The organism is Cytobacillus sp. Bva_UNVM-123, assembly GCF_046351715.2.
Taxonomy (GTDB): Bacteria; Bacillota; Bacilli; order Bacillales; family Cytobacillaceae; genus Cytobacillus.
On the sequence record NZ_CM177772.1, the window covers coordinates 806,281 to 863,816 of the forward strand.

Sequence of the window (57,536 nt, forward strand, 5' to 3'; positions counted from 1 at the left end):
TGGCGACTACTTCGTTCACGTCGAGGCTTGCTCAATAATCCGACTATAATTTTCTTTACACAGAAAAAGGATAATGACCATTTTTCGAGAAATATAGAGTAAGAACTTAACAAGCTTCACTTGAAACTTTACACAAATCCAGTAAGAAAGAAGGAATAAATCATGAAGATGAAAATGGGTTATGTCATTTTGTATGTGGAGAATTTAGAAAAGACGAAGCACTTTTATGGGGAATTATTAGGTTTGGAGCTGAAAAATGAATTTGGAACTTACATAGAGTACGATACAGGAACGACGATTCTATCTTTTAATACGAGAGAGGATGTACGTGAGTTAACGCAGTTGCCAATTCCGAATGGAAAGCGGAATGACCAAACTTTTGAGCTAGGCTTTGTAACGGAGGAAGTTGAGGCCGTTGTAGAAACGCTGCGCAGTGCGGGGGTTCGTATTTTAATGGAGCCTGTCGAAAAGCCATGGGGCCAAAAAGTAGCCTATGTTGAGGACCCAGATGGACATTATATTGAGATTTGTACACCGATTGGTTCATAAGTTGGTAATCACATTTGTCAATCGTTAAAGGCTATAAGAAAGTATCTTGATGACAAGGTATTTTCTTTTTTTGTTAATATATCGTATAATACGATATAAAAAGGTGGAGGGATGAAATTGTCAATGAAAGCCTCTTTATTAAATCAATATTGGACCGATATATATTATCATCTACATTATCCACATAAAGAGAAAATTACGCATCAAGTCATTCGGATTCTTCAACATGTTGATAAACAAGGTAATGTTGGGATTAATGAAATTGCTGAGTATATCAATGTTTCCCAAAATACAGCTTCTGAACATGTTAAACGTATGATGCAAAAAGGATTTCTTGAGAAAAAAAGAGATCGTCTTGATGAAAGAAGGGTAACTCTCCATCTAACAGAGCTAGGGAAGGAGATTCTCTTTCGTAATACGAGTCTTGATGAAAAAAAATTAACTAAAATCTTGGATGAGCTAAGTGAGGATGAAAGGCTCATCGTTGAAAAATCGTTAAAATTATTAAGTGAGCGTGCAAAGAAATGTATGTAATTGTGAAGATTATCGTTTCCGCTCTTGTTATTGGAATTGTAACCGAGTTGGCAAGAAGATTTCCTACGTATGGGGGAATCGTTGCTGCGCTTCCGTTAGTAAGCCTGCTTAGTATTATTTGGCTTTCTGTTCAAGGAGAATCAAAAGCAACCTTAAGTAAATTTGCGTTAGGAGTCCTTTCGGGTTTTCCTGCTACAGCTGTTTTATTAATCGTTGTTTTTTTATTATTAAAGCATTCCATCTCCTTATATGTCTCTATTGGCCTTGGAATAGCAGCTTGGCTATTATTTATTGTTTTGCAGGAGGCATTTCTCAAGCATTTTAACATTTCTATGTTTAGTTAAAAATAAGCATAAAACAAAAAAATGGTTTCAACAGCCTAGTCTTTTTCATACACATAATATATGGGCTAAATTAACAAAAAAAATCCTGAATAAACACTCCTTTATCACTCCCATTCTTAATTCACAAAGTGGTAAAATAGGTAAGTAAGAGAATGGAGGACTAACATTAATGATGGTTAAGACAAAAATTGGATTATTATATGGCGGAAAATCAGCTGAACACGAAGTTTCCATGCAAACAGCGCTTGCTGTTATTAAAGCATTAGATTTAGAGAAATTCGATATTTTTCCTATTCATATTTCGAAGAATGGACAGTGGAATAAAGGACAACAAATAACAGGTCCAGTTGCAGATGTAAAACAGCTGGAGTTTTCAAACACGAACACTTTAACTTCTAATGTAATGGCTCCAGCTTTATTTAAAGCGGAGGAGGAGCATGCATTTGATGTAATTTTTCCTTTATTGCACGGGCCAAATGGAGAAGATGGTACTGTACAAGGGATGTTAGAGCTATTAAATCTTCCTTATGTTGGAAATGGTGTTCTCGCTTCCTCAGCAGGAATGGATAAAGTCATTATGAAAAATATTTTTGCGCAAGCAGGATTAGCACAAGTGAAGTATGTTTGGTTTATTCACAGTGAATGGGATCGTGCTAAAGAAGAGGCATACGAAAAGGTTGAAACTGAAATTGGCTATCCTTGTTTCGTGAAACCGGCAAACCTTGGATCAAGCGTAGGAATCAGTAAATGTAATAATCGTTCTGAGCTTGAAGCTGCTTTTACGGAAGCATTTAAATTTGATCGGAAGATTATTATTGAAGAAGGCGTGACAGCGCGGGAAATTGAAGTCGGTGTCTTAGGAAATGATCAGCCAGAATGCTCAGTTGTTGGAGAAATTGTACCGAAAACGGACTTTTATGATTATAAGGCAAAATACCAGGATGGCAATACGGCATTAATTATTCCTGCGGAAATTACGGAAGAAGAATATAACGAATTAAAAGAAATGGCTATTCGTGCATTTAAAGCACTTGACTGTTCTGGATTAGTGCGAGCTGACTTCTTTTTAACAAGAGATGGAAAGCTATATATGAACGAAGTGAACACAATGCCAGGGTTTACCCCATTTAGTATGTTCCCATTGCTTTGGAAGCATACTGGAGTAGAATATCCACAACTTATTGAACGTCTTGTCAACCTTGCGATTGAGAGACATAAAGAGAAGCAACAAATAAAATATACAATTGAATAGGGAGGTAACCTGTGATTAAACGAACGCTACAAGAATTGTTTGAAATGATAAAGGTTGAAAATGATCTATCAGCATTTAAAGATACAGTCATAAGTGGCGTCAGTATAGACTCAAGAAAAATAGAAAAAGGGAATTTATTTATCCCGTTCAAAGGTGAGCATTCTGATGGTCACCAGTTTGTTGAGAATGCGATAAAGAATGGTGCAGCAGCCGCTCTTTGGGAAAAGGATGTGCCGAATCCTCCTCTCCATCTGCCGATTCTAGTTGTTGAGAATACATTGCTAGCCTTACAACGGCTTGCTACAGAATATAGAAATACGCTTAATGTGAAGATTGTCGGCGTAACTGGAAGCAATGGAAAGACAACAACGAAAGATATGACGGCAAGTCTTCTTTCCCTCCAATATAAAGTACAAAAGACGGAGGGGAATTTTAACAATGAAATTGGTCTCCCATTAACCATTCTTGGTCTTGAAGAGGATACGGAGTTTGCTGTTCTTGAAATGGGCATGAGCAGTAAAGGAGAAATTGATTTTCTGACGCGGCTTGCACGACCCGAAGCGGCTATTATTACGAATATCGGGGAATCGCATTTGCTAGATTTAGGCTCGAGAGAAGCGATTGCTGAAGCAAAACTAGAAATAGTGAATGGCTTATCTGATAGTGGAATAATTGTTTACTATGGGGATGAACCATTGCTTCATGAGCAAGTGCCAGTCATTAAAAGCAATGTGATTCGAAAAACATTTGGAAGAAGTCCGCAAAATGACCTTTATCCTTTAGAAATTGAGCAGAATGACTCAGGAAGCACCTTTAAAGTTAATATAACCAATATTGAATTTGTTCTTCCTGTTTTAGGTACACATAATGTGTTAAATGCTTTAGCTGCGATGGCGGTTGCTAACTATTTCCAAGTTCCATTTGGAAAAATGAATAATGGCTTTGCGGAATTAAAGCTCACAAATATGAGGACAGAGCTGCTTAAAGGGAAAAAGGGCGAAAAAATTATTAATGATGCTTATAATGCAAGTCCAACCTCCATGCATGCTGCAATTGAGCTAATATCAGAGCTTACAGGGTGTAAAAATAAGATTCTTGTTCTCGGTGATATGCTTGAATTAGGTCCGTTAGAAGAGGAATTTCATTTGAAAATGGGAGAATCTATTGACCCAGATAAAGTGAACTATGTTTTTACTTTTGGTAAGCTTGGTGAATTTATTGCAAAGGGTGCTAAAGAAAACTTCTCTTCAAACAAGGTATTTTCTTTCATGGAAAAGAAGCCGCTCATTGAAAAATTACAAACTCTTGTCGATGAACAAACCATTGTTTTAGTTAAAGCCTCAAGAGGTATGAAACTAGAAGAAGTGGTAAAAGGATTGCAATAATCCTTCTGCTTGATAAAGTTAAATTTGTTATAAGATGGCTACGCATGAGTTCGGTATATATCGGACTCATGCTTTTTTTGCCTTCCTTCGTTGCTCACTGTCGCTCCGTATTTATTATGTATTAGTCGCTCCCGATTTTTAAGAGTCTTCAAAATTCAGTAGTTGTTCAGAATTTGTTCAGTGAGAAAATAGTAAAATTATTAGGTATTTTTTACCGCTTTTTAATTTATACAAAGTTCAACTATTCTCCTTATGTGGAATAAGTTCAGCATAGACGATTAGGATATAATGGTAGAAGGCAATAATGTTATGACAGGAGGATTATAATGAGTAATTGTCCTTTTAAGTCTCTGCTCGGGAATGAAAATGGAGCGTTAAGCTTATTTAATAGAACGGCACGGAAAAAAGAAGGATTGGAAGATGAAAAGTTCAATTCGTTAGAGGAATCTGCTAAAAAAAATTTTAGGAAATTAAAGGGTGCAAATGAATATTCACAAATCATGTTCATTGGATTATCAGAGGATGATATTTCAAACCTAGTGAGCATTCGCCCAATTATTGAGAAAAATGCAGTGCTAATTGTTGATAATTTTTATGGACGAATCCAACAAATGCCGAATTTAATGGGGATTATTAAGAGGAATTCGACCATTGAGCGATTAAAACAGACATTTGTCCAATACTTGCTTGAAATGGTTTCGGGAGAAATTGGGGAGGAATATGTTGAGCGGCGCAAAGTGGTTGGCCGTGTTCATAATCGAATAGGCTTATTTCCACAATGGTATATCGGTGCCTACACACTTCTGCAACATGAAGTGCTTGCTGTCTTAATGAGAGAGGTGAAAGATAGTGAAGCCAGTTTTGCTTATTTTACCTCGTTTCAGCGGCTTTGTTCCTTTGATATGCAAATTGGAATTGAAACATATATCGAATCTTACACTTCCTCAATGATGAAATTAAATGAAATCGAGGAATTTCAAGCTAGTTTACGAGATTCGTCTGCTACGTTAGCGGCAAATGTAGATGAAACGACATCGTCAATTGCAGATAAAGAATCAATTGTAGAACAAATGTTATCAGAAATTACCGATATACAGGATACATCTCAAAAAATGATCACACAGGTTAACGAAGGCAAAACAGATGTCACCTCATCATTAACGAAAGTAGACAAAGTGATAGAATTAATTGAAACGACAAAAGTTTTAACGAACGAGCTAAGTGAAAGTTCCTTGCAAATTGGTCAAGTCGTCAATACGATTCGAGGGATATCGAATCAAACGAATATCCTTTCGCTGAATGCAGCAATTGAAGCCGCGCGAGCAGGTGAGCATGGGAAGGGATTTTCTGTCGTTGCTGGGGAGGTTCGAAAACTGGCAAACCAAACTGAAACAGCTCTTGATCATATTCAAAGCCAAATTAGTACTGTACAAAAAACAATTGAGAAGTTTGAACAGAGCTTCCAACATATAGTGGAAGAAACGAATATGTATCGAGAAACAAACCAAAACATTATCCGAATTTTGGAAGAGTCAACAGAGAGTGTTCAGTCAACTGATTCTAAAATTGGTCAATTTAGCGATTATGTAAATGATTTTAAAAAGGCGTTTGCTGAGATAACAGAAGCATCACAAGAAATAGCGGAAATGGCTGGACAATTGAATGAATTAAATAATGAACTAGCTTGTCGACTTAAAAGCTAAGCAGTTCGGAGGACATTCCGCAATTATTATTAAATCCATATCTATTATAGGTATGGATTTTTTGTTGAGTTTTTGCTCTTGCACACTTTTATTAAGTGTTATATAGTGTGTATATAGATATAAACAGTATAATAGTCTTAAGGGAGGACTTGTCATGAATGTATGGAAGCAAGCACTATGGTTATCAAGGTTTGAAGTGAGAGCTTCGCTAAAATCATTTCTTATCTTATTCATTATTGCTATTTTCTATGGATTATTCTTTTCGATATCTTTCGCCGAATTCGATTTTTTTGTAAATGATCTATTCTTTATCTTTATTTTTTGGTCAATGTCTAATGTAGTAAGACCAAAGGTATTTACATTGCAAAAGATTTCCGATGGAGTGTGGGCAGCTCCATTCGTTGTTATGCTTAATCAATTACCAATTCAAAAAAATGTGTTAATTATAAGCCGTTTTATCACCTATTTTATCTTTTCAATTCCGTTTCATTTGTTAATGCTGATTTTTATTTATACATTCTCAGCTGATTTACGGGAGATAGTCTCTGCTGGTTCGTTCATTGCCTTCTCCATTATATGGATATGCTATGGGGTTGCTTCCGGCTCCATGTTTCCAGCAAGTGAAATAGGAGATAAAGCCCCGAAAAACAACCTAGTCTTATCTGCATTGGGCATTCTGTTTTATGGGGGAGTATTAGGGATTATTATTGTCATTAATATATTTTCAAGTAGAAGTATAGTTAGCTGGTCCATCTATGCTGTGAATGAAAGGCCGTTCGTGTCATCATTCCTCTCTTGTGTGATAGCCATCCTAGTTGTTGGTTACTATACGAGGTATATGCGTAAAAAAATGGATAAAATTGATTTTTTAAAGTAAGAAGCAATAGATAATGCCTAGCTTAAGCATTTTACTGAAGGAGGGGAATTCATGGAACTTCCAATTCGCTTATCAAAGGATTCGAGAGAGCCGATTTATCATCAGATAGAAGAACAAATGAAGGCTTTAATTGCAGGGGGGCAGCTGCCAGCTGGAACACCGCTTCCATCCATTCGTGCGTTGTCAAAGGAGCTTGAAATAAGTGTGATAACAATTAGAAGAGCTTATTTAAATTTGGAGCATGAAGGTTTTATTTTTACGTTGCAAGGAAAAGGTACGTTTGTAGCTGAGGTTGAAACGAAAAAAATGAAGGAAGTGACAACATTGTCTGTATACCAAGCAATTGAAAAAAGCATTGTAACGGCGTTAAGACATGACTATACATATGAGCAAATAGAGGAAGTTTTTCACGATGTAATAGCAACTATGAAAAAGAAGGGAGAGTCTGATCATGCTAGAGATCGAAATGAACGGCGTAAGGAAGAAAATTGATGAATTTTCACTTGGTCCAATTGATTTAACTTTTGAAAAGGGAACGATTACTGCAATTGTTGGCAATAATGGTGCTGGAAAAAGTACACTGTTGAAGCTCTTAATGAATCTAGTAAAAGCGGATATAGGAGAGATTCATATATGTGGGCAATCTGTTAGTGGCAAAGAGGAGAATTGGAAAACGAAAGTTGCTTATTTGCCACAAACAGTCATTGGTTGGGAACTTTTTAATGGGAAAGAACTACAAGAACTAGTCGCTAAATGGAATCCGACTTGGGATCAAAAGCTGTTTGAGCAAATCGTCGAGAAATTTCATATTCCGCTCAATAAAAAATACAGCAAGCTGTCACAAGGAATGCAACAGAAGCTCAATATTGCCTTACTTCTTCCAAGAGATACAACGATTCTTATCCTTGATGAGCCGACAGCCCATATGGACATTCCATCTAAACAACTGCTTTTGGATTTATTTGTAGAATGGATGGAGCGAGGTGATAGGCTCATGCTTATTTCTAGCCACCAAGCAGAGGACATTCGTAAGCTAGCAGACTATCTCGTTATCATTAAAGAAGGAAGTTTACTAGGGAAATTTGAAAAAGATGAGCTGGTAGAAAGGTATAAACGCTACTGGATGGTGGAGCCTCTGCCTAATGAGATCATCCCCGGCGAAATCACTCGTAAAAATGGTCGAATCATCATAACGAGCAATCCAGAGGAAACAGAAGCGTTTTTCACAAGGGAGCAGTTAAAATGGCTGCAAGCAGAGACTTTAGATTTAGAGGAAATTATTACACATATGCTGACAAATGGAGGGGTGCAAACAGATGGGTAAACCAATTCTTACAGTGAATCAAATTGGAAAATCATTTAAGGATAAGAAAATTATTGAGAATATTTCTTTCGATGTTCGCCAAGGAGAAATTATGGCCATTCTTGGCCCAAATGGAGCGGGGAAATCGACGACCATTCGAAATATTATGGGCATTATGTATCCAGATGAAGGCTCGATTACCTTTCATCATCAGGCTGCTGGAGATATTCCACGACATATCATTGGGTATTTACCAGAAGAAAGAGGACTATATAAAAAGGCAAAAATAATGGATATTCTCCTTTATTTCGCCGAATTAAAAGATTATCCACAAAAAAAAGCACGCCAGCGCGCCTTACACTATTTAGCAAAGTTTGGTCTTGAAGGGAAAGAAAAATCAAGCTTAGAGGAATTATCGAAAGGGATGGGGCAAAAGGTTCAATTTATTGCTTCCATTATTCATGAGCCTGAATTATTGATTTTGGATGAACCATTCTCAGGTTTAGATCCTGTCAGTCAAGAAGTATTTAAGCAAGAAATAAAAGATTTAGCTGCGAATGGGACTGCGATATTATTATCCTCGCATCAAATGAATCTAGTAGAAGAGCTATGTGACAGGCTTTATATGATTAATCGAGGCAGGATGGTTTTGCATGGCACATTAGAGGAAGTAAAGAAGCAATATGCAAACTTTAAATGTACAATCCACGGCGGAAACGATAAGAAAGTACTAGAAGAGCTTTCACATGTTCAGCGGGTTGAATATAAAGGAGAGCATGCGATTCTCTATTTAGATGCACATGTAAAGCCCACTCTTTGGTTGAAAGCAATACCAGATTCTCTCGATATTAAAGAATTAGCACTTAACCGTATATCATTACATGAAATTTTTATCGATATCGCAACGAGTAATCATGGATTAGTGAAAGAAGGAGATAGACAATGCGAAACAGCATGAAAGTAGCTAAATGGGAGTTTAAACAAAATATGAAAAGTAAGTCTTTCATTATTTCCCTGTTTTTAACTCCGCTTTTTTTCATCGCTTTTTCTGTGTTACCTAGCCTTTTTGATAATTTAAAAGGTGATCCTGAGCCAATTAAGGTTTATGTTTATGATGAAATGGGTATATGGAAACAAGCTGAAGAATTTCTAAAATCTCAAGGTGTCAATTGGAAGACGGAGAATGTATTAACGGATGTTGAAGCGGTAAAGGATAAACTGATGGATGAGGAGAATAGTGCGTTTATCAGCTTTACTGAAGATATTTTTCAAAATGGTGATGTAAAGATTTATATGAGTGAAAAAATGAATGAGGATTTCGAAACACAAGTTCAATTACTTAAAAATCCGATTCAGCAATTGCAGATGGAGCGTCTTACTCTTACAGAAGAGGAGAAAGCGGCATTAACGAAAGGGATCCAAATAGAGGCGCTCACAGTGACGGCAAAACAAGATGATTTGGCGGGGAAAGACCCATTGGTACGACTCGTGCCAGGTGTATTTGCAGGAATTATTCTTTTTTCGATTGTTTTAACAGGAATGATGATTTTTCAAAGTGCGAGCCAGGAAAAAAAAGAGAAGGTTGCAGAAATTGTGCTATCCTCCTTAACTTCCACTGAATTAATGCAAGGGAAAATAATTGGCTATTTTGCACTTGGGATTACACAAGTATTTGTATGGGTTTTGACCATTATTCCATTTGTCATTTGGAAATTCGATTTTCCCATTATCGAATATTTATTTGTCCCAGAAACACTTTTATTCTTATTCATTGCCATTGCAGGATATTTAATGTTTGCGGCCATTTTTGCCGGCATTGGAGCTACTATTGAAGATGTGAATACAGCAGGAAATTTCCAAGGGTTTGTCCTTCTTCTCCCGTGGCTTCCACTCATTTTACTAAAGCCTGTTTCAGCCGATCCTGCAGGATTAATTGCACAAATTGGATCTTATTTTCCGTTAACATCTCCAGGAATATTGATTATTCGCTTATCCATGATGGACAATTGGCCATGGGTAGAACTTATCATTTCACTCGTTATTTTAATTGTGAGCATTTGGCTGCTGATGAAGCTAGCTGGCAAAATTTTTAGAACAGGCATGCTTATGTATGGGAAAAATGCGACACCACGTGAGATTATGAAGTGGTTAATGCATTAATATCACAACGCGCTTGTACTAATATATACCATGCGAATTTTTAATGCAAAATAGGATAAAGGGTGTATTATAGTATATAATTACACTTTTGGTGGTGGTTCAATTGATTGGTTGTTTATGTATTCATGGATTTACTGGGGCACCATTTGAAGTTGAGCCTCTTGTCCATTATTTAAAGGAACGGACAGATTGGGAAATTGCTGTTCCAACTTTACCAGGTCATGGTGAAACTTTACATTTAAAAGGGATTGACTATCATAAATGGATTGAACATGCTGAGAACGAATTGCAGCAGCTTATAGAAAAATGTGAAATCGTCTATGTGATTGGCTTCTCTATGGGTGGGATGATTGCAAGCTATTTAGCAGCACATTATCCAGTTGAAAAACTAGTGCTGCTCAGTACAGCTGCCTTGTTTATAAGCCCTAAACAGCTTACAAAAGATGTGGCGGATATTATAAAGGACGCGTTTAAAGGGCGTTTATTTCAAAATGAAATGTATCTTAGATATAAACGGAAAATACAAGAAACCCCCATTACAGCAACACTTCAGTTTCGCAAGCTTGTTACTTCTATCCGTCCCATTTTGAATGAAGTGAAAATTCCTACGTTCATTGCCCAAGGAGAATGTGATGGGGTTGTTCCTGCAAAAAGCGCCCGATATTTATATCAAAACATTGGGACAACTGCAAAAAAGCTTTTATATATTAAGAAATCCAAACATTTAATTTGCTATTGTGATGAAAGAGAGCGTCTCTTTTCACAAATCTTCTTTTTCCTAAAAGCTATTAAATAACGTTAAAAATTATTTTTTATATGAAAATTTTGAAGCTTTGTTACTAATTCTAATGTACCTTATAGTTAACTTTTCAATAAGCTTACCATTTAGGCATAAACGATGCTACATTGCATTCAGCGTGCGAAAATGATAAAATAAATAGTAAATACTTTTGAAACCCTGGACATACTCCGCTTGGAGAATGTCCTTTTCACTTTAATTATTCACTTTGATTTGACTATCAACAAGGCATGGAGATTTCATTCCTTTTCAATATAGAGGCGCCTCCTCTGAACATATAAAGGGTTTCGAGCGAATTTGAGTAATTTTTAGAAGGAGAATGAACACATTGACAAAGTTTCAAGATTTAGGTATCAGCCCAGCAACAATGAAGTCCCTAAAGCGAATGGGATTTGAAGAAGCCACACCAATTCAAGCACAAACAATTCCTTTAAGCCTAGAAAATAAAGATTTAATCGGTCAGGCACAAACCGGAACTGGAAAAACGGCTGCGTTCGGTATTCCAATGATTGATAAGATTGATTATGAAAAAGAAGTCATTCAAGGAATTGTTATTGCACCAACTCGTGAGCTTGCCATTCAGGTCTCAGAAGAGTTATACAAAATTGGGTTTGGAAAAAGAACAAAGGTGTTAGCTATTTATGGTGGACAAGACATTAATCGTCAAATTCGTGCTCTAAAAAATCGTCCACATATTATTGTCGGTACTCCAGGTCGCATCCTCGATCATATTAACCGCAAGACATTACGTCTTGAAAATGTTCATACGGTCATCCTTGATGAGGCAGATGAAATGTTAAATATGGGCTTTATTGAAGACATTGAAGCCATTTTAGGGCAAATCCCAGAAGAGCGTCAAACCCTATTGTTCTCTGCGACGATGCCTGCACCAATCCAACGAATGGCCGAACGGTTTATGAAGGAGCCGCAAATCGTTCGTGTAAAGACAAAAGAAGTAACGGTGCCGCTAATTGAACAGTATTATTTAGAAGTGCAAGAAAGAAGTAAATTCGATATTTTAACAAGGCTGCTTGATATTCAATCCCCTGAGCTAGCGATTGTATTTGGACGGACGAAGCGAAGAGTGGATGAGCTATCAGAAGCTTTAAACTTAAGAGGCTATAATGCAGAAGGCATTCACGGTGATTTAAGCCAAGCAAAACGCATTTCTGTTTTGCGCAAGTTTAAAGAAGGTTCCATTGATGTTCTTGTAGCAACAGATGTGGCTGCCCGCGGACTTGATATTTCAGGTGTAACACATGTGTATAACTTCGATATTCCGCAAGATCCAGAAAGCTATGTTCACCGTATCGGACGTACAGGCCGTGCTGGAAAAGCGGGTGTAGCGATGACGTTCATCACACATAGAGAAAAATCCTATTTACAAGTTGTTGAAAAAACAACAAAACGGAAAATGGATCGAATGAAGCCGCCAACTTTAGATGAGGCGCTAGAAGGACAACAAAAAGCAGTCATTGAGCGGATACTTCAATCTGTAGAATCAAATAATCTTCAATACTATAAGCAAGCAGCAGAAGAATTACTTGAGCAGCAAGATGCAGCAACCATTGTACAGGCTGTATTGAAAATGTTAACGAAGGAGCCTGACACAACACCTGTAAAACTTACTGAAGAAAGACCATTGCCTGTGAAAAGAGATCGAAAACCAGTTGATCGCAACCGCACATATGGCAGTAAAGGAGACAGACAAAGGGCTCCTTACAAGCCTCGTCAAGGCTCAACAGGAAAGCGTCATAATCACAGCAACCGAGACAATTCGAATAGTTACCGCTAAAAAAGAGCATTCATGCTCTTTTTTATTTTATTCACTTTTATTCGCTGGCTTGGCATGAATTTATTTACTATACTAAAAGACATATAGATTGATTTAGGGGGTACTCTACATGAGGGAACCGCAAAGTAGGATATCGGAAAAAGGGTTAAAAGTATGGCGGATTTCTGGAATGATTCATACATTGTTTTCATTTCTTATCAGTAGTGTTGTGATTGGCTTAACAATATTTTTTGCTTGGCCTTTTTGGATTATCGGGATTGTAGTGATCTTATTTGTCATAGATGCTTATTTAATGATTTCGCTTATTCCAACTTTAAGATGGCGGCGCTGGCGATATGAAGTGCGTGAAAATGAGCTTGAGATTCAACATGGTGTCTTTATTATGAAGAGAACGTTAGTCCCAATGATTCGGGTACAGCATGTTGATACTCGCCAAGGTCCGATTTTACGAAAATATGAGTTGGCGACAGTGGCGGTGTCTACTGCGGCAACCGTTCATGAAATTCCCGCTTTAAATGTTGATGAAGCGGAAGAGCTGCGTTTTTTCATCTCGAAGCTAGCAAGGGTGGCTGATGAGGATGTCTGAACCGAGAAGATTGCACCCGATAACAACAGTGATCAATTGCTTGAAGGCATTAAAAGATTTATTTTTTCCTTTTCTTATTTTTGTCGTATTCGGCAGCAAAAACGGTTTTTTTCAGTTGGGAATGTCAGCTATCATTATCATTATCGTATTAATTAGTGGAATTCTCTCTTGGCTGCGATTTACATACCGTCTGGAAGAAGGGGAGCTGCGGATAGAATATGGAGTTTTTGTAAGGAAAAAGAGATATATCCCATTTGAAAGAATTCAAAGCCTTGACTTATCAGAAGGTATTTTTCAACGGCCATTTGGGCTTGTGAGGGTAAATGTAGAGACTGCGGGTTCTAGTGGATCAAGTGAGGCTGAGGCTGTATTAACAGCTATTTCGAAGGAAGAAGCGGAGCTCATTCAACAAACGATGTTTTCTGCAAAAGTAGAAACAGAATCGGCTTCAGGTGAAACGGTAACAGAAAAATCGACAGAAGAAATCATTTATCGAATTTCATCAAGAGAGTTATTGCTCCTTGCTTCTACATCTGGTGGGGCAGGGGTCGTTCTGTCGGCTGTTATTGCATTTGCTTCTCAATTTGAGGAGATCATCCCATATGAAAAGGTATTTCGAGGACTTGCGGATTTTCTTTCAAATGGGATCGTTTTCGTCAGTATGCTTATTTTTATCGGGTTTTTGATTGCTTGGATTGCTGCACTTATCGGAACGATGATTAAATATGCTGGTTTTACAGTAAAGAAGTCGGGTCATGATCTCATTATTTCAAGAGGTTTACTTGAAAAGCGGCAGCTTACGATTCCGTTGCATCGAATTCAAGCGATTCAAATAAGTGAAAACATCATTAGACAGCCTTTTGGCTATAGTACTGTTTTCGTTGAAAATGCAGGTGGTTCAGCATTGAATAATGAAGGTGCTCGTGTCATGCTCTTGCCAATTATTAAGAAGCAACAGATGCTGGATATTTTGTCGCCTTACTTACCTGATTATCAATTTGATATAGCTATTAACCCAGCACCAAAAAGAGCACTAAAACGATATATGATAAGAGGCCTATTAGTGACTGCGCCTTTTGTCATTGTTCCGATCGTGTTTTTTCGACCATGGGGATATTTATCCCTCCTTTTATTGCTGCTTTCTCTCTTTTTTTCTTATTTAAAATATAAAGATGCAGGCTGGAAAGTGGATGAGCAACAGCTCACATTGCGCTCCCGTTTTCTCATTAGAAATACTATTTTAATGAGAAGGAATCGCATTCAATCCCTACGTACTCAAGAAAGCTATTTTCAACGCAAAAAGCAGCTGGCTACTATCGGCGCCGTTGTGATGTCAGGGTCTGGAGGTTCAGGAGGAGTTGTTGTTGATTTAGAGAAAAAAGATGTTAGCCAAATATATGAGTGGTATTCATATACGAAGCACTCAAACGATCTACTCTAAATGAATTTAACGTAGGAAGACGAACTAAAATGTTTGGAAAATAATGAAAATGTCCTTATAATAGATGGTAGTAAGAAAGAACTAGTTTATGCATATGTGATAATGGAGTGGATGTAGATGTTTACGACTAGAAAGAAAAGTATGGAGCTAAAAGAGGAGAATGATCAGCTAAAAATCCGCTTGAAAACAATCTTTGAAAAAGCTCAACAAAAAGAAGATTACTTAAATGAATTTATTAATAGTTTTAATAGTGAATTAGATAAAGCGATGCAGCAGCATGAATTAGTGAATGGACAGCATGATCTGCTTGCAAACATTGTCGGTAAGATTATGGAACGCTTTGAAAAAGTAAATGTCATTAGCCAAAACTCTTATGATAAATCACTAGGATTACATGAAAAAGGCCAAATTTTAATTGAGTCAACAGTTGAAATGGTGAAAATTTCAGAAGAAGGAAGAGATTCTGTCAGTAAGGTTGAAGTCCTTATTGATAAATTAGGCGAGCAATTAAGTGAAACATCGGTAAAAATGAATCAATTGAACGAAAGATCGAAAGAAATTGAAATGATTGTAAAGGTCATTAAGGAAATTGCCGACCAAACAAATTTATTAGCATTGAATGCTTCGATTGAAGCAGCAAGAGCTGGAGAACATGGCAAAGGCTTTGCCGTTGTAGCTGAGGAAGTTAGAAAACTAGCAGAGAGTACAGCTGAAAGCACACATAATATTAGTATTTTGACGCAAAATATTCAACAGGATATTGATGCCTCCTTGCAATCAACAACAGAAAGTACAGGTTTAATAGATGAAGGTATTCAATTAAGTGCGAATACAACGAGTAAGATCAATTATATTTTGAACGTTATTAATAATGTACAATCTGAAGTGAAGGATGTTATTAATACAATTAAAGAACAGCGGGATTTCTCGAATGATGTGATGAATGAAATTAAGGAAACAAAATTAATTTTTGAAGATGCAAATGAATTAATTTTGCAGCATATTAATGATGCAAGTATTGTCGATGAAAAGCTTGAAGGCGGAATGAGGCAAATATCTGAATTAAGTAATTGGGGCAATGAAGCTCTAGGCAATCATGAAATCGTCAAAAAATAATTAAGGTGAGACCCCGCAGAAGCGATCTTCGACGAGAAGGCTCACCGTTGGCCCCGTGAAAAGCGAAGCGTCTGGAACGGAAATCTAAGGACAGGTAATAAGAACATGAAAAAAGAGAGTGCTCCTAAAGTAAACTTTTGGGACATTCTTTTTTATTTGGTCATGTCGTTAGTTTCAAGTGCATGTAGCTCAAGATCAAAAGCAATGACTGTCGAGACATGTTATTAAACATAGCGCTTCCGTATTCCTAAAGCACCGAGAAGAAAGCCGGCAAGCAAGCCGAATAAATGCGCCGTGATGTTAATATTCGGTTGTAAAAATGTCATAATTACCCCAATAATTGTGATTGTAATAATAATTTGTGAATTATTTTTAGAAATTAAGTCTTTTCTAAACTTAACAATGGCCATGAAATAACCGAATAGTCCAAAAATCGCTCCACTTGCACCTACATGAATATATGTTAAGGGTTCTAGTAATAATGTGGCAATGTTTGCTAAAATTCCTGTTGTTATATATACGAAGATGAATTTTGCTTTTCCGAGGATTTGTTCTAAAGCAGGACCGAAAAGAACGAGTGAAAAGCTATTAAACAGCATATGGGAAAACCCCGCGTGGATGAATATAGGCGTTACAAGTCTCCAATATTGACCATCTACAATATATAGGTTAACTCCTGCAAATTGTTCAAACAGCCATGAGCCTTTCATGAATGGTATCTCTACGAGTAAATATAGTACAATATGAATAGAGATAATAGCAGTAACAACAGGATAATAGCGAGTAAACTCTTTAAAGCTTTCTGTTCTTGTAAACATAATTAGACTCCTTTATCACAATATCAGTATCGATTACATTTATTGTACATAACTGTTGCACTTTAGTGCCAAATGTTTATTTAGTAAAAAATGTTTGAGTGACTTTTCTAAAGACTAATGCCAGAGGATTCAGAATGAAGTGTTGTCTAAGTTTACGTGAGCCTTGATGTGGCTATATTTCATTTGAGATTATCTATATTCTACAATACTGTTGTATGCATAAGCTAAATTAAATAGAAGGAAGATGAAAAATGATTTCTGGAATCGGAATCGACATCGTCGAGCTAGAAAGAATAAAAAAAATTTATGAGCGGCAGGATAGGTTTGTTGACCGGATATTAACGCCTGCTGAAAAAAAGATCTTTCAAACACTTACAGAAAACCGCAAAACGGAATTTCTTGCAGGGAGATTTGCTGCCAAGGAAGCTTACGCAAAAGCAGTAGGAACGGGTCTTGGGGAAAACTTATCCTTCCTTGATATTGAAATTGCAAAGGATGAAAAAGGAAAGCCATTTATTACGAAACCAAGGAAAGAAGGCATTCATCTTTCCATTTCTCATAGTAAGGATTACGCTGTTGCTCAAGTTGTTATCGAAGAAATTTAACTTAGGTTATTAGTTGAAATTTGCTTAAGTGAATTTATTAAGTTTGTCTTCCCCCTTAGCATATTCTTTAAGGTTGTCTCATATATTCATAGTGCAATAGGAGAGACAAGGTTAGGCGCGGAGCATAGAACTGCTCGGTTAGACTGTCTGCTTTTTATCTCCTCCAAGATAAGTGCGGGTGAAAGCCAATGGCTCCGTGCTGCGTTGGATATAACGACGAATGAGACAAAAGGGGTTGAAAGAATGAGGAGAAAGTGGTTGACGCTGCTAGCCGGACTATTGGTAGTCGTTGCATTATCTGCTTGTGGGGCGAAATCACAGAGTGATGTAACGAAGGAGCTAAACAAGAAGCTTGGGGAGATTAAAAGTTATAAGGCAAATGCAAAAATGACTTTACAAATGGGAGCAGAGCCGCAAACTTATGAGATTGAGGTTTCGCATAAAAATCCTTCTTATTACCGAGTAAATTTGAAAAATGCGCAAAAAAATCAAAGTCAAATGATTCTCCGCAATGATGAAGGAGTTTTTGTTTTAACTCCAGCATTAAATAAAAGCTTCCGATTTCAAAGCGACTGGCCGAAAAATAGCAGCCAAGCCTATTTATACGAATCTTTAATAAAGGATATTGTTGAGGATAAAGAAGCTAAATTTTCGGCAACAAAAGAGCACTACGTCTTTGAGACAAAAACGAGATATCAAAACAATCAGCATTTCCCTACACAAGAAATTAAACTGAAAAAATCAGATTTAACGCCAGTTAGTGTCCATGTTATGGATACGGATAAAAATGCACTCGTTAAAGTAGAATTTTCTGAAATGAAATTCAACGTTAATTTTGATAAAAAAGAATTTGATATGAAGAAGAATTTAACTGGTGCACAGCTTGAAGTCCCTGTCATGGCTGAGCTGGAAAATGAGGAGTTTTCAACTAAGTACCCATCTGAAATGGCTGGTACAGACTTAATTGATGAAAAAGAAATTGCAATAGATAATGGACGACGTGTCATCCTAACTTATGAAGGAGGAGAGAAATCTTTTACACTCGTACAAGAAAAAGCTATTGTCACACCGGTTTCCTCTTTAACGACTGTTCAAGGTGACCCGGTTGATTTAGGATTTACCATTGGCGCGTTATCCAATAATGCGATTTCCTGGAATTACCAAGGGGTTGAATATACACTAGCATCAAATGATTTAACAGAGGAAGAAATGGTGATGATTGCACGCTCTGTGCAAGGAGGAACAGTGAAATAAGGCTCTGAATAGGAGCCTTTTTTTCTTTTCATTTACTGAAAAAAACAATTGACAATGTGGAAAAGGAGTTTGATAATCGGTATTAATATAATGAAAAAGGGTGTTTAAGGTGGAGAATTTAGAAGAACGTCATGGGGGTTTTTATAGAGATACTTGGGCAGAAATAAACTTGGACAACATTTCATATAATATAAAAGAAATACAGCAGCTTATACACAAAGATGTGACACTAATTGCTGTTATAAAGGCAAATGCATATGGGCACGGTGATATAGAAGTAGCTAAAATCGCATTGGAAACAGGTGCTTCTTATTTAGCTGTGGCTTTATTGGATGAAGCATTGTGTTTAAGAAAAAATGGAGTTTCAGCTCCGATCTTAGTATTAGGAGCCTGCCGACCAGAGGATGCATCAATTGCAGCAGAAAATAATATAACCTTAACTGTTTTTCAAGAAGAGTGGTTAAGAAAGGCAAAAACTTCGCTGACCTCCCAATTAACGATTCATTTAGAACTTGATACAGGGATGGGAAGATTAGGAATTCGTAGTAGGGAAACATTAGAAGAACTTGAGAAATTAGCGAAAAACGATCCTCGTATTTATTTAGAAGGTGTCTACACTCATTTTTCCACGTCTGACGCACTAGATACTACCTATTTTGAACGACAAATGAGTTGTTTTCAGGAAATGCTTACTTGGCTAAGTGAAAGACCTAAATTTGTTCATTCAGGAAATAGTGCTGCTACCCTTAGATTTCCAGAAACGCATTTAAATGCAGTTAGAACGGGCATTTCGATGTTCGGATTAACACCATCACCCGAAATAACATCACTTTTACCTTTTCCACTTAAAGCGGCATTTTCACTTCATACTAAACTCGTTCATGTTAAAAAGATCCAAAAAGGTGAAAAAATTAGTTATGGTGCAACATATGAAGCTATGGAGGACGAATGGATTGGCACGTTGCCAATTGGTTATGCCGACGGATGGCTACGGAAGCTTCAAGGGCAGGAAGTGCTTGTAGATGGCAAAAGAGCCCCGATTGTTGGGAGGATTTGTATGGACCAATGTATGATCAAGCTCCCATCACAGTTGCCGGTCGGAACAGCCGTTACGCTAATAGGGAAGCAAGGGAATGAAATGATTACGTTAGAAGAAATAGCGGAAAAGCTTGAAACCATTAATTATGAAATACCTTGTATGATTACGAGCAGAATTCCGCGAGTATACAAAAGAAATGGGAAAGTCATTAACATTATGAATCCTTTATGTTAAGAGAGATTTTTAACTATATTTTTATTTTCATCATAACCATGAATAAAAGACCGATTTTTAGGCTGATAATACAGAAGAATTGATAAATCTTCTTTGCTTTAAGCTTGAATGATGGTAATATAAAAATTGGTAGATATAAAATGGTGTGTAGTGATGGTGGAGGTGTTCGTTTGTGTCTGAGTCCAGCGCAACAACAGAGATTATGGTGAAATTACCGCAACATCTTGTAACCGAGTTAGATGGCTTTGTAAAGCAGGAAAACGTAAATCGGAGTGAATTCATTTATCAAGCAACCAAAATGTATTTGCGCGAGCGGAAGAAGAGACAAATTCGTGAGTCTATGAGACGCGGCTATATGGAGATGGCGAAATTAAACTTGACGATTGCATCTGAGGCATTTCAAGCAGAATTCGAGGCAGAACATACAGTTGAACGTCTAGTAAGCGGAGGGTAAACCTTTGAATGTGAAACGTGGTGACGTTTATTTTGCAGACCTATCCCCAGTTGTTGGTTCAGAGCAAGGTGGAGTCCGTCCAGTACTTGTCATCCAGAACGATATCGGGAATCGGTTCAGTCCCACAGTAATAGTTGCAGCGATCACTGCTCAAATCCAAAAAGCTAAGCTCCCTACTCATGTTGAAATTGATGCGAAACGTTATGGCTTTGAACGAGATTCGGTTATTTTATTAGAGCAAATCCGCACAATTGATAAACAGCGCTTAACTGATAAAATTACCCATCTCGATGACGAAATGATGGAAAAAGTGGATGAAGCCGTACAGATTAGTTTAGGTCTTATTGAATTTTAATTTTCATATTAGCATACGGATTTTTTAAACTGGCAAGCATATTATGCTTGTTTTTTTTTGTGAAAAATCTTTGACCACTATATTAACCTAATGTGAAACTTCTATAGGGTTTTGGTAATATAGAAAGTAGGTCGTAAAAGTTGGAGGTAAGATTTTGGACAAAACGACGGTAAATCAAGAGCAAATTTTAAAAATGATTGCTTCTGAGCAATCTTTATCACTAAAACAGGTAAGAAACACGATTGACCTTCTCGAAGAGGGAAATACAGTCCCTTTCATTGCACGTTATCGGAAAGAACATACTGGTGCACTAGATGAGGTCCAAATTCGTGATATTATGGAACGCTGGCAATACATCCAGAACTTAGAACAGCGTAAAGAGGAAGTTATTCGTCTAATAGATGAACAAGGAAAGTTAACAGAGGAATTAAGTAGTCAAATTCAAAAGGCTGTTAAACTGCAGGAAATTGAAGATTTATATCGCCCATACAAACAGAAAAGAAGAACGAAGGCGACAGTTGCGAAGGAAAAGGGATTGGAACCTTTTGCTGAATGGCTGCTAACCTTTCCGTTTGCAACATCTCTTGAAGAAAAGGCAAACGAATTTCTTTCAGATGAGAAAGAAGTACTTACGGCAGAAGATGTAATAGCAGGTGCGAAGGACATTATTGCAGAATGGGTGTCAGATGACGCAGATACTCGAAAGTGGGTTCGCTACGAAACAGCCAAAAAAGGCATGATTGAGTCAACCGTAAAAGATGCTTCAAATGATGAGAAAAAAGTATTTGAAATGTATTATGAATACGAAGAGCCGATCGCTAAAATTGTACCTCATCGAACGTTAGCATTAAACCGTGGTGAAAAGGAAGATATCTTACGAATTGCCATCAAACCAGATATCGAATTTATCTTGAAATACCTCCACAAAAAGTGGATAAAGAATGAACAATCTCCTGCTGCGGTATTTGTAAAAGAGGCATATGAAGATGGCTATAAGCGACTAATTCAGCCATCCATTGAGCGCGAGATTCGCAATGAGTTAACGGAAAAAGCAGAAGAGCAAGCGATTATGATTTTTTCGGAAAATTTACGAAAATTATTATTGCAGCCACCTTTAAAAGGGAGAGTGGTGTTGGCAGTCGATCCAGCATACCGGACTGGTTGTAAGCTCGCAGTAGTTGATGAAACAGGGAAAGTTCTCAAAATTTCTGTCATTTATCCGCATCCGCCTGTTTCTAAAGCGAAAGAAGCGAAAGCACAAATCATTGAAATTTTAACGACATTTAAAGTGAAAATGGTTGCCATTGGAAATGGAACAGCTTCTCGAGAAACAGAACAGTTTATTGCTGACATTTTGAAAGAAATGAAGGACGAAATTTACTATTTAATTGTCAATGAAGCAGGAGCGAGTGTTTATTCCGCTTCAGATTTAGCAAGAGAGGAATTTCCTGAGCTTCAAGTAGAAGAAAGAAGTGCGGTTTCTATTGCCCGCCGTCTGCAAGACCCATTGGCAGAATTAGTAAAAATCGATCCGAAGTCTGTTGGTGTAGGACAATATCAACACGATGTTTCTCAAAAGCGACTCTCGGAATCATTAACATTTGTTGTAGAAACAGCTGTTAACCAAGTAGGAGTAAACGTTAATACGGCTTCATCATCATTGCTGCAATATGTAGCAGGGTTATCAAAGACGGTTGCGAATAATATTGTAAAAATGCGTGAAGGGGAAGGAAAGTTCGAAAATCGTAAGCAACTTAAGAAGATTCCACGCCTTGGAGCGAAAACATATGAGCAAGCAATTGGATTTTTACGAATTATTGATGGGACAGAACCATTAGATCGGACAGGAATCCACCCGGAAAGTTACCCGGAAGTAACAAAGCTGCTTAAAAATTGTGGTTTTAAAACAAAAGATTTAGGTAATCAAGCATTAAAAGACGCACTCTCAAAGCTCGATGTTTCAGAAACTGCGCAAGAACTTGGAATTGGTGAGTTAACATTAAAGGATATTATCGTTGCATTAGTAAGACCAGAACGGGATCCACGAGATGATTTACCAAAACCTCTTTTAAAGAAAGATGTACTCCAATTAGAGGACTTGCATGCTGGGATGGAGCTTCAAGGAACCGTTCGTAATGTGGTCGATTTCGGTGCTTTTATTGATGTTGGTGTCAAACAAGATGGACTTGTTCATATATCTAAATTAAGTCGTCAATTTGTGAAACATCCGTTAGATGTTGTTTCAGTTGGCGATGTTGTAACGGTATGGGTTGATTCTGTTGATAAGAATAAAGGAAGAGTAGCCTTAACGATGCTCTCCCCGACTGAATAAAGGAAATACGGATATAGGTAGGTTGTCTAGCTGCGAGTAAACATTAAGTTCATGCTCGCAGCTTTTTTCTTTTCGGTGTTGTTTTATACGTCGCTGACCAAGGCGCTGGAGCTTTTCTATGAGCAATGTTTTTTTCTATAGAAAAACCAGCATTGATTCAATAGTTTTATTTGAGAACGATCTTTTTCCAAAAAAGCACGTTGAATTTGATTTTGGAACCATACAGGCATTTTGAGTACCTCCCTGATGTTAATCAAATAAAATGGCACAGATATCACTTTACCATTGATATATGTTCGTTGTTTTTTACTGGGCAACCCGTTTGGAAAAGCTTACTTGAATGTGAGTGCAAGCACGAATTCAAAAACACTGCCCATTATTAAGGGTATATATAATGTATGCTATAATAGGTTGTCATGTTCGCACTATTAATGAAGGGAATAGAAAAAGATGGATGATTTGGAATTGCAAAGGCTTGTTGAGAATATCTCTATGAAGAGCTTTCGTAAGCAATTTAGACATAAAGCATATTTCAATCCGAGACTTCGTTCTACAGGCGGGCGCTATATGTTAGACACCCATCATATTGAAATAAATAGGAAGTATTTTGAGCAGCTAGGTCATAATGAATTATGTGGTATTATTAAGCACGAGCTTTGTCATTATCATCTTCATATAGAAGGAAAAGGATATAAACATAAAGATCAAGACTTCAAGTTTTTAATGAAAGAAGTTGGAGCACCACGTTTTTGTTCGGTTCTGCCTGATCAGCCTAGAAGAAATGTAAGTCGTAAAGTAATCTTTTATATTTGTAAAGACTGTGGACAAGTCTACAAACGAAAGAAAAGAATGAACACGCAAAAATACGTATGCGGGAAATGTAGGGGGAAATTAATGATGAAACAGGAATTAACGATAGGATAAATATAGATGTTTGCATTTAAAAAATAATGTTATTCCAGTGTAAGATTTTTTAAAAAAACATTCTTGACTTTTAATAGGCAAGTTTTTATAATTGGAAGAGTCGAAAAGATGATAGTTATTCCGCAGTAGATTGCGGAAGCTAGCAGTTCAGAGCGATTCTTCAAAGAAAGGCTAGCTGTAGCAATCTGCGACAAAGACCGTAGGGCTTTGGAGCACAACTATTACTACTAGTTAACTTTAAAAGTTAACATTAACTATTCCGCAGTAGCTCAGTGGTAGAGCATTCGGCTGTTAACCGAACGGTCGTAGGTTCGAATCCTACCTGCGGAGCCATTTTGGGGAAGTACTCAAGAGGCTGAAGAGGCGCCCCTGCTAAGGGTGTAGGTCGCGCGAGCGGCGCGAGGGTTCAAATCCCTCCTTTTCCGCCAGAATATTCAAAAAATACGGCCCGTTGGTCAAGCGGTTAAGACACCGCCCTTTCACGGCGGTAACACGGGTTCGAATCCCGTACGGGTCACCAGATACGCTATGACACCTTATTTTAGTGAGGTTAGTATAGAACCAAGGTGTTATAAACTAGACATACTTAATTGGTCCGGTAGTTCAGTTGGTTAGAATGCCTGCCTGTCACGCAGGAGGTCGCGGGTTCGAGTCCCGTCCGGACCGCCATCTTATAATGAAGTTCATTTCCGGATTTATTTTAAATATCGACAATTGAAGATTTATTATTTATAAATATGTCTGCGGTAATTATTTATTGGGCTATAGCCAAGCGGTAAGGCAACGGACTTTGACTCCGTCATGCGCTGGTTCGAATCCAGCTAGCCCAGCCATTTTTTTATTTTATGATGAGCCATTAGCTCGGTCGGTAGAGGATTTTAAAAGATTACAGCTACGAAGCAAATCTTCAGTGAATGGTAAGCTTTTAAAATCTGCAACAAATCACAAAGGGATTTGACGCACGTTTATTACCGCAAATAAAGTTTAGGAAACAATATTTTATTAGAGCCATTAGCTCAGTCGGTAGAGCATCTGACTTTTAATCAGAGGGTCGCAGGTTCGAATCCTGCATGGCTCACCATTTTTTTTGCGGGTGTGGCGGAATTGGCAGACGCACTAGACTTAGGATCTAGCGCCGCGAGGCGTGGGGGTTCGACTCCCTTCACCCGCACCAATAATTACTAGTTGAATATCATGCTAATTAATGATATAATGAATTTCGTCGCTTAATTATGCGGTCGTGGCGGAATGGCAGACGCGCTAGGTTGAGGGCCTAGTGGGGGCAACCCCGTGGAGGTTCAAGTCCTCTCGGCCGCACCAAAAAAAACTGTTGACAATTTAAACAGTATGAAATATACTAGATAAGTCGCTTTGAGAATGCGCCCGTAGCTCAATTGGATAGAGCGTCTGACTACGGATCAGAAGGTTATGGGTTCGACTCCTTTCGGGCGCGCCATTTTAAAACGCAAACGCGATTAGTAACAACTTAGAAAAGACTCCTCATATTAAGCTCGGGAAGTAGCTCAGCTTGGTAGAGCACTTGGTTTGGGACCAAGGGGTCGCAGGTTCGAATCCTGTCTTCCCGACCATTTAAAATATTTGCGGGTGTAGTTTAGTGGTAAAACCACAGCCTTCCAAGCTGTTGATGAGGGTTCGATTCCCTTCACCCGCTCCAAATGAAATTACAAGCAATGTTTAATAGTTATTGGGTTTTCTTCATTAAAAACCTTGCTCCTGCGCCGTAGCATACCCGAGGAAGTGACTCCTCACCTCGTCGCAAAGCTCCATGAAGTTATTCGTGGAAGGTTATTCATGAAGATAAATCATAGAAGTAGCTTTGTTCTTTGAAAACTGAACGAACAAAAACGTCAACGTTAAATCTTTAGTCTTTTTTGAAAAGACAATTTATGAGCTAATCAACTCGCATCTTATCGCGTATTAACGCGCAGTAATATCCTTGCGGATAACTGCCCGTAAATACCCGATTGATTCGACTAACCATCACGGGGAAAAACACTCCGCGAAGGAAGTCTCATCTTATTGGAGAGTTTGATCCTGGCTCAGGACGAACGCTGGCGGCGTGCCTAATACATGCAAGTCGAGCGAACTTGCGGGAGCTTGCTCCCAAAAGTTAGCGGCGGACGGGTGAGTAACACGTGGGCAACCTGCCTGTAAGACGGGGATAACTTCGGGAAACCGGAGCTAATACCGGATAACTCTTTTCCTCCCATGAGGAAAAGCTGAAAGATGGCTTTAGCTATCACTTACAGATGGGCCCGCGGCGCATTAGCTAGTTGGTGAGGTAACGGCTCACCAAGGCAACGATGCGTAGCCGACCTGAGAGGGTGATCGGCCACACTGGGACTGAGACACGGCCCAGACTCCTACGGGAGGCAGCAGTAGGGAATCTTCCGCAATGGACGAAAGTCTGACGGAGCAACGCCGCGTGAGTGATGAAGGTTTTCGGATCGTAAAACTCTGTTGTTAGGGAAGAACAAGTATCGGAGTAACTGCCGGTACCTTGACGGTACCTAACCAGAAAGCCACGGCTAACTACGTGCCAGCAGCCGCGGTAATACGTAGGTGGCAAGCGTTGTCCGGAATTATTGGGCGTAAAGCGCGCGCAGGTGGTTCCTTAAGTCTGATGTGAAAGCCCCCGGCTCAACCGGGGAGGGTCATTGGAAACTGGGGAACTTGAGTGCAGAAGAGGAAAGTGGAATTCCACGTGTAGCGGTGAAATGCGTAGAGATGTGGAGGAACACCAGTGGCGAAGGCGACTTTCTGGTCTGTAACTGACACTGAGGCGCGAAAGCGTGGGGAGCGAACAGGATTAGATACCCTGGTAGTCCACGCCGTAAACGATGAGTGCTAAGTGTTAGGGGGTTTCCGCCCCTTAGTGCTGCAGCAAACGCATTAAGCACTCCGCCTGGGGAGTACGGCCGCAAGGCTGAAACTCAAAGGAATTGACGGGGGCCCGCACAAGCGGTGGAGCATGTGGTTTAATTCGAAGCAACGCGAAGAACCTTACCAGGTCTTGACATCCTCTGCCAACCCTAGAGATAGGGCTTTCCCCTTCGGGGGACAGAGTGACAGGTGGTGCATGGTTGTCGTCAGCTCGTGTCGTGAGATGTTGGGTTAAGTCCCGCAACGAGCGCAACCCTTGATCTTAGTTGCCAGCATTCAGTTGGGCACTCTAAGGTGACTGCCGGTGACAAACCGGAGGAAGGTGGGGATGACGTCAAATCATCATGCCCCTTATGACCTGGGCTACACACGTGCTACAATGGATGGAACAAAGGGCTGCGAGACCGCGAGGTTAAGCCAATCCCATAAAACCATTCTCAGTTCGGATTGCAGGCTGCAACTCGCCTGCATGAAGCCGGAATCGCTAGTAATCGCGGATCAGCATGCCGCGGTGAATACGTTCCCGGGCCTTGTACACACCGCCCGTCACACCACGAGAGTTTGTAACACCCGAAGTCGGTGGGGTAACCTTTTGGAGCCAGCCGCCTAAGGTGGGACAGATGATTGGGGTGAAGTCGTAACAAGGTAGCCGTATCGGAAGGTGCGGCTGGATCACCTCCTTTCTAAGGAAAATGAAGTGGAAACTTCATAAAAAGACGTCATTTGTTCGTTCGGTTTTGAGAGAACAATCTCTCTTAATTGTCTTACGTAAGTAAGATGAAATAGCTGCTTAACTTTATATTAATTCGTGAATGTAAAGAGTATTTGCTCCTGCGCCACAGCATATTCGAGGAAGTAATTCTTCAGCTCGTCGCAAGGCAGCACGAAGCTTTATCTTAGAAGCTTATTCACGATGTGATTGAAGTCAGTAGCCTCGTTCCTTGAAAACTAGATAATGAAAGAAGAAGAAAAACCGAGTAATCGCCATTTTAGTATTTCTCTCTATTATTTAATAGAGTAAAAACCAATCACGAGCGTAATTGCTAGTTAAAACTAGTCTATTTACAAACCGTGAGGGCAATGAGAAGCAAGCAGATCGAGGAATCGAGTGAGGAAACACCGGAACGTACGTAGTTTGTACGTGAGGATGTTGACGAGTGAAGATGACGAAGAGATGCGCAGCTTATCATTGACCGAACAAGGTTAAGTTAGAAAGGGCGCACGGTGAATGCCTAGGCACTAGGAGCCGATGAAGGACGGGACTAACACCGATATGCTTCGGGGAGCTGTAAGTAAGCTTTGATCCGGAGATTTCCGAATGGGGGAACCCGCTGTTCGTAATGGAACAGTATCTTTACCTGAATACATAGGGTAGAGAAGGCAGACCCGGGGAACTGAAACATCTAAGTACCCGGAGGAAGAGAAAGCAAACGCGATTCCCTGAGTAGCGGCGAGCGAAACGGGATTAGCCCAAACCAAGAGGCTTGCCTCTTGGGGTTGTAGGACACTCTACACGGAGTTACAAAGGAATGAGGTAAATGAACAGGTCTGGAAAGGCCGGCCAGAGAAGGTAAAAGCCCTGTAGTTGAAACTTCGTTCCCTCCAGAGTGGATCCTGAGTACGGCGGGACACGTGAAATCCCGTCGGAAGCAGGGAGGACCATCTCCCAAGGCTAAATACTCCCTAGTGACCGATAGTGAACCAGTACCGTGAGGGAAAGGTGAAAAGCACCCCGGAAGGGGAGTGAAATAGTTCCTGAAACCGTGTGCCTACAAGTAGTCAGAGCCCATTAACGGGTGATGGCGTGCCTTTTGTAGAATGAACCGGCGAGTTACGATTACATGCGAGGTTAAGTTGAGAAGACGGAGCCGCAGCGAAAGCGAGTCTGAATAGGGCGAATGTAGTATGTGGTCGTAGACCCGAAACCAGGTGACCTACCCATGTCCAGGTTGAAGTCCAGGTAACACTGGATGGAGGACCGAACCCACGCACGTTGAAAAGTGCGGGGATGAGGTGTGGGTAGCGGAGAAATTCCAATCGAACTTGGAGATAGCTGGTTCTCTCCGAAATAGCTTTAGGGCTAGCCTCATGTAGTAAGAGTCTTGGAGGTAGAGCACTGTTTGGACTAGGGGCCCCCATCGGGTTACCGAATTCAGACAAACTCCGAATGCCAAAGACTTATCCATGGGAGTCAGACTGCGAGTGATAAGATCCGTAGTCAAGAGGGAAACAGCCCAGACCACCAGTTAAGGTCCCAAAGTATACGTTAAGTGGAAAAGGATGTGGAGTTGCTTAGACAACCAGGATGTTGGCTTAGAAGCAGCCACCATTTAAAGAGTGCGTAATAGCTCACTGGTCGAGTGACTCTGCGCCGAAAATGTACCGGGGCTAAACGTATCACCGAAACTGTGGATGGACACCGTATGGTGTCCGTGGTAGGAGAGCGTTCTAAGGGCGTTGAAGCTAGACCGTAAGGACTAGTGGAGCGCTTAGAAGTGAGAATGCCGGTATGAGTAGCGAAAGATGGGTGAGAATCCCATCCACCGAATGCCTAAGGTTTCCTGAGGAAGGCTCGTCCGCTCAGGGTTAGTCGGGACCTAAGCCGAGGCTGAAAAGCGTAGGCGATGGACAACAGGTTGATATTCCTGTACCACCAAATTACCGTTTGAGCAATGGGGGGACGCAGGAGGATAGGGTAAGCGCGCTGCTGGAATAGCGCGTCCAAGCAGTTAGGCTGATAATGAGGCAAATCCCATTATCGTGAAGGCTGAGCTGTGACGGCGAGGGAAATAGAGTACCGAAGTTCCTGAATCCACACTGCCAAGAAAAGCCTCTAGCGAGGTAACAGGTGCCCGTACCGCAAACCGACACAGGTAGGCGAGGAGAGAATCCTAAGGTGAGCGAGAGAACTCTCGTTAAGGAACTCGGCAAAATCACCCCGTAACTTCGGGAGAAGGGGTGCTCATTTGGGTGAATAGCCCGGATGAGCCGCAGTGAATAGGCCCAGGCGACTGTTTAGCAAAAACACAGGTCTCTGCGAAGCCGCAAGGCGAAGTATAGGGGCTGACGCCTGCCCGGTGCTGGAAGGTTAAGAGGAGGGGTTAGCGTAAGCGAAGCTCTGAATTGAAGCCCCAGTAAACGGCGGCCGTAACTATAACGGTCCTAAGGTAGCGAAATTCCTTGTCGGGTAAGTTCCGACCCGCACGAAAGGCGTAACGATCTGGGCACTGTCTCAACGAGAGACTCGGTGAAATTATAGTACCTGTGAAGATGCAGGTTACCCGCGACAGGACGGAAAGACCCCGTGGAGCTTTACTGTAGCCTGATATTGAATTTCGGTACAGCTTGTACAGGATAGGTAGGAGCCTAGGAAGCCGGAGCGCCAGCTTCGGTGGAGGCATCGGTGGGATACTACCCTGGCTGTATTGAAATTCTAACCCGCGCCCCTTATCGGGGCGGGAGACAGTGTCAGGTGGGCAGTTTGACTGGGGCGGTCGCCTCCTAAAGAGTAACGGAGGCGCCCAAAGGTTCCCTCAGAATGGTTGGAAATCATTCGTAGAGTGTAAAGGCACAAGGGAGCTTGACTGCGAGACCTACAAGTCGAGCAGGGACGAAAGTCGGGCTTAGTGATCCGGTGGTTCCGCATGGAAGGGCCATCGCTCAACGGATAAAAGCTACCCCGGGGATAACAGGCTTATCTCCCCCAAGAGTCCACATCGACGGGGAGGTTTGGCACCTCGATGTCGGCTCATCGCATCCTGGGGCTGTAGTCGGTCCCAAGGGTTGGGCTGTTCGCCCATTAAAGCGGTACGCGAGCTGGGTTCAGAACGTCGTGAGACAGTTCGGTCCCTATCCGTCGTGGGCGCAGGAAATTTGAGAGGAGCTGTCCTTAGTACGAGAGGACCGGGATGGACGCACCGCTGGTGTACCAGTTGTCTTGCCAAAGGCATAGCTGGGTAGCTATGTGCGGACGGGATAAGTGCTGAAAGCATCTAAGCATGAAGCCCCCCTCGAGATGAGATTTCCCATAGCGCAAGCTAGTAAGACCCCTGAAAGATGATCAGGTTGATAGGTTTGAGGTGGAAGCGTGGTGACACGTGGAGCTGACAAATACTAATCGGTCGAGGACTTAACCAAAAACGAAAAGCGGAAGTGCCTTGCTTAGGGGCGACAAGCTTAAGACGAGACGGCGAGAAGGTTGTACTTTAACCTTCTTGACGGATTGGCTTAAGACCTCGAGCCCCTAGGCACTGGAGCTGGACACGCTTTAAGATTACTCTTTCTTCTTCTTATTATCTAGTTTTGAGGGAACGAAACCTCAATTTAATAAAAAGTTTAGTGGCGATAGCGAGAAGGTCACACCCGTTCCCATCCCGAACACGGAAGTTAAGCTTCTCAGCGCCGATGGTAGTTGGGGGCTCTCCCCCTGTGAGAGTAGGACGCCGCTAAGCTTTTACAATTTTTTATCAATAATATTATCGCGGGGTGGAGCACGATCGAATATGCTTCGAAGGAAATTCTTCAGCGCACCGATTGAGCTGCTACTTGAATAATCTCCCTGAAATCGGGGCGGTTTAACGCATAATTAAAGCATGAACAAGTTTTTTAAATAATACTATCGCGGGGTGGAGCAGTTCGGTAGCTCGTCGGGCTCATAACCCGAAGGTCGCAGGTTCAAATCCTGTCCCCGCAATTTGGTCCGGTAGTTCAGTTGGTTAGAATGCCTGCCTGTCACGCAGGAGGTCGCGGGTTCGAGTCCCGTCCGGACCGCCATTTTTATAAAGTCATTCAAAACGAAACGATGTTTCGTTTTTTTTATTGAAGTAAATGGTAGGATTTTTCTACTGTAAGGATAAAAGAAGGCATCCAGAGGACTAAATTCGACAGGGAAATAGAAGAGCCCGTCATTTGACGGACTGATAGGTTTAAACCAATTTTTTCTCTTCTACATTAATTTCAATTCCAAACTGATCTTGTAATGCTTTTGTGCCTTTTTTTGTGAGATGGACCGCCCGATTCTTTTCTGTTTTTGTAATCCATCCATTGTTAAAAAAACAAGTGGCTATCGTAGATCCTAACCAACCGGAAATATGATAACGTCTTTCACTCCAATCGAGACAGGGTTTTGCAAATGTCCTCCTTTTTGTATTTGCCTCTTCGATATTGATTCCAAATTGAAGAAACCATTTTTTCCCTTGTTCAGTTACAACATATTCCTTATCTTTTAAAGTTATGAATTCCCTATCAAGTAGTACCTCAGCAACCTTCACACCAAGTTCCCCAGCTAGATGATCGTAACATGTCCGAGCATGGCGAACTTGTTTTAGTTGATCCGACTGACGCAATGAGCGAACTTTAACAGAAGGTGCGATTGTCCCCAATTTTTCGAGAACTTCAGCTACCTCTTCATTAGCAAGCCGGAAATATCGATGTCTACCATGTTGTTCCACAATAATTAGATTACCTTCGACCAATTTTGAAAGATGGGAACTAATGGTTGGATGTGACACTTTTGCTTTATAAGCTAATTCACTAGCCGGTAGTGCTTGACCATTCATTAAACAATCCAATATGATTGCTCTTGTTGGTTCACCAATTAGTTTGGCAATATATGAGATATTCGGATATACATTCATATTTTGATGATACCCTAAATGTATTATTGATACAATTACCTTGAATCTAATTCAAGGGGGAAATAATGATGAATGCAATTGATCTGACGATATTGAACTTAAAAGAAACACGTCGACGCTCTATAAAATTATGGGAATCACTTCCTGATAGCTGGATTACTTGGAGACCAGATAAAGAGGCGTTGTCCTTTGGGGAAATGATTCGTCATGTATGGAGTGCAAGCTTCCATTATCATATGATCTTAAAAAACAATGGATCTGTTAAAACAGAAGCACCTGCTCCATACGATAAAGTGCCTATAACTACTATTAAAGAGGAGATAGAATTATCAGAAATATATTTTGCCGATTTTATCGATTATATTCAATCTCTCTCTTTAGAAGAGTTAGAGTCAAGACTTATTGATCGAAGTGATGTCGGCTATCAGCGATATTTAGGCGACATGCTTTTACGGATTGCCTACCATGATGCCGTACACGCAGGTCAATTTTTACAATACTTAAGAATGATTGGTTTGGAAAGACCTATCATATGGGACTAAAATTGAAAAGAGTCCCAATGAAAAATACGCTAACCTAACCTGGACAAGTCGATAATTCCTTGAGGCTAAGAAAATTATCGGCATTGTTCTCGTTCAGAAAGTCATGTTTTTCTAAACATTTTTTGTTTTTTTGCTCATCGATTTAAAATCATGTACACTATAAACTAGATGATATTCCTTAGGAATAATCCTAAGGTTTTTTTAGCTAATCGGAATATAATGATAAAATTGTATTAGCATTACTAGGGCATTCCCCGAAGAACAAGATGATGCCAAATTTTCTAATTCTTAAAGAATAATTGGGATATTGATGATAAAAAGGTGATTAATAGATGGAGCAATTTGAATTTTATACAAATGGACCTGAAGAAACATTTCATTTTTCCAAAAGACTCGCAAGCTTGCTTGAAGCAGGCGATGTGATCGCTTTAGAAGGTGACCTTGGAGCGGGGAAAACGACGTTTACGAAAGGTTTGGCACTGGGCCTAGAGATAAAAAAGAATGTAAATAGCCCAACCTTTACGATTATAAAAGAGTATCACGGTCGACTGCCGCTTTATCATATGGATGTCTACCGAGTGGAAGATTCGTTCGAGGATCTTGGGTTTGAAGAGTATTTTGAAGGTGATGGGGTAACAGTTGTTGAATGGGCTCATTTAATTGCGGAACAGCTGCCTGAGGAGTTATTAACCATTTACATATATGCTCGTGGGAATGATGCGAGAAAAATTGTTTTAAAGCCAAAGGGTAAGAGATATGAGGGGTTATGTAAGGAGCTATTAATATGAAGGTACTATCCATTGATACATCGAATTATGCGTTAGGTGTAGCTCTAATAGATGGAGAGCAAGTGAAAGGTGAATATATCACAAATTTAAAGAAGAACCATTCTGTACGTGTGATGCCTGCCATTGAAACATTGATGAAGGATTGTGACATCCAGCCGGCAGAACTTGAAAGAATTGTTGTCGCAAAAGGTCCAGGCTCCTATACGGGAGTTAGAATCGGGGTTACAATTGCGAAAACATTGGCGTGGACATTGAATATTCCATTAGTTGGTGTATCCAGCTTAGAAACATTAGCTGCTTCTGTAGGTCGCTATTTTGATGGAGTTGTTTCGCCGCTATTTGATGCGAGGAGAGGACAAATTTATACAGGACTTTATCAATTTCAGTCAGGAAAAATAATGACATTAAAGAAAGATCAGTTGCTTTTATCTAGCAGCTGGTCTGAAGAATTAGCCATGCAGGATGCAAAAATTTTATTTATCGGGAATGATTTGTCTCTTCATCGTCCTATCATAAAAGAGAAGCTAGGGGATCAAGCTGTTTTTGCTGAAATGACAGAACAAAATCCACGACCAGCAGAGCTAGCTTTATTAGGAATGGATAGAGAACCAGAAGATGTCCATTCGTTCGTACCTAATTATATTCGGTTAGCAGAGGCTGAATTCAATTGGTTAAAAGCGAATGAAGAAAAAAAGCAAACACGATAAGGAAGTAACAAAATGAATCAATCGCTAACTTTTCGATTTTTAAATGAAAATGATATTGATGAAATTCTAGAAATTGAGCATGCATCCTTTACACTGCCATGGACGAAGCAAGCTTTTCAAAATGAATTTTCTGCCAATCAATATGCTGTTTACGTTGGTATAGAAGAGGAAGGGAAAATTATTGGCTATTGCGGGGTTTGGATTATCATAGATGAAGCACATATCACGAATATCGCAATATTACCGCAATATCGTGGGAGAAAGCTTGGGGAAGCATTAATGCGAAAGGTCATGGAGCTTGCGGTTGAAAGAGATGTAAAGACAATGACACTTGAAGTTCGGGTGACAAATCAGATAGCTCAATCTTTATACCGCAAGCTCGGTTTCCAAGACGGAGGAATTCGAAAACGGTATTATACAGATAATCAAGAGGATGCGTTAGTAATGTGGGTGAATTTACAATGAAAAAAGACCAATGGATAATGGGAATTGAGACAAGCTGTGATGAAACAGCCGTAGCCATCGTCAAAAATGGCAGGGAAATTGTGGCCAATATTGTTGCTTCCCAAATTGAAAGCCATAAAAGATTTGGGGGTGTCGTTCCGGAGATTGCTTCTCGCCACCATGTAGAACAAATGACGATTGTATTAGAAGAAGCATTAAAGCAGGCTAATGTTAAGTATGAAGACTTAGACGCGATTGCAGTAACAGAAGGTCCAGGTCTTGTCGGTGCATTACTAATAGGTGTGAATGCGGCAAAAGCGATTTCATTTGCTCATAGCATTCCTCTAGTTGGTGTTCATCATATATCTGGGCATATTTATGCGAATCGTCTTATATCAGAAATGGAGTTTCCCTTGCTTTCTCTCGTCGTTTCGGGTGGACATACCGAATTAGTATACATGAAAGAACATGGACACTTTGAAGTCATCGGAGAAACAAGAGATGATGCTGCAGGAGAAGCATATGATAAAGTTGCTCGTACATTAGACTTGCCTTACCCTGGAGGTCCACATATTGATAAACTTGCTCAACAAGGAGAGCCTTCTATTACCTTGCCGAGAGCTTGGCTTGAAGATGGATCATATGATTTTAGTTTCAGTGGATTAAAGTCAGCAGTTATTAACACCGTCCACAACGCAGAACAGCGTGGAGAAGTGATTAAGCCTGAAGATTTGGCTGCAAGCTTTCAACAAAGTGTGATTGATGTTCTTGTTAGAAAAACAATTAGAGCTACAGAAGAATTTAAGGTAAAGCAAGTTTTATTAGCAGGTGGGGTAGCAGCAAATAAAGGATTGCGCTCAGCTTTAGAAGAGGAGTTCGCAAAAATTCCAGATGTAAAGCTCATCATACCCCCACTATCACTCTGTACAGATAATGCAGCGATGATTGCAGCTGCAGGTAGTGTTTTATTTGAAAAAGGAGTACGGTCATCGCTCGCATTAAATGCGAATCCAGGATTAGATATTACTATCCACAACTAATGAAAGATAGAAGAAAGCTCTCATTCAAATTGAGAGCTTTCTTTGTGGATAAAACGGTCATTATTCACTTTCATTGTTAATATTGTGGATAACAATGGTGTTTCATTGTGGATAATGTGGAAAAACATGTGGAAACCTTATATTTAAGTGTTTTTATTGTGAATAACTATGTGAATAACAATTAGTTGATTCTGCTGCTATTCACTTGCCAATTCTGTCCATTCTTCTACTAAATGTTCTAGTTCTGCTTTCGCATTATTACTTTTATTTGTAATCTCAAGTACTTTTTCATGGTCTTGATAAATTTCCGGCTCGCATAAAAGCTGCTCTTGCTCGAGGATGAATTGTTCTAGTTCTTCAATCTGCCTTTCCACTTCTTCTAATCTTCTTTGTTTTTGTCTTTCAAGTCTCTTTGCTTCTTTCTGAAGCTGATAATTGCTTGTTTCCTTGTTTGTATCGTAGTTGGTAGAAGAGCTTTCTTCATTTTCTAAAGCTTTAAGCTCAGCTTGCTCCCGCTTCTTTTCGACATAGTAATCATAATCACCAAGATATTCAGTCGCTCCATTACTGCTAAGCTCTATGACCCTTGTTGTAATTCGATTAATAAAATAGCGATCGTGGGAAACAAATAGAATCGTTCCCGGATAATCAATTAAGGCATTCTCTAAAATCTCTTTACTATCTAAATCAAGATGGTTTGTCGGCTCATCAAGAATTAAGAAGTTTGCTTTTTGCATCATGAGTTTTGCTAAAGCTAAGCGTGCCTTTTCTCCTCCGCTTAAAGTTGACACGGTTTTTAAGACGTCATCACCAGAAAATAGAAAATTCCCAAGCACTGTTCGAATTTCCTTTTCAGGCTTTAGTGGATATTCATCCCATAATTCATTTAACACTTTTTTATTAGATGAAAGCTCTGCCTGTTCTTGATCATAATAGCCGATCGTTACGTTAGTCCCGAGCTGAAAACTACCAGATATTAGTGGTAAACGATTAATTAATGTTTTTAATAAGGTAGATTTTCCGATCCCGTTTGGACCAACAAGAGCTATGCTTTCACCACGTGCAATTCGAATGGAAATCGCTTGAGAAACGGCAAAATCATCATAACCAACAGTTGCGGAATGAATATTTAATACTTCATTTCCTGATTGTTTCTCGATTTGAAAGCCAAATGTTGCTGACTTTTCATCCCCTTGTGGACGGTCAAGAAGCTCCATTCTTTCAAGCTGTTTTCTTCTGCTTTGAGCCCTTTTCGTCGTTGAGGCACGAACTAAATTTCGTTGAATAAAATCTTCAAGCTTAGCTACTTCTTGTTGTTGCTTTTCATAAAGCTTCATATCGCGCTCATAGTTTGCTGCCTTCAGTTCGAGATAAGCACTATAATTTCCGATATATTTCTTTATTTGTTTTCTTGATAATTCATAAACTTGCAAGACGACCTTATCTAAAAAGTATCGATCATGGGATACGATTAAAATAGCACCGTCATATCCTTGTAAATATTGTTCTAGCCACGATAAAGTATCAATATCAAGATGGTTTGTCGGCTCATCCAATATTAAAATATCAGGTTTTGTCAGTAGTAGCTTACCGAGAGCAAGCCTTGTTTTCTGCCCACCGCTCAATGCTGCTATTTTTGTATCATAGCTAAAGGATTGAAAGTTTAAACCATGGAGAACAGAGCGAATATCTGATTCGTATTGATAGCCCCCTTGTTCTTTAAATTGAAGCTGTCGGGTGTCATATTCAGATAAAATTCGCTCATATTCTTTATGATTGGCAATTAAATCAGGATCTGCCATCTTTTCTTCAAGCTTACGCAGTTCTTTTTCCTGCTTTTTTAAATGAGCGAAAACGGTTAACATTTCATCCCAAATAGAGCGATCTGATTCTAATCCTGTATGTTGAGCGAGATACCCAATTTCTACTTCTTTTGGCTTGATAATTTCACCCGCATCATAAGAAACTTGTCCAGCAATTATTTTTAATAGGGTAGACTTACCGGCTCCATTACGGCCGACAAGAGCAATTCGGTCTCGATTTTGTACTTCTAGCTTAATATTCGTTAAAATAGAATCGGCGCCGAAGTTTTTTTCTAGCTGATTTATTTGTAATAAAATCATTTCTTTCACCTCTATACTCTAGAGATAGTGTAACCTATTCATATATGTAGGGCAATAAAGGGATGCCTGCGGGTAAAAAAAAAGATATGTGAAGAAACATACATAGCTTTCACAATTGGATAAAAATAGTGTATGATTTTAAAGAGAGGGGTTTTTATATGGCGGATTTTACACATTTTAATCAAGAGGGTAGAGCTAAAATGGTAGATGTCAGTGCTAAGCCTGAAACATTCCGAACCGCAATAGCTTATTCTAGTATTACTGTAAATAAAGAGATCTATGAAAAAATTACATCAAACAAAATGAAAAAAGGCGACGTTCTTGCGGTTGCTCAAGTAGCTGGTGTCATGGCTTGCAAGAAGACATGGGAGCTAATTCCAATGTGTCACCCAATCCCATTAACAGGTGTGGATATCTCCTTCTCATGGGAGCCACGTGAAGAAGAGTATAAATTGATAATTATGGCATCCGTGAAAACAAAAGGAAATACTGGTGTGGAAATGGAAGCGCTAACAGCGGCTTCTGTATGTGCTCTAACAGTTTATGATATGTGTAAAGCTGTTGATAAAGGGATGATTATTGGTAAAACCTATTTAGTAGAAAAAACTGGCGGCAAGAATGGTGATTTTAAAAGAGAAATTCTTTAATAAAATCAGTGAGAGAGGTTTATTTTGTGCTCAAGAAAATAAAACTCTCTCTCAAAACGATTGAAGAATTTAGCTTGTATGTAATTGAAGGTGAAGATCTGACGGAATTATGCCAAGGCAAACTTATTTTTCAACGCTGCATTTGGGAGAGGGGAAAATGGAATGGCAAACGAGACAATTAAGATTCCACAAGCGACAGCAAAAAGACTTCCACTATATTATCGTTTCATCAAAAATTTGCATGCATCAGGCAAGACTAGAGTTTCATCTGCGGAGCTAAGTGATGCAGTGAAAGTTGATTCAGCAACGATTCGAAGAGACTTTTCATATTTTGGTGCACTAGGGAAAAAAGGCTATGGCTATAATGTCAATTATTTGCTATCGTTTTTCCGAAAAACATTAGCACAGGATGAACTTACGAAAGTGGCACTTATTGGGGTAGGTAATTTAGGAACAGCCTTTCTAAATTATAATTTTCTTAAAAACAATAATACAAAAATTGAAGTAGCATTTGATGTATCTCCTACTAAAGTTGGTACAACGATCGGGGATGTACCAATCTATCATATGGATGCGCTAGAAAAGATTATCGCTGAGCATCAAATAGAAGTAGCGATTTTAACAGTACCAGCTCTAGCTGCCCAACCGATTGTTGACCGAATCGTGCAGAGTACGATTAATGGCATTTTGAATTTTACACCTGCACGTCTCTCTGTACCACCTACAATTAGAATTCATCACATTGACCTTGCTATTGAACTTCAATCACTTATCTATTTTTTAAAGCACTATCCTTCAGAAAAAGAGAATTAAAAAGCGCAAATTTCATGATAAAGGTAGTAAATGGTAAATGATTTTCCCATATAAAAGAAGAGGCTGGGACATAACTAAATTTCCACTTTGTAAAACCGAATGATATTTTAAGGAACAACGTACCAAAAAAGTAAAAACCGAACTATTACGAAGTACTTAATTGTCTTTTCGTAAAATAGTTCGGTTTTTTTATAGGCTAAAATATTTTTGTCCCAGCCTCTTCATTTTTTTTGTTGATCATGTTTCATTCTAAAATGCAAAGCGATCAAGCGCAAACCTGAACCGATATCAAAAGTTGCCAGGATAATAAGAAAATAAGTAAAAATCCCCCACCCTTGCTCTCTCTCTATGTATTGAATAGCAATATAAGTGAAGAGGATGCCGAGTATAATATAAAAAATACCTGAAACTAATGGTGACCTTCTCATAAAAATCCTCCAATAAAGGCTTGAAATTGTTCCATTTTCTTTAACCAGTTTTCAATTTTATCTTGATTAAACTGAATCAAGACGACGAGCGTATTCATTGCTGTATGGGCAAAGATTGGCACGATAATCCGCTTTGTTCTCACATAAAGGAAAGCAAACGTAAAGCCCATCGCAGTGTATAGAAGAATATGTTTGAAATCAGTGTGGGCAATAGCAAAAATAATCGAGCTAATAAGTCCTGCAAAAAAGAAATTTAGTCGTTTATATAATGTACCAAAGATAATTTTTCGGAAAACAATTTCCTCTAGAATTGGCCCGATGATCGAGCTGACTAGAATGACAATGGGAGAAGCTTCAATAAGTCTTAAAATGTCTTGCGTGTTTTCAGAACCCATTTCAATCCCAAGCAATCTTTCAATATTGGCGGCAACCAATTGGGCTATCATCGCTAGAAATACACCGCCAATTGCCCATGCAACTGAAGTTAACGGAGAAGCTGAATCTCTCATTAAGTCTTTATTCGTCATTTCCTTACGGAGCAATAGCAATGTAATGATTAATGTAACGGAAAAGCTGAAAACGATCCATGCTGTAGCAGCAAATAATCTCATTTCTTCAGGATTTTGACCAAAAAAGGCGCTTACAAAAATAATTAGTGGCACAGCGACCAAACTGGAAAGATGCATCGCAATATAGGCAATGAGAATAATCCAATAAACTCTTTTCAATGTTTGTTCTCCTTACAATAAAATCAAATTTTCTAGGCAAAAAAACTAATGAACTAATCTTTATCACAGATTAACGGGCTGTAACACCCCTACTTCCCACTGATTGAAGTTTCACTCTATTTTACTCATAAAAGGGCTTTTGTTTCAAATTGTAAATACTGAAAAAAGGAGGATAAGAAAGTTTTTACAAAAAATTGAGCTTCACCCTTGCAAATAAATGTGAGATTCATTAATATAATAATTGTGTTAGCACTCAAGTCATTAGAGTGCTAATAATAAAAATTACATATTAATTGAGGAGGTTGTTTCACTTGTTAAAGCCACTAGGTGATCGAATTATTATCGAGCTTGTTGAAACTGAAGAAAAAACTGCAAGCGGCATCGTATTGCCGGATACTGCTAAAGAAAAACCTCAAGAAGGTAAAGTCGTTGCTGTTGGAACTGGCCGTGTTCTTGAGAATGGTGAGCGTGTAGCCCTTGAAGTTGCTAACGGCGACCGTATTATCTTCTCAAAATATGCTGGTACTGAAGTGAAGTACGAAGGCAAAGAATATTTAATTTTACGTGAAAACGACATTCTTGCTGTTATCGGTTAATGCCGCACAGTGTTAAATTCCTAAACTAAAAACGTAGTTCAAATATTTCGAGGAGGTTTTTATTTATGGCAAAAGAGATTAAATTTAGTGAAGATGCTCGCCGTTCAATGCTTCGCGGTGTAGATGCTCTTGCAAATGCAGTAAAAGTTACTCTTGGACCTAAAGGACGCAACGTGGTTCTTGAGAAAAAATTTGGTTCACCATTAATTACAAACGATGGTGTAACAATCGCGAAAGAAATCGAATTAGAAGATGCTTTCGAAAACATGGGTGCAAAGCTTGTTGCTGAAGTTGCAAGCAAAACAAATGATGTTGCTGGTGACGGTACAACTACTGCAACCGTTCTTGCTCAAGCAATGATCCGTGAAGGACTTAAAAACGTTACAGCTGGCGCAAACCCAATGGGTATCCGTAAAGGAATCGAAAAAGCGGTTGCTGCTGCTGTTGAAGAACTAAAATCTATTTCTAAACCAATCGAAGGAAAAGAGTCTATCGCACAAGTTGCTTCTATCTCTTCTGATGATCAAGAAGTTGGTCAATTAATCGCTGAAGCAATGGAGCGCGTTGGCAACGATGGTGTTATTACAATTGAAGAATCTAAAGGCTTCACAACAGAACTTGATGTTGTAGAAGGTATGCAATTCGACCGTGGATATGCATCTCCTTACATGGTAACAGATTCTGATAAAATGGAAGCAATCCTTGATAATCCATACATCTTAATCACTGATAAGAAAATTGCAAGCATTCAAGAAATCCTTCCAGTTCTTGAACAAGTTGTTCAACAAGGCAAGCCATTATTGCTTGTTGCTGAAGATGTTGAAGGTGAAGCACTTGCTACACTAGTTGTTAACAAACTTCGTGGAACATTTAACGCAGTTGCTGTTAAAGCTCCTGGCTTCGGAGACCGTCGTAAAGCAATGCTTGAAGATATTGCGATCCTAACAGGTGGAGAAGTAATCACTGAAGAATTAGGACGTGACCTTAAATCTGCGACAATCGAATCATTAGGACGCGCTTCTAAAGTTGTTGTAACAAAAGAAAACACAACAATCGTTGAAGGTTCTGGAGACAGCGCACAAATCGCTTCTCGCGTAAACCAAATCCGTGTTCAATTAGAAGAAACAACTTCTGAATTTGACAAGGAAAAATTACAAGAGCGCCTAGCTAAGCTTGCTGGCGGAGTAGCGGTTGTGAAAGTTGGAGCTGCAACTGAAACAGAATTGAAAGAGCGCAAGCTTCGTATCGAAGACGCATTAAATGCAACTCGTGCTGCTGTCGAAGAAGGAATTGTATCTGGTGGAGGAGTTGCTCTTCTAAACGTATACAATAAAGTAGCTGCACTTGAAGCTGAAGGCGATGTTGCAACAGGTATTAACATCGTATTACGTGCAATCGAAGAACCAGTTCGCACGATCGCTCACAATGCTGGCTTAGAAGGCTCAGTCGTTGTTGATCGCTTAAAGCGTGAAGAACTAGGTATTGGCTTCAACGCTGCAAGCGGCGAGTGGGTAAACATGATCGACGCTGGTATCGTTGACCCAACTAAAGTTACTCGTTCAGCACTTCAAAACGCAGCATCTGTAGCAGCAATGTTCTTAACAACAGAAGCTGTTATCGCTGACAAGCCAGAAGAAAACAACGCACCAATGATGCCTGATATGGGCGGCATGGGTGGAATGGGCGGTATGATGTAATTTGAACAAAAAAACCTTGATTTATCAAGGTTTCCAGTGACAAAACATCAATTTTGATGCCATTTTGGTGCCAAGACTTTTAAATTATACATTTTGAGAGAGGTTTCTCATTAGTTCTCCGAACTTTTGGGAAGCCTCTTTTTTAATGTATTTTGTCAACGTATATGTCCATAGTTGTATTATCTGAATGGCCTAAGCGTTCCTGGATTTCTTTTATGTGTACGTAAGCTTCAATCAATAGAGAAGTGAGAGTATGTCGGAATGAATGAGGGGTTACTTGTTTCTTGATAGATGTTTTCTTAAGAAGTCGCTGCATCCTTATGGCTAAATGCTTTATAGTCTTTGGATAACCTTCATTTGTTGAGAAAATGAAATCATTATCGACATAGAAAGGCTTGTTGTCCTTCATTACTTTTTATTGCTCTTCTTTATGTAGTTGGAGTAAGTTTTAATGACTCTTAATATATGCTCGTCCATATCAATGTCAGACCATTTTAAAGCTAGCATTTCCCCTATCCTTAAGCCAGTATAGGCTAATATAGTGAAAGCGAGCAGATCACCCTCCAAGCCTTCATTTTTAGCCACGTTTAAAAACTCCTCTAATTCTTCTTTTTCGAGAAACTTCTCATTTATTGAATCATTTTCAAGTTCAGAAACAGTTTTTTATATTTAATTTTTAACCCCAAGTTCCGTTAGAAAAATAATGAAACCAATGGCCATTGTTGTAATACACTTCTAAACATTTTTCCTTGGCATTTCTTTTCACTTTCACTATGTCTGATAAAGTATATTTTTTTCTTTCCTCAAGACCCATTGAGCGACTATGACTAGCGTAAACAATTAATAAAAGTTTCAATCCGAACCAGTCGCTGATTACAAATCGTTAGAAATTAACGAAGAAGTAAATGGCGACTTTTCTCTTTCTTGTACTTTTATAAATAGCGAAAATAATAGTCATGTTTGGGATTTGATAGAAGAGGAATCTATCATTGAGCATGAGAAGCATGAGTATCGTATTAAAAAGATTGTTAAGGGGATTTACAACAAACAAATTCATGCCCCTCATATCTTTTTCGATTTAACTTTGGTGGGGATAATGCTTTATCGTTGATTCGCAAAGCATGTAATGCTTTTGAGTGTGAAATAAAGATTGAGCCAAACAAACATTTAAAAATCTATAAGCAGAATGGTAAAAATGATGATTACCAACTTAGGTACAAGCATAATATCAAAGCTATTAATGAGACTGTGGACACTACTAAACTAGCTACTGTTATCCGTAGTTACGGAGGTAATGGCTTAGTAGTCACTTATCGTTTCACCTAATGTTGCTGTTTTTGGAGAACATCATGCAGAGCCTATTCGTGATGATAACATTATCGAAGCAACAACGATGACCGAAAGGCTCAAACGAGAGCTTATTGATACTCCTCGTATAATGCGTTAAGCGTCATCCACAATCACCAGCAGCAGTCACAGTGGTCTTAGGTAACCGTAAGCAAACTTTATCCAATTTGCTCACTGAAACAAGGGCTGAGATCAATGAAAATGCGACACAATTTAGGTCAAGGATAGAGCAGACGAATGATCGAATAACGCTAGAAGTTGAATCAGTTAATGATTCTATAGCTACCCTTGAGTTAAAAGTAGACAATATCCAGTTAGGCGTTACTCAATTAAACGGCCACATGGGAAATGCTGAGTCACAAATATCAATTCAAGCTGGCCAGATCAGTCAAAGGTAGTTATTCCGAATATAAGGGCCCTACTGTTACATCGATGATTACACAGGACCCTTATTCAATATCCTTAATGGCTCAAAATCTTAATATGCAAGGGCTTGTGACGTTTACGAACCTTAGCACACCTGGTCAAACAAGGATCGACGGGGGGAACGTGTACATGGGAGCGTTTTGTAGTGGGGAACGGCACAGGATCAACTTTAACCATGACTTCAATATATGGCTCACACTCTTTGCATTCCAATGATGCTAACGGCTTCCGGCTTAGTAGTAATGGCTCAATATCACTAGCTACTAGTGGTGGTTACGGAATCTATACCACTGGTGCACCAATAGTCGCTCAGTCAGGATTTAGGGTTGATTATGGCTCAAGTCAATTTAACGGTAATCGTAACTGTTAATGCGACTTTAAATGCCAGCTCGTTACAAGTGCAAGGCTATCCTGTTGCTACTCAAACATGGCTGCTAACTTAATTAGTGGATTAGCAACTATAACTTATGTAAATGATCAACTACGGCTAAAAGAAAGTCAAATCGTAGCATGGGCCAATAATAAATTCGTAGCAAAATAGGAGGAGTAATAATGAGAATAGTATTTAACGTTGTTGAAGGAATTGGAGTTCCAGCAACACAGTTAATAGCAGATGTTGAGGATTTTAGTTCAGAGGATTTCGCGAAAAAGTTAATCAATCCTCAACCCCAATTTATTTCTATTGGTAATAATGGTTTTGCGAAGACGAATCTAGTTAGTTGGAAGGAAGTACCTTCTGAAATAGTGGAAGAAAAGCAAATAATTACTCAGTTATGACAAAATTCGACTTACGTCTTTATAGTTGTATTTTTTATGACTTGAAATATCAAAGGATTAATATTTTTTTGTCGAATCTTCACCTGTAAGTATTTTTAAAAGGTGGAGATTTTTTGTTTGAACAATTAAAAGAATTGTACTACTTTATACCAATATCTACTAATGCTGGTATTCTGGTAGGTTGTATGGAAGGGGGCGAAATAACGAATACTTCGGCTAAAGGGAGAATCATTATAGCTGGAGATAATGTTTTTAGTGAATTAAGGTTGGCTTTAGAACAAATTAAGGAAGTTGATGAAAGACAAGATTTAATACTATTAGTAGATGATATGGAGAATTCCGTAGGTACACCTACTTTTAACGAAAAGTATAAATGTTTTATGTCAAACGCTGCGAATCATTATACTCTGCTATCACCGTTGTTGACTAAATTGATAGAATTTCTAATGTGAATGTGTATGTCGATAATTCGACTTGACTTGATGACTTCAGACTGCTCCGAACCGATCGGGGCTATTTTTTTGTAGAAAAAAGGTAATCTTATGGAGAGGCTAATTTTTTCAGATAAGTTTGCTGCATCGTTAATTGGTGCTTTTTTTATTCCTTTATTTGAATTTATGTTTGGGACGGGTGAAGTTGTAATGTACACCTTGACAGCACTAATTTTCTTTATCATCATGGATTGGATAAGTGGTGTACGAGCTGATAAAAAAGATAAAACATATGCAAGCAAGTCCGGAATCGATGGGATTTTCCGTACTTTTTTTATTATCTTGCTCCCAGCTGGCGGGCATTTCTTGAATATGATCTTTAATGCTTCTGGAATCCTTTTCGGGTTTTTGGCATTCGGGGTTCTATATCACATAATCCAATCCATGACGGCTAACTCAATCCGTGCTGGATGGGGTGCGTGGGTGCCCGATTGGATTTTAAACAAGCTAACGGAGTGGGTGTGTGGCCGAGCATAGGTCGTGTCATATAGCGGGTGGGATTCCCGTCGAGTCAGAACTAGCCATTCGCTCGTAGCGAGTCTTGGAGGGCTAAAGGTAACTTTAGTATTTAAGAGTAGACAGCAGTTAGGTAGCGTGCCGAAAGCCAAATGGTTGGAGGGATTGAGCTCCATAATGTTAGTAATTCAAGAGGGCTGATGCTTTACCTGCAGCAGAAAGCTACATTTCATTCTTCGTAAAAGGCTAGAAAAATGAAACCTCTCTGGGGTCAGATACCTTGGCACGTTATACATTGATATGATACGGCAACTCGGGAGACCCTATCGGTCTTTTCTTTTTTTTAGAAAAGTATGGTGTACAAGCGATACAAAGTAAGGAAACCAAATGCCGATTAGGGAGTCGGATAGTAGCGTAGTACCAATGAAGTTGGGTAATGCCGATGGAGGAAAGGCTAGCTACCAGTTATCACCCTTACTAGGGAAACATTTACTACACGCAGAGGTAGGAATATTAAATGGAAAAAAAACTACTAAGGATAGCAGAATTAGCAAAATCTGATCCTAAAATGAAATTTACATCTCTTGCACATTTATTAGATGAGCAATCATTAGTTCAATGTCATCATGAGTTACCTAATAAAAAGGCAACAGGGATTAATGGTACAACTAAAGAACAATACAGTGAAAATCTAAAAGAAAACATAGAAGGCTTAGTAAATAGGCTTAAAAGCAAAAGATATCGTCCTGTTCCAGTAAGAAGAATGTATATCCCAAAGCTCAATTCAGATAAGAAAAGACCATTGGGAATACCAGAACATGAAGATAAAATTGTACAAAAAGGCATTACAAAGATACTAAATACCATCTATGAGAATGATTTTCTGGACTGTTCCTTTGGATTCCGTCCAAACCGTAACTGTCATAATGCTTTGAAAATACTGAACTATTACATTGAAAAGAGGTCAGTAAATTATATAGTAGATGTAGATATCAAAGGATTCTTCGACAATGTTGACCACACTTGGATGATGGAGTTCTTAAAACTGTGAATCTCTGACCCTAACCACCTAAGATTAATTAGTAGGTTTCTTAAAGGTGGATATATGGAGGAAGGAAAGAAATACAAGACAGAAAATGGCACACCGCAAGGTGGAGTAATATCTCCGATGTTAGCCAACGTTTACCTCCATTACGTCCTCGACCTTTGGTTTGAGAAAAGGGTTAGAAAACAGTGCAAAGGACAAGCGTTTATAGTGAGATATGCAGATGATTTTGTTTGTTGTTTTCAATCTAGAAGTGAAGCTGAACAATTCTTCGAATCATTAAAATTGAGATTAAAGAAGTTTAACTTAGAAATAGCCGAGGATAAAACTAAAATTATTCCCTTTGGAAAGTTTGCGGAGAAAGATGTAAAACAAAAGGGAAACAGTAAACCAGCAATCTTTGATTTCCTAGGTTTTACACACTATTGTGGGAAAAGTAAACAAGGTAATTTCCGAGTGAAACGGAAGTCAAGCAGAAAGAAAGTCCAAGGCAAACTTAAAGAATCTAAGGAATGGTTGAAGATTAATAGGAATAAAGATATTCATATAATTATGGATAGATTTAGATGCTCTCTTATAGGCTATTACAATTATTATTGCCTCACAGATAATACTCAAAGTGCAAACAAATTCAGAGACAAAATCGGATACTTACTGTTTAAGTGGCTCAATAGAAGAAGTCAAAGGAAATCATTTACTTGGGATAAATTCAGACTCTTTCTTAATAAATACCCATTACCATATGCAAGAATTAAGGTTAACATATATGACTTAAGAAAAGAAATTAGCTACATTATGTGAATGGTAACTAGGAGGAGCCGTGTGCGTTAATTGCGCAAGCACGGTTCTGTGAGGGGGGAGGAATACAATATACCGTGAGGTAGAAAGATTCCCTTCTACTCGACTAAGTCAGAGCTTGAAAGTAAGTTACAAAGAGCTGCTAGTCGAAGAAATGAAAGAGGTGAGGGTAAATGATCTATCAATTTCAAAAATTGCCTAAATTAGTTGACTTAAGAGGAAAGACGAAGAGAAAAGGTTCTTATAATGATTATGGAGTAAACAGCAAAACAGATATCGCCATACACTATTCCCTTACAACAGGTGGGGATTTAGCTACGTTCGCTCGCTATCACGTCGATACGAATGGATGGCCGGGTGTAGCATATCATTTTGTAATCTTAAAAAACGGTACGATTGAGTGGAATCATAATTTAGGTGTCTTATCTTATCATGTGGGAAATTCTAATAGATTTGCTGTAGGAATCTGCGTAGTTGTTGACTTTAGAACAGAAGAACCTACTCCAGCGCAAAAGCAATCCTTGTATTTACTTATCGAAGCATTAAAAAAGGATCTTCCAAAGTACAAACTTACTTGTGGTCATAATGAGTTTCCAGGATATGCATGGAAGGCCTGTCCTGAATTTGACTATCGAGCAGTGTTATCGGGTACTGGATTAGACAAGCCTAGTAAGATAATTGATATTGATCCAACGGTTGTGTATTGGGATGATATGATATTCTGAAAAGGGCAGATTGGACGTATAACAATCTTAAAACCTATCAATCTGTGGTCAGATGATTCAAATGGAAAAAACTTAAATTCACTGGAAGAATCCTGCAACCTAAAGAGCGTTTTAGAGTTTATAGTTATCGTGATAAACATGGCGGTTAATACGATGTGGGTGCTGGAAACTGGATTATTAAAATGGATGGGATATGTTCTTTACGAGACTCCTAGCAAGCACTATTAGCAAAGGCCGCAGAAGTATATAAATAAACGTTAAAACTGGAAATAACCTTGTGATATGAAAGATGTGGAAATAATCGAAGGCGTATGCAATGCCAGATCATATCCATATGTTGGTGAAAATACCACCAAAGATGTCAGTTTCGTATTTCATGGGATATTTAAAAGGTAAGAGTTCTTTAATGTTCCATGATAGACATGCAAATTTAAAATACAATCATGGTAATCGAACATTTTGGGCAAAAGGCTATTATGTAAGTACGGTTGGCTTAAACGAAAAGACAATCGCAAAATATATTCGAGAGCAAGAAGCTGTGGACCGTTTGCGAGACAACATGAGCAAGCGAGAATATACTGATCCATTCAAAGATAAGTAGGAGAGTAAACGGTTGACGGTCAATTTTAAGGCTCCTTTAGGGGCTTCGTTGGTAAAGTGCCCTTATAGGACGAAATTAAAACCGCCGGTTCTACCGGCGGATACTTACTTTAACAAAAGATTAGTATATAAAGACTACCCTTATAATAAAAATATAAATAGTTTAAAAAATATGAATGAGGTAACAATTCTTATTAAAACTTGGAGGGTATCAAAATGAACAAAGCATTAACAATTTTAATATTATCCAGTATTTTATTAGGTCTTTCCTATATATCTGAAGCGAAGGGAGTAATTAACTCAACGGATATTAAGAAAGAAGATGCACTTTCAGATGATTGGGAGGTTGTGTTAAGTAAGGAGGAATCAGCCAAACCTGATCTTTATAAAAGTTATATGATAATAGTGAAAAATAAAAGTAATGAAACAAAAGATGTAAAAATTGAAATAGAACAACCAGTATCAGCAAATTCAAAGTTTTTTTCCGAACCTGTAATCTCTGAGCTAGAATCTAGTGAGTTTGTCGAATTAGGTAGATATTTTATACTTAATAATCACCCTAAAAAATTTAATGTTATACTAACCTGGGAAGAAAATTCAATAAAGTACACAGAATCATTGGTTCTAGAAGATAAATAATATTACTATAAAGGTACCGTAGCATTTCTTAATTTATGAATTATGCGATGAAATTAAACTTTAATCGTGGTTTTTAATCAAACTTTATTATAAAGCCACACAAAAGACGAGGCTGGGACATAACTAGCTTCAAATAGCGAGAAAGGTGAATTTGAGGATCCTCAAATTCACCTTTCTCTATTTTTGCATATAAATTCTTCTATTCCCTTAGTTAATGGCAGTGAATTTTCTTAAATTCACTGCCATTAACGCAAAGCCCATTTCGTTTTCTACCTTCGATTTTCCTCGTACAGAAAATCGAGCGAAACGCAAATTAGCCTTCAAGAATCCAAAAACTGGTTCCACATCGATTTTACGTTTACGATAGATGGCACTTGTTTTCTCTTCTGAAAGCTTTGCTCGCACATATTCTTTTTGTTGTTCCCACTTTTCATTCACCATTAACTTTCGATTATTACCTTCTTTTGCTTTCGTACATGAAGAACGGAATGGGCAGTCCGAACAGTCTTCACATTCATAGATTTTAAACTCTCGTTTGAAGCCTGTTTTATCCGTACGTACAGAATGATATTTATATAAAAGGCGTTGCTGGTTCGGACAAATGTACGCTTCGTTTTCTTCATCATACTGCCAGTTATCTGGATTGAATTCGTTTTGTTTATATTTTTTCTTTTGCTCTTTCAAGTACATATTATACGTAATTAGCGCTTCTCGTTTACGATTTGAAAGGATATCATCATAATTTTGTTCACTGCCATAACCTGCATCTGCCACAATGTGTTTCGGTAATTCAAAATAACGTCGCTCGATCTCATCTAGGAACGGAATTAACGTTCGTGTGTCTGTTGGATCTGAAAATAAACTATAGGCAAGTGCGTACTGTCCTTCCGTTGCGACTTGTACATTGTAACCAGCTTTTAATTGTCCGTTTTGCATATAATCATCTTTCATCCGCATAAATGTCGCATCCGGGTCTGTTTTAGAATAGCTATTACGTGAGCCAAAGATTTCAAAGTCTCGTTGATATTTCCGTTTTCGTAAGACAAAATCAATCAACTGTTTTTGCACTTGTTTCGGGTATTTACGTTCACTTCTTAGAGTTTTTCGCTCTGGAATGTCTGATGATGCTTCAATTTGTTTATTATAATCGGTTACGACATCGTTCACTTTTTGAACCATTTGAGTGAGCTCATCCATTGATAACTGTTCATCGCTTTCACGTTCAAGTTCAGGGATGATTTCGTTCTTAAGGAGTTCATCGTATAGCTGGTTTGACTTTTCAATTAAACTTTGATGATATTTCTCAATTGATTTTTTCCAGACAAACGTAAATTTATTCGCATTTGCTTCAATTTTTGTACCATCAATAAAAATCGCTTCTTGGTCAATCAGATTTTCTTGTACTAACTGGCAGCGGAATTGAACGAAGCATTGGCGGATTAATTCTTTTACCTCCGGTTGTACACGGAATCGGTTGATAGTTCGGTAGCTTGGTTCATATCCTTGAGCTAGCCACATCATACGGATACTGTCTTTTAATAGGGCTTCAATTTTGCGCCCTGAGAAGACAGATTGCGTGTAGGCACATAGGATAATTTTAAGCATCATGCGTGGATGATAGGCAGGGCAGCCCTCATTTCGAAGAAATGGTTCAAAGGCTTCATGAGGGATACTTTCAACTAAATGATGAACATGGAGGGCAATATCATTATTTTGTAATTTTACTTCTAAATCTAAGGGCAAAACGATTTGATTCATGTTATAATGTTTAAACATAAGGACACTTCTTTCTGATTTGATTTGGTGTGGTAACTTAATTTTATCAGAAGTTGTCCTTATTTTATTACAAAATAATCAAAGCCGGTGAAATTTTACTCGTCGTAAAATTTCACCGGCTTTTTCATCTTAGAGGTGGGTTTTGTCCCAGCCTCGTTCGTTACTTGATATAAGAATTCGTAAAAAGTCTTGATGAATCTCTGATGATCAGTTTCTCTACACTGATAGTATCAATCCTAGCTTTGTCATATACTTTTTCTAAAAAAAGCAAAACGCCCCTAAGCGCTGATACACTTAGGCGATTTACCGTTTTAAATGTTGCTGATTGCCTTTGAACGATCCTATTTTATTGCAGACCGTTTGATGGTAGCAGCCATTGAACGGTCTTTTTAATATATGCTGTTTCAACCAATAGTATACACTACTAGCTTTGTAATATATACTGTTGTATTTTTGAAACAGTGGGTATTCAGGCAAATTTCGTGCTTCCTCATTTTAGTTAATAGTGAAAATAGATTGCTATTTTGAAAAATCTACTGTATTTGACCAAGCATCGCCAAATACATATATTTTATTAGAAAGCTGACCTGTTAAAGTTCCACTTACAACGGATTCTATTTTACCACTTGATGCCGCAGGAGATAAACCACGAGTTGGATGAACTGTATTTTTAGGTACAGAATAAAATTCACTCCATGCATCAGGTGCTAAATAATAATCATTTCTAAACCAAGTCATATCATAGTATCCATTTACAATAAAATCATCTACTATCCATGCTGTTATCTCACATTCAACTCGTAATTTGACCTGTTTACATTTATTAGTTGCAAATCCCCTTAAATTCGTTTTTTCTAGATCGCCTTTTTTCTCTAAATCAATAAATAAATCCTCTAATTCTTCCTCTGAGTTAGCTTCAGTAATAGCATTTTGAATTTCCGTATTTAATTCACTAGTTTTAAATTGTTCCATAGAAAGTTCCATGTTTTCGTTTTCGAGGAAAATTAATTGAATATTACTAGATTCCAATTCAGATGAAGAAGCAAAACTTGTTGAAGGGATAACACAAATTACTAAAAATGATAAAAATGAAATAAGTAACCTCTTAGTTTTTAACAAAATAAATCCTCCCTTTTATAGTTATTCGTTATATAATTTCTATATAAAACCAAAAACTCCTGTAATATTTTGGGGAAAAATGAAATTATATACAAAATATTGGAGGAAATAAAATAAAGGAGTGATTAATATGAAACCTACAAATTATATTAAATTAATTTTATCATTCGAAAATGGTGTTTTTGTATCACAAAATCCCGAAGGAACTTTAGTTGAACCTGATATAGTGTTAAATCAATTGGTTCATGATTATGAACTAAACGAATCAAGGAGCATATTAAATTTGAAAACAAAAGAATATGAGGAAGTAAAATTACAAGACATGAAATCTTTATATATAGAGTTTAAATAGATTTTTTCGGTTGATTCGATCCAATCAAAAAGCTATCCTACAGACAAGGTACGGGTAGTATTTTTTTGTCCTCCGGTACTCTTTGCTCAAAAAGATTCCACCCTTTATCCCTTGTCTTATACGGATTTTTGCAGGTGTAGCCTTGTCGCTATGTCGAACATACCCAATACGAGGTTTTCAGGAGTTCGGCTTGTAGGCCACGATACCTGCCAAATCGCTCATGATGCCGTCCAGTGAAGAATGATTTTTATCAAACCTTATTAACTCTACATTTTTAACTAACTTTGATTAGCTTTTCCACCATAAAATATGTTCCGTACATGTAGATAAGCATGCATTAGTGAAAATAATATTAAGTAAAAATTCTTTTATGATAAAAGATTTCCAAAGAAGAAAATAGGGGGTAAATGGTATTTTCCTGTTAGGGCATGAGGATATTATTATTAAATGGATTCATGAAGAGTAGAAGTAATAATAATATTATTTGAGCGGTAAATACTAACTTGAAATATTAGAAGGTGGCTATATATTGAAGAGATTTCAAGGAGAAATAATAATCACTGGTATAAGTTTTAGTTGGATATGAAGTTTCAGTTCCTGATGGATTATCTGAATTTTTAAATAGAGCTGGTGCTTGGAAGTATATAGAACAACTTGTTCGATTGAAGAAGATAATTCTTTAAAGGATTATGACCGAAAAACAGTTCTAGAAGATGGGGATTTAAGAACTTATTTATCCTATAAAGGTATGAAATGAAAATATTGTAGACTCTAGACATATGGTTTTTTATTTTATTTTTTTGAAAAAGTAAAAGCATTCCTTGTGAGTGCTTTATTATTTGTTCATGCTCATGTTTAAAAGTAGCTAATTTTACTAAAAGGGGAATTATAAAAGCGTTGATATAATCGCTTTTTTAAGACGTATTTCTACCTATTATATAGGTACTTTGATGGGCGGAATGATGTAATCTGCCCCTAAAACCCTTGATATGACTGGGTTTTGTAGTAAGATGAGAGTGGTTTGCTAACATTGAGGAAACTAACAGAGGCTTCTCATGAGTTCACCAAACTTTTGAGAGGCTTCTTTTTTCATTTCTTGGGTAACGTGTAGATAAACGCTTTTCGTAAAAATTGGTCATCGGTATGACCAAGACGGTCCATGATTTGTTCAAGTGACACACGGGCTTCGGCAAGTAGTGATGTATGGTTGTGTTTTAAACTGTGCGGAGTCAAATCTTCATTTAGGCCGGCTATTTTAAGTAGCCTTTTCATTCGGTCTCGCACATTTTTAATCACGATGGGATATCCTTATTGCCGTTGCATCTTGGCGAAACTAAAATCTTGGTTCTAGTAAGCATCTCCTAACCGCTTGATGACCTCATCTTGAACCTTTTTATGCTCCTTTAAAGCCTCGATGACATCTACATCCACAATGATTCTCCTTCGTGATTTTCATGTCTTTGAGTACCCAGTTGATATTTCAGCGCATTGTTGTTTGGATTGTAACCCGTTTTCGTGATGCTGATGGTGTGATTCACAAAATCAATATCCTTCCACTTGAGCGCAATTAACTCCCCGGCCCGAATACCTGAATAGGAAAGAATGAGAAATGCCAAGTAATCGTGTTCTAACCCCTGTTCCTTGGTTGTTTTTAAAAACAGAGCAAGTTCTTCTTTTTCTAGATGTTTTGGTAGTTCTTCTTCCTCTAACTGTTCAATGGTTTTCTTATCTTTTTTGAGATAAGAAAATTCCGTTGGGTCTTTTTTGATCAGTTCGAACTCCAACGCTTTTCGGAAAATCATTCTCCCAATCCGATGAATCCCTTCTCGCGTGCTGTCAGAATATCCTCTCCTTTAAATCATTTAAGCATTCTTGATATCGTTTTGGGGTAATGTCCTTCAACTTTAACTGACCAAAGTAAGGAAGCAACTTCCTGATTTCATGAAGACGTACTCGAATGGTTCCGGGTTTTACATCTTTTGTTTCACTGTAAATAGGTAACCATTCTTTCGTAAAATCACTAAAGGTCTGACAGGATTCCTTGATGTAAATCCCTTGTTCTAGTTCATGAATCAAAGCAGTAGCGGCTACTTCCGCCTCCTTTTTTGTTGGGAAACCGCTTTTGGTCTTTTGCATTCGTTTGCCGGTTTCTGAATCAATCCCGATATCAAGGACAAAATCCCATTTGGAGCCACATGAGCAATTTTTCTTCTTGCAGGTACAGCCCCGTCTGTAGAAATGACGTTTCATTTCATTGAATGACCTCGCTTTCCAATGTATTTTGTAACAAATATTCATTATGTCCGATTTTCTTTTAAATAAATCGTTTAATTTGGTTTGAATTAAATTGTGGAAGGAGATCATTTTTCTTAGCTCTTCAACACTTTAATTCTGCTAAAATAAAGTTACGGTATAATTTAACCTATAGTCCAATGTTTAAAGGAAATTTGACTGGAACATGGAACACTCACTATCAGCTTAAATAAGGATAGGTGTCAGTTATGATTAAATATCTCAAAGATTTTACCATTGGTGTTTTAGCTTCTCTATTTGCTACACTTTTAACTACATACGCTGTTAATATAGTGCTACTTGGGAAGGCACTTAATTTAGTAGAATTTTCAAGGGTAGTTGTTGATTATAAATTTGTAGTATATTGGATATTATTGTTAATATTTATTATGGTAATTCGTTGGTTTATAAGGACTAGAATTGATAAGTTGCAGGCAGTATATCCTATGGTTATGAGTATTGGAAGCCACTATGATTTAGAATATAGCGGAGAAGGATATGGATTTAAGTGGAAGATCTATGCGGATGCTAAACGTAGAGATCCAATCACGAATGAGATTTTGGATATCAACGTAGGGAGGGTAGACGGGCCATATTGTAAGAATGATTATAGAAAAATGAAAGTATCAAGAACTTACTTTGGTAGGTATAAATATAAATGTCCTAAATGTGGTTATAAGAAAACCTTATTGAAAAATATTTGGACACTAGAGTGTGATATTGAGGATGAGATTGAAGCAGAATATAGGGCTAAAACAATTGCCAAATTATAATAACTGAAAACTGGTCTATTTTATGTAGGTTGAAAGCAAAATGCTTTCATTTTACTTTCAAATAAGATTGTTCATTAATTTACTAAATTTATCAGAGGCTTCTTTCTTCATCTCTTGGGTTACATGAAGGTAAACTTATCTCGTTACTTCGTCATCTTGGTGTCCTAGACGGTCATAATCTCTTCTATTCCCACGCCAGCTTCTGCAAGAAGGGAAGTATGGGTGGCGAAGAGAGTGTGGAGTAAGTTCCTGATTCAGATCGACCTTCTTTAGAAGACGGGCCATTCTAGTTTCAACAAATTTGATTAAAACAGGATAACCCGGATGACGGTGGACATTAGCAAACACAAATCCTTGGTCAGGATAAGAATTCCCCAAGCGCTGTATAAGCTTGTCTTGGGTTTCCTTATATTTTAAAAGTGTATTGATTACTAGTTCATCTACAACAACCTCACGTCGTGATTTTTTTGTTTTAGGCGGTTCAAGTTGATATTTAAGGGTATTGTTGCCAACATTTTTGTATGTTTTGGTGATACGAATAGTTTGCTTTGTAAAGTCAATATCACTCCATTTAAGTGCCACAAGTTCTCCAACACTTATACCTGTGTAGGCTAGCGTTATGGAATATAGCCTCGTCCATAAAGAGTCCTTTCTCAGTAAAAGTTTTACTGGTGAAGGTAATAATTGATGATGCCAATAATTTAGAAAACGTGAAATCTCATTCGGATATTCGAAAAGCTATGTTTGAAAATAATTTGCTTACGCAGAGGATTGTGGAGTATATGGGCGATGAGGCGTTAATGGTGCAATTTGATAACAATGTTAATAAAAACTGATTTAAATTATTAATAGAGGTACCCTCAAAGAAATGTTGTGGGTGCAATGACATTACCAGAGGTAAAGTTATTGCACCCACAGTATTTTTTATATCCTGAAAAATTAACTTTTGTTTGCAACCTATAGATTCG

At 38.4% G+C, this 57,536-nt stretch carries 54 protein-coding genes, 13 tRNA genes, 3 rRNA genes and 3 pseudogenes; 59 read left to right on the forward strand and 14 right to left on the reverse strand.

Going from position 1 to position 57,536, the window contains the following annotated elements; all coding sequences use genetic code 11:
• Positions 1–162: 162 nt before the first annotated feature.
• The 16 genes from KDN24_RS03945 (at position 163) to KDN24_RS26350 (ending at position 15,844) form a co-directional block, all read left to right on the forward strand.
• Positions 163–549 carry a VOC family protein gene (locus KDN24_RS03945; protein WP_409975394.1) on the forward strand — a complete coding sequence of 129 codons (387 nt, stop codon included), beginning with the start codon at positions 163–165 and terminating at the stop codon, positions 547–549.
• Positions 550–672: 123 nt separating this feature from the next.
• On the forward strand, positions 673–1,083 hold the full coding sequence (locus KDN24_RS03950) for a MarR family winged helix-turn-helix transcriptional regulator (protein ID WP_409975438.1): 411 nt from the start codon (positions 673–675) through the stop codon (positions 1,081–1,083).
• Positions 1,074–1,427 carry a DUF3147 family protein gene (locus KDN24_RS03955; RefSeq protein WP_409975395.1) on the forward strand — a complete coding sequence of 118 codons (354 nt, stop codon included), beginning with the start codon at positions 1,074–1,076 and terminating at the stop codon, positions 1,425–1,427. The genes KDN24_RS03950 and KDN24_RS03955 overlap by 10 nt, the downstream gene beginning before the upstream one ends.
• A 169-nt stretch (positions 1,428–1,596) precedes the next feature.
• Positions 1,597–2,679: a D-alanine--D-alanine ligase gene (locus KDN24_RS03960; protein ID WP_409975396.1), complete on the forward strand. Its 1,083-nt coding sequence runs from the start codon at positions 1,597–1,599 to the stop codon at positions 2,677–2,679.
• Positions 2,680–2,690: 11 nt separating this feature from the next.
• Entirely contained in the window at positions 2,691–4,064 is a 1,374-nt protein-coding gene (locus KDN24_RS03965; RefSeq protein ID WP_409975397.1) for a UDP-N-acetylmuramoyl-tripeptide--D-alanyl-D-alanine ligase, read from the forward strand.
• 326 nt (positions 4,065–4,390) lie between these two features.
• Entirely contained in the window at positions 4,391–5,767 is a 1,377-nt protein-coding gene (locus tag KDN24_RS26345) for a protoglobin domain-containing protein (protein WP_525931273.1), read from the forward strand.
• Positions 5,768–5,921: 154 nt separating this feature from the next.
• Positions 5,922–6,644 (forward strand): hypothetical protein, encoded by a 723-nt coding sequence (locus tag KDN24_RS03980; RefSeq protein ID WP_409975398.1) that lies wholly within the window; start codon positions 5,922–5,924, stop codon positions 6,642–6,644.
• Between the two features lie 51 nt (positions 6,645–6,695).
• The gene (locus KDN24_RS03985; RefSeq protein WP_409975399.1) at positions 6,696–7,136 is read left to right on the forward strand and encodes a GntR family transcriptional regulator; all 441 of its coding nucleotides are present in this window, start codon (positions 6,696–6,698) and stop codon (positions 7,134–7,136) included.
• Positions 7,096–7,968 (forward strand): ATP-binding cassette domain-containing protein, encoded by an 873-nt coding sequence (locus KDN24_RS03990; RefSeq protein ID WP_409975400.1) that lies wholly within the window; start codon positions 7,096–7,098, stop codon positions 7,966–7,968. Before KDN24_RS03985 ends, KDN24_RS03990 begins: the two co-directional genes overlap by 41 nt.
• Positions 7,961–8,905 carry an ABC transporter ATP-binding protein gene (locus KDN24_RS03995; protein WP_409975401.1) on the forward strand — a complete coding sequence of 315 codons (945 nt, stop codon included), beginning with the start codon at positions 7,961–7,963 and terminating at the stop codon, positions 8,903–8,905. Before KDN24_RS03990 ends, KDN24_RS03995 begins: the two co-directional genes overlap by 8 nt.
• Positions 8,890–10,107: an ABC transporter permease gene (locus KDN24_RS04000; protein WP_409975402.1), complete on the forward strand. Its 1,218-nt coding sequence runs from the start codon at positions 8,890–8,892 to the stop codon at positions 10,105–10,107. Before KDN24_RS03995 ends, KDN24_RS04000 begins: the two co-directional genes overlap by 16 nt.
• A gap of 103 nt (positions 10,108–10,210) precedes the next feature.
• Entirely contained in the window at positions 10,211–10,903 is a 693-nt protein-coding gene (locus KDN24_RS04005) for an alpha/beta hydrolase (RefSeq protein WP_409975403.1), read from the forward strand.
• A 331-nt stretch (positions 10,904–11,234) separates the two neighbouring features.
• Positions 11,235–12,701 carry a degradosome RNA helicase CshA gene (gene cshA, locus KDN24_RS04010; RefSeq protein WP_486303963.1) on the forward strand — a complete coding sequence of 489 codons (1,467 nt, stop codon included), beginning with the start codon at positions 11,235–11,237 and terminating at the stop codon, positions 12,699–12,701.
• Between the two features lie 109 nt (positions 12,702–12,810).
• Complete coding sequence (locus tag KDN24_RS04015; protein WP_409975405.1) at positions 12,811–13,287, forward strand: PH domain-containing protein; 477 nt, start codon at positions 12,811–12,813, stop codon at positions 13,285–13,287.
• On the forward strand, positions 13,280–14,728 hold the full coding sequence (locus tag KDN24_RS04020) for a PH domain-containing protein (RefSeq protein WP_409975406.1): 1,449 nt from the start codon (positions 13,280–13,282) through the stop codon (positions 14,726–14,728). Before KDN24_RS04015 ends, KDN24_RS04020 begins: the two co-directional genes overlap by 8 nt.
• Before the next feature lie 117 nt (positions 14,729–14,845).
• Positions 14,846–15,844, forward strand: a complete 999-nt coding sequence (locus KDN24_RS26350; RefSeq protein WP_525931274.1) for a methyl-accepting chemotaxis protein — start codon at positions 14,846–14,848, stop codon at positions 15,842–15,844.
• 224 nt (positions 15,845–16,068) lie between these two features.
• Here the strand turns inward: KDN24_RS26350 and KDN24_RS04030 are convergent, their stop codons facing one another.
• Positions 16,069–16,662: a rhomboid family intramembrane serine protease gene (locus KDN24_RS04030; protein ID WP_409975407.1), complete on the reverse strand. Its 594-nt coding sequence runs from the start codon at positions 16,660–16,662 to the stop codon at positions 16,069–16,071.
• A gap of 251 nt (positions 16,663–16,913) precedes the next feature.
• Here KDN24_RS04030 and acpS point away from each other — a divergent pair, with 251 nt between their 5' ends.
• The 6 genes from acpS (at position 16,914) to KDN24_RS04060 (ending at position 22,935) form a co-directional block, all read left to right on the forward strand.
• Positions 16,914–17,267, forward strand: coding sequence for a holo-ACP synthase (acpS, locus tag KDN24_RS04035; protein WP_409975408.1), 354 nt, complete (start codon positions 16,914–16,916; stop codon positions 17,265–17,267).
• Positions 17,268–17,510: 243 nt separating this feature from the next.
• Positions 17,511–18,521: a LolA family protein gene (locus tag KDN24_RS04040; RefSeq protein WP_409975409.1), complete on the forward strand. Its 1,011-nt coding sequence runs from the start codon at positions 17,511–17,513 to the stop codon at positions 18,519–18,521.
• Between the two features lie 109 nt (positions 18,522–18,630).
• A complete protein-coding gene (gene alr, locus KDN24_RS04045; RefSeq protein ID WP_409975410.1) occupies positions 18,631–19,794 on the forward strand; it encodes an alanine racemase in 1,164 nt (387 codons plus the stop codon).
• A 172-nt stretch (positions 19,795–19,966) separates the two neighbouring features.
• A complete protein-coding gene (locus KDN24_RS04050; protein WP_409975411.1) occupies positions 19,967–20,248 on the forward strand; it encodes a CopG family ribbon-helix-helix protein in 282 nt (93 codons plus the stop codon).
• Positions 20,249–20,252: 4 nt separating this feature from the next.
• Positions 20,253–20,603 carry a type II toxin-antitoxin system endoribonuclease NdoA gene (ndoA, locus tag KDN24_RS04055; RefSeq protein ID WP_409975412.1) on the forward strand — a complete coding sequence of 117 codons (351 nt, stop codon included), beginning with the start codon at positions 20,253–20,255 and terminating at the stop codon, positions 20,601–20,603.
• 193 nt (positions 20,604–20,796) lie between these two features.
• The gene (locus tag KDN24_RS04060; RefSeq protein WP_409975439.1) at positions 20,797–22,935 is read left to right on the forward strand and encodes a Tex family protein; all 2,139 of its coding nucleotides are present in this window, start codon (positions 20,797–20,799) and stop codon (positions 22,933–22,935) included.
• 116 nt (positions 22,936–23,051) lie between these two features.
• Here the strand turns inward: KDN24_RS04060 and cmpA are convergent, their stop codons facing one another.
• Positions 23,052–23,165, reverse strand: a complete 114-nt coding sequence (gene cmpA, locus KDN24_RS04065) for a cortex morphogenetic protein CmpA (RefSeq protein ID WP_313803922.1) — start codon at positions 23,163–23,165, stop codon at positions 23,052–23,054.
• 220 nt (positions 23,166–23,385) lie between these two features.
• Between cmpA and KDN24_RS04070 the strand changes: the two genes are divergently transcribed.
• From KDN24_RS04070 to KDN24_RS04150, 17 genes are all read left to right on the forward strand, one after another.
• Positions 23,386–23,859: a SprT family protein gene (locus tag KDN24_RS04070; RefSeq protein WP_409975413.1), complete on the forward strand. Its 474-nt coding sequence runs from the start codon at positions 23,386–23,388 to the stop codon at positions 23,857–23,859.
• 258 nt (positions 23,860–24,117) lie between these two features.
• Positions 24,118–24,192 (forward strand) — tRNA-Asn (locus KDN24_RS04075).
• A gap of 4 nt (positions 24,193–24,196) precedes the next feature.
• Positions 24,197–24,287, forward strand: a tRNA-Ser gene (locus tag KDN24_RS04080).
• Between the two features lie 17 nt (positions 24,288–24,304).
• Positions 24,305–24,379: transfer RNA gene (locus tag KDN24_RS04085), tRNA-Glu, on the forward strand.
• Between the two features lie 72 nt (positions 24,380–24,451).
• Positions 24,452–24,528 (forward strand) — tRNA-Asp (locus tag KDN24_RS04090).
• A gap of 89 nt (positions 24,529–24,617) precedes the next feature.
• Positions 24,618–24,692: transfer RNA gene (locus KDN24_RS04095), tRNA-Gln, on the forward strand.
• 172 nt (positions 24,693–24,864) lie between these two features.
• Positions 24,865–24,940, forward strand: a tRNA-Lys gene (locus tag KDN24_RS04100).
• A gap of 8 nt (positions 24,941–24,948) precedes the next feature.
• Positions 24,949–25,033: transfer RNA gene (locus tag KDN24_RS04105), tRNA-Leu, on the forward strand.
• 60 nt (positions 25,034–25,093) lie between these two features.
• A tRNA-Leu gene (locus KDN24_RS04110) sits at positions 25,094–25,179 on the forward strand.
• 59 nt (positions 25,180–25,238) lie between these two features.
• A tRNA-Arg gene (locus KDN24_RS04115) sits at positions 25,239–25,315 on the forward strand.
• Positions 25,316–25,371: 56 nt separating this feature from the next.
• Positions 25,372–25,448, forward strand: a tRNA-Pro gene (locus KDN24_RS04120).
• 12 nt (positions 25,449–25,460) lie between these two features.
• Positions 25,461–25,534: transfer RNA gene (locus KDN24_RS04125), tRNA-Gly, on the forward strand.
• Between the two features lie 362 nt (positions 25,535–25,896).
• Positions 25,897–27,446 (forward strand): 16S ribosomal RNA (locus KDN24_RS04130).
• Between the two features lie 518 nt (positions 27,447–27,964).
• Positions 27,965–30,900, forward strand: a 23S ribosomal RNA gene (locus KDN24_RS04135).
• 197 nt (positions 30,901–31,097) lie between these two features.
• A 5S ribosomal RNA gene (rrf, locus tag KDN24_RS04140) occupies positions 31,098–31,214 on the forward strand.
• Together the 16S, 23S and 5S rRNA genes with 13 tRNA genes alongside form the textbook arrangement of a ribosomal RNA operon.
• 168 nt (positions 31,215–31,382) lie before the next feature.
• Positions 31,383–31,456, forward strand: a tRNA-Met gene (locus tag KDN24_RS04145).
• 3 nt (positions 31,457–31,459) lie between these two features.
• Positions 31,460–31,536: transfer RNA gene (locus KDN24_RS04150), tRNA-Asp, on the forward strand.
• Positions 31,537–31,688: 152 nt separating this feature from the next.
• Here KDN24_RS04150 and KDN24_RS04155 read toward each other — a convergent pair.
• Entirely contained in the window at positions 31,689–32,399 is a 711-nt protein-coding gene (locus KDN24_RS04155; protein ID WP_409970553.1) for an ArsR/SmtB family transcription factor, read from the reverse strand.
• Between the two features lie 68 nt (positions 32,400–32,467).
• Between KDN24_RS04155 and KDN24_RS04160 the strand changes: the two genes are divergently transcribed.
• The 5 genes from KDN24_RS04160 (at position 32,468) to tsaD (ending at position 35,920) form a co-directional block, all read left to right on the forward strand.
• Complete coding sequence (locus KDN24_RS04160; protein ID WP_409970554.1) at positions 32,468–32,941, forward strand: DinB family protein; 474 nt, start codon at positions 32,468–32,470, stop codon at positions 32,939–32,941.
• Positions 32,942–33,273: 332 nt separating this feature from the next.
• Complete coding sequence (tsaE, locus tag KDN24_RS04165) at positions 33,274–33,729, forward strand: tRNA (adenosine(37)-N6)-threonylcarbamoyltransferase complex ATPase subunit type 1 TsaE (RefSeq protein WP_409970555.1); 456 nt, start codon at positions 33,274–33,276, stop codon at positions 33,727–33,729.
• A complete protein-coding gene (gene tsaB / locus KDN24_RS04170) occupies positions 33,726–34,436 on the forward strand; it encodes a tRNA (adenosine(37)-N6)-threonylcarbamoyltransferase complex dimerization subunit type 1 TsaB (protein ID WP_409970556.1) in 711 nt (236 codons plus the stop codon). Before tsaE ends, tsaB begins: the two co-directional genes overlap by 4 nt.
• A gap of 12 nt (positions 34,437–34,448) precedes the next feature.
• Positions 34,449–34,901, forward strand: a complete 453-nt coding sequence (gene rimI, locus KDN24_RS04175; protein ID WP_409970557.1) for a ribosomal protein S18-alanine N-acetyltransferase — start codon at positions 34,449–34,451, stop codon at positions 34,899–34,901.
• On the forward strand, positions 34,898–35,920 hold the full coding sequence (tsaD, locus tag KDN24_RS04180) for a tRNA (adenosine(37)-N6)-threonylcarbamoyltransferase complex transferase subunit TsaD (protein ID WP_409970558.1): 1,023 nt from the start codon (positions 34,898–34,900) through the stop codon (positions 35,918–35,920). The genes rimI and tsaD overlap by 4 nt, the downstream gene beginning before the upstream one ends.
• Before the next feature lie 197 nt (positions 35,921–36,117).
• Here the strand turns inward: tsaD and KDN24_RS04185 are convergent, their stop codons facing one another.
• Positions 36,118–38,043, reverse strand: a complete 1,926-nt coding sequence (locus tag KDN24_RS04185; protein ID WP_409970559.1) for an ABC-F family ATP-binding cassette domain-containing protein — start codon at positions 38,041–38,043, stop codon at positions 36,118–36,120.
• Positions 38,044–38,201: 158 nt separating this feature from the next.
• Between KDN24_RS04185 and moaC the strand changes: the two genes are divergently transcribed.
• Together moaC and KDN24_RS04195 are read left to right on the forward strand one after the other, a co-directional pair.
• Entirely contained in the window at positions 38,202–38,690 is a 489-nt protein-coding gene (moaC, locus tag KDN24_RS04190) for a cyclic pyranopterin monophosphate synthase MoaC (protein WP_409970560.1), read from the forward strand.
• Positions 38,691–38,852: 162 nt separating this feature from the next.
• Positions 38,853–39,503 (forward strand): redox-sensing transcriptional repressor Rex, encoded by a 651-nt coding sequence (locus KDN24_RS04195; protein ID WP_409970561.1) that lies wholly within the window; start codon positions 38,853–38,855, stop codon positions 39,501–39,503.
• Between the two features lie 221 nt (positions 39,504–39,724).
• On the opposite strand, the gene KDN24_RS04200 is transcribed toward KDN24_RS04195, so the two are convergent.
• Both KDN24_RS04200 and KDN24_RS04205 read right to left on the reverse strand, forming a co-directional pair.
• A complete protein-coding gene (locus KDN24_RS04200) occupies positions 39,725–39,931 on the reverse strand; it encodes a YdiK family protein (protein WP_491348314.1) in 207 nt (68 codons plus the stop codon).
• Positions 39,928–40,659, reverse strand: a complete 732-nt coding sequence (locus tag KDN24_RS04205; RefSeq protein WP_409970563.1) for a CPBP family intramembrane glutamic endopeptidase — start codon at positions 40,657–40,659, stop codon at positions 39,928–39,930. The genes KDN24_RS04200 and KDN24_RS04205 overlap by 4 nt, the downstream gene beginning before the upstream one ends.
• 311 nt (positions 40,660–40,970) lie before the next feature.
• Here KDN24_RS04205 and groES point away from each other — a divergent pair, with 311 nt between their 5' ends.
• Complete coding sequence (gene groES, locus KDN24_RS04210; protein ID WP_491348315.1) at positions 40,971–41,255, forward strand: co-chaperone GroES; 285 nt, start codon at positions 40,971–40,973, stop codon at positions 41,253–41,255.
• Between the two features lie 65 nt (positions 41,256–41,320).
• Complete coding sequence (groL, locus tag KDN24_RS04215) at positions 41,321–42,952, forward strand: chaperonin GroEL (RefSeq protein ID WP_409970565.1); 1,632 nt, start codon at positions 41,321–41,323, stop codon at positions 42,950–42,952.
• A 142-nt stretch (positions 42,953–43,094) separates the two neighbouring features.
• On the opposite strand, the gene KDN24_RS04220 is transcribed toward groL, so the two are convergent.
• Both KDN24_RS04220 and KDN24_RS04225 read right to left on the reverse strand, forming a co-directional pair.
• Complete coding sequence (locus tag KDN24_RS04220) at positions 43,095–43,361, reverse strand: tyrosine-type recombinase/integrase (protein WP_409970566.1); 267 nt, start codon at positions 43,359–43,361, stop codon at positions 43,095–43,097.
• Entirely contained in the window at positions 43,361–43,537 is a 177-nt protein-coding gene (locus KDN24_RS04225; RefSeq protein WP_491348316.1) for a tyrosine-type recombinase/integrase, read from the reverse strand. The genes KDN24_RS04220 and KDN24_RS04225 overlap by 1 nt, the downstream gene beginning before the upstream one ends.
• A 304-nt stretch (positions 43,538–43,841) precedes the next feature.
• Here KDN24_RS04225 and KDN24_RS04230 point away from each other — a divergent pair, with 304 nt between their 5' ends.
• The 8 genes and pseudogenes from KDN24_RS04230 (at position 43,842) to KDN24_RS04265 (ending at position 50,256) form a co-directional block, all read left to right on the forward strand.
• The gene (locus KDN24_RS04230) at positions 43,842–44,063 is read left to right on the forward strand and encodes a hypothetical protein (RefSeq protein ID WP_491348462.1); all 222 of its coding nucleotides are present in this window, start codon (positions 43,842–43,844) and stop codon (positions 44,061–44,063) included.
• Between the two features lie 1,214 nt (positions 44,064–45,277).
• Positions 45,278–45,502 carry a hypothetical protein gene (locus KDN24_RS04235; protein WP_409970567.1) on the forward strand — a complete coding sequence of 75 codons (225 nt, stop codon included), beginning with the start codon at positions 45,278–45,280 and terminating at the stop codon, positions 45,500–45,502.
• Between the two features lie 113 nt (positions 45,503–45,615).
• Complete coding sequence (locus tag KDN24_RS04240; protein WP_409970568.1) at positions 45,616–45,954, forward strand: hypothetical protein; 339 nt, start codon at positions 45,616–45,618, stop codon at positions 45,952–45,954.
• A gap of 90 nt (positions 45,955–46,044) precedes the next feature.
• Positions 46,045–46,470: a phage holin family protein gene (locus tag KDN24_RS04245; RefSeq protein WP_409970569.1), complete on the forward strand. Its 426-nt coding sequence runs from the start codon at positions 46,045–46,047 to the stop codon at positions 46,468–46,470.
• A 742-nt stretch (positions 46,471–47,212) separates the two neighbouring features.
• Positions 47,213–48,295 (forward strand): annotated as a pseudogene (ltrA, locus tag KDN24_RS04250) (group II intron reverse transcriptase/maturase).
• A gap of 170 nt (positions 48,296–48,465) precedes the next feature.
• Positions 48,466–49,017: a peptidoglycan recognition protein family protein gene (locus KDN24_RS04255; RefSeq protein WP_409970570.1), complete on the forward strand. Its 552-nt coding sequence runs from the start codon at positions 48,466–48,468 to the stop codon at positions 49,015–49,017.
• 276 nt (positions 49,018–49,293) lie between these two features.
• A pseudogene (gene tnpA, locus KDN24_RS04260) lies at positions 49,294–49,618 on the forward strand (IS200/IS605 family transposase); the annotation flags it as partial.
• 215 nt (positions 49,619–49,833) lie between these two features.
• The gene (locus tag KDN24_RS04265) at positions 49,834–50,256 is read left to right on the forward strand and encodes a hypothetical protein (RefSeq protein WP_409970571.1); all 423 of its coding nucleotides are present in this window, start codon (positions 49,834–49,836) and stop codon (positions 50,254–50,256) included.
• Positions 50,257–50,472: 216 nt separating this feature from the next.
• On the opposite strand, the pseudogene KDN24_RS04270 reads toward KDN24_RS04265, so the two are convergent.
• Positions 50,473–52,032, reverse strand: a pseudogene (locus KDN24_RS04270) (IS1182 family transposase); the annotation flags it as partial.
• A gap of 203 nt (positions 52,033–52,235) precedes the next feature.
• Between KDN24_RS04270 and KDN24_RS04275 the strand changes: the two are divergent.
• Entirely contained in the window at positions 52,236–52,367 is a 132-nt protein-coding gene (locus KDN24_RS04275) for a hypothetical protein (RefSeq protein WP_409970878.1), read from the forward strand.
• Positions 52,368–52,551: 184 nt separating this feature from the next.
• Here KDN24_RS04275 and KDN24_RS04280 read toward each other — a convergent pair whose 3' ends face one another.
• Positions 52,552–53,151: a hypothetical protein gene (locus KDN24_RS04280; RefSeq protein WP_409970879.1), complete on the reverse strand. Its 600-nt coding sequence runs from the start codon at positions 53,149–53,151 to the stop codon at positions 52,552–52,554.
• A 130-nt stretch (positions 53,152–53,281) separates the two neighbouring features.
• Between KDN24_RS04280 and KDN24_RS04285 the strand changes: the two genes are divergently transcribed.
• Positions 53,282–53,503: a hypothetical protein gene (locus KDN24_RS04285; protein WP_409970880.1), complete on the forward strand. Its 222-nt coding sequence runs from the start codon at positions 53,282–53,284 to the stop codon at positions 53,501–53,503.
• Positions 53,504–54,592: 1,089 nt separating this feature from the next.
• Here the strand turns inward: KDN24_RS04285 and KDN24_RS04290 are convergent.
• The 3 genes from KDN24_RS04290 to KDN24_RS04300 all read right to left on the reverse strand — a co-directional run bounded on the left by KDN24_RS04290 (position 54,593) and on the right by KDN24_RS04300 (position 55,753).
• Positions 54,593–54,775, reverse strand: coding sequence for a tyrosine-type recombinase/integrase (locus tag KDN24_RS04290; RefSeq protein ID WP_409970953.1), 183 nt, complete (start codon positions 54,773–54,775; stop codon positions 54,593–54,595).
• A 149-nt stretch (positions 54,776–54,924) separates the two neighbouring features.
• Positions 54,925–55,305 carry a tyrosine-type recombinase/integrase gene (locus KDN24_RS04295; protein ID WP_409970881.1) on the reverse strand — a complete coding sequence of 127 codons (381 nt, stop codon included), beginning with the start codon at positions 55,303–55,305 and terminating at the stop codon, positions 54,925–54,927.
• A gap of 34 nt (positions 55,306–55,339) precedes the next feature.
• On the reverse strand, positions 55,340–55,753 hold the full coding sequence (locus KDN24_RS04300) for a tyrosine-type recombinase/integrase (RefSeq protein ID WP_409970882.1): 414 nt from the start codon (positions 55,751–55,753) through the stop codon (positions 55,340–55,342).
• 251 nt (positions 55,754–56,004) lie between these two features.
• On the opposite strand from KDN24_RS04300, the gene KDN24_RS04305 reads away from it, so the two are divergent.
• Entirely contained in the window at positions 56,005–56,568 is a 564-nt protein-coding gene (locus tag KDN24_RS04305) for a hypothetical protein (protein ID WP_409970883.1), read from the forward strand.
• 135 nt (positions 56,569–56,703) lie between these two features.
• Here KDN24_RS04305 and KDN24_RS04310 read toward each other — a convergent pair whose 3' ends face one another.
• Complete coding sequence (locus KDN24_RS04310; protein WP_491348463.1) at positions 56,704–57,285, reverse strand: tyrosine-type recombinase/integrase; 582 nt, start codon at positions 57,283–57,285, stop codon at positions 56,704–56,706.
• Positions 57,286–57,536: the final 251 nt, after the last annotated feature.

Coding starts and splice junctions, on each gene's coding strand:
- KDN24_RS04305 (WP_409970883.1), top strand. CDS start 56,005: ATGATTAAATATCTCAAAGATTTTACCATTGGTGTTTTAGCTTCTCTA.
- KDN24_RS26350 (WP_525931274.1), top strand. CDS start 14,846: ATGTTTACGACTAGAAAGAAAAGTATGGAGCTAAAAGAGGAGAATGAT.
- KDN24_RS04070 (WP_409975413.1), top strand. CDS start 23,386: ATGGATGATTTGGAATTGCAAAGGCTTGTTGAGAATATCTCTATGAAG.
- KDN24_RS04040 (WP_409975409.1), top strand. CDS start 17,511: ATGAGGAGAAAGTGGTTGACGCTGCTAGCCGGACTATTGGTAGTCGTT.
- KDN24_RS04185 (WP_409970559.1), bottom strand. CDS start 38,043: ATGATTTTATTACAAATAAATCAGCTAGAAAAAAACTTCGGCGCCGAT.
- KDN24_RS04255 (WP_409970570.1), top strand. CDS start 48,466: ATGATCTATCAATTTCAAAAATTGCCTAAATTAGTTGACTTAAGAGGA.
- KDN24_RS04160 (WP_409970554.1), top strand. CDS start 32,468: ATGAATGCAATTGATCTGACGATATTGAACTTAAAAGAAACACGTCGA.
- tsaD (WP_409970558.1), top strand. CDS start 34,898: ATGAAAAAAGACCAATGGATAATGGGAATTGAGACAAGCTGTGATGAA.
- KDN24_RS26345 (WP_525931273.1), top strand. CDS start 4,391: ATGAGTAATTGTCCTTTTAAGTCTCTGCTCGGGAATGAAAATGGAGCG.
- KDN24_RS04060 (WP_409975439.1), top strand. CDS start 20,797: ATGATTGCTTCTGAGCAATCTTTATCACTAAAACAGGTAAGAAACACG.
- KDN24_RS03955 (WP_409975395.1), top strand. CDS start 1,074: ATGTATGTAATTGTGAAGATTATCGTTTCCGCTCTTGTTATTGGAATT.
- KDN24_RS03950 (WP_409975438.1), top strand. CDS start 673: ATGAAAGCCTCTTTATTAAATCAATATTGGACCGATATATATTATCAT.
- KDN24_RS04200 (WP_491348314.1), bottom strand. CDS start 39,931: ATGAGAAGGTCACCATTAGTTTCAGGTATTTTTTATATTATACTCGGC.
- cmpA (WP_313803922.1), bottom strand. CDS start 23,165: ATGCCTGTATGGTTCCAAAATCAAATTCAACGTGCTTTTTTGGAAAAA.
- acpS (WP_409975408.1), top strand. CDS start 16,914: ATGATTTCTGGAATCGGAATCGACATCGTCGAGCTAGAAAGAATAAAA.
- tsaB (WP_409970556.1), top strand. CDS start 33,726: ATGAAGGTACTATCCATTGATACATCGAATTATGCGTTAGGTGTAGCT.
- KDN24_RS04220 (WP_409970566.1), bottom strand. CDS start 43,361: ATGAAGGACAACAAGCCTTTCTATGTCGATAATGATTTCATTTTCTCA.
- KDN24_RS03985 (WP_409975399.1), top strand. CDS start 6,696: ATGGAACTTCCAATTCGCTTATCAAAGGATTCGAGAGAGCCGATTTAT.
- KDN24_RS03960 (WP_409975396.1), top strand. CDS start 1,597: ATGATGGTTAAGACAAAAATTGGATTATTATATGGCGGAAAATCAGCT.
- KDN24_RS04300 (WP_409970882.1), bottom strand. CDS start 55,753: ATGAAACGTCATTTCTACAGACGGGGCTGTACCTGCAAGAAGAAAAAT.
- KDN24_RS03990 (WP_409975400.1), top strand. CDS start 7,096: ATGCTAGAGATCGAAATGAACGGCGTAAGGAAGAAAATTGATGAATTT.
- tsaE (WP_409970555.1), top strand. CDS start 33,274: ATGGAGCAATTTGAATTTTATACAAATGGACCTGAAGAAACATTTCAT.
- groL (WP_409970565.1), top strand. CDS start 41,321: ATGGCAAAAGAGATTAAATTTAGTGAAGATGCTCGCCGTTCAATGCTT.
- rimI (WP_409970557.1), top strand. CDS start 34,449: ATGAATCAATCGCTAACTTTTCGATTTTTAAATGAAAATGATATTGAT.
- KDN24_RS04285 (WP_409970880.1), top strand. CDS start 53,282: ATGAAACCTACAAATTATATTAAATTAATTTTATCATTCGAAAATGGT.
- KDN24_RS04265 (WP_409970571.1), top strand. CDS start 49,834: ATGAACAAAGCATTAACAATTTTAATATTATCCAGTATTTTATTAGGT.
- KDN24_RS04030 (WP_409975407.1), bottom strand. CDS start 16,662: ATGTTTACAAGAACAGAAAGCTTTAAAGAGTTTACTCGCTATTATCCT.
- KDN24_RS04015 (WP_409975405.1), top strand. CDS start 12,811: ATGAGGGAACCGCAAAGTAGGATATCGGAAAAAGGGTTAAAAGTATGG.
- KDN24_RS04290 (WP_409970953.1), bottom strand. CDS start 54,775: ATGAAAAGGCTACTTAAAATAGCCGGCCTAAATGAAGATTTGACTCCG.
- KDN24_RS04155 (WP_409970553.1), bottom strand. CDS start 32,399: ATGAATGTATATCCGAATATCTCATATATTGCCAAACTAATTGGTGAA.
- KDN24_RS04235 (WP_409970567.1), top strand. CDS start 45,278: ATGAGAATAGTATTTAACGTTGTTGAAGGAATTGGAGTTCCAGCAACA.
- KDN24_RS04000 (WP_409975402.1), top strand. CDS start 8,890: ATGCGAAACAGCATGAAAGTAGCTAAATGGGAGTTTAAACAAAATATG.
- KDN24_RS03945 (WP_409975394.1), top strand. CDS start 163: ATGAAGATGAAAATGGGTTATGTCATTTTGTATGTGGAGAATTTAGAA.
- KDN24_RS03995 (WP_409975401.1), top strand. CDS start 7,961: ATGGGTAAACCAATTCTTACAGTGAATCAAATTGGAAAATCATTTAAG.
- KDN24_RS04275 (WP_409970878.1), top strand. CDS start 52,236: ATGATCAGTTTCTCTACACTGATAGTATCAATCCTAGCTTTGTCATAT.
- KDN24_RS04195 (WP_409970561.1), top strand. CDS start 38,853: ATGGCAAACGAGACAATTAAGATTCCACAAGCGACAGCAAAAAGACTT.
- KDN24_RS04245 (WP_409970569.1), top strand. CDS start 46,045: ATGGAGAGGCTAATTTTTTCAGATAAGTTTGCTGCATCGTTAATTGGT.
- KDN24_RS04020 (WP_409975406.1), top strand. CDS start 13,280: ATGTCTGAACCGAGAAGATTGCACCCGATAACAACAGTGATCAATTGC.
- KDN24_RS04295 (WP_409970881.1), bottom strand. CDS start 55,305: ATGATTTTCCGAAAAGCGTTGGAGTTCGAACTGATCAAAAAAGACCCA.
- KDN24_RS03980 (WP_409975398.1), top strand. CDS start 5,922: ATGAATGTATGGAAGCAAGCACTATGGTTATCAAGGTTTGAAGTGAGA.
- moaC (WP_409970560.1), top strand. CDS start 38,202: ATGGCGGATTTTACACATTTTAATCAAGAGGGTAGAGCTAAAATGGTA.